The 57,073-nt window shown below is 74.2% G+C and carries 49 protein-coding genes and 2 riboswitches (2 of these 51 cut by a window edge); of the genes, 16 read left to right on the top strand and 33 right to left on the bottom strand.

The genetic code is table 11. The features are described 5' to 3' along the window. From FB454_RS23230 to FB454_RS23200, 7 genes are all read right to left on the bottom strand, one after another. Window positions 1-151, bottom strand: partial view of a B3/B4 domain-containing protein gene (locus FB454_RS23230; RefSeq protein WP_013285748.1) — the 5' end (the start) only. It extends 635 nt beyond the left edge of the window; only the first 151 of its 786 coding nucleotides appear in the window; it begins with the start codon at window positions 149-151; its stop codon lies beyond the left edge, outside the window. 121 nt (window positions 152-272) lie between these two features. Beyond that, entirely contained in the window at window positions 273-1,562 is a 1,290-nt protein-coding gene (locus tag FB454_RS23225) for an amidohydrolase family protein (protein ID WP_486485446.1), read from the bottom strand. Between the two features lie 5 nt (window positions 1,563-1,567). Further along, on the bottom strand, window positions 1,568-2,242 hold the full coding sequence (locus FB454_RS23220; RefSeq protein ID WP_225319513.1) for a prephenate dehydratase: 675 nt from the start codon (window positions 2,240-2,242) through the stop codon (window positions 1,568-1,570). After that, complete coding sequence (locus tag FB454_RS23215; RefSeq protein ID WP_145823474.1) at window positions 2,226-3,647, bottom strand: phenylacetate--CoA ligase family protein; 1,422 nt, start codon at window positions 3,645-3,647, stop codon at window positions 2,226-2,228. The genes FB454_RS23220 and FB454_RS23215 overlap by 17 nt, the downstream gene beginning before the upstream one ends. A gap of 24 nt (window positions 3,648-3,671) precedes the next feature. Continuing rightward, window positions 3,672-4,382 (bottom strand): SDR family NAD(P)-dependent oxidoreductase, encoded by a 711-nt coding sequence (locus FB454_RS23210; protein WP_013285752.1) that lies wholly within the window; start codon window positions 4,380-4,382, stop codon window positions 3,672-3,674. 16 nt (window positions 4,383-4,398) lie between these two features. Next, window positions 4,399-4,989: an anthranilate synthase component II gene (locus tag FB454_RS23205; RefSeq protein WP_013285753.1), complete on the bottom strand. Its 591-nt coding sequence runs from the start codon at window positions 4,987-4,989 to the stop codon at window positions 4,399-4,401. Next, window positions 4,986-6,395 (bottom strand): anthranilate synthase component I family protein, encoded by a 1,410-nt coding sequence (locus FB454_RS23200; RefSeq protein ID WP_486485445.1) that lies wholly within the window; start codon window positions 6,393-6,395, stop codon window positions 4,986-4,988. Before FB454_RS23200 ends, FB454_RS23205 begins: the two co-directional genes overlap by 4 nt. A gap of 353 nt (window positions 6,396-6,748) precedes the next feature. Here FB454_RS23200 and pdxR point away from each other — a divergent pair, with 353 nt between their 5' ends. From pdxR to FB454_RS23175, 5 genes are read left to right on the top strand one after another with little or no spacing between them, the layout of a single operon-like run. Continuing rightward, window positions 6,749-8,203 carry a MocR-like pyridoxine biosynthesis transcription factor PdxR gene (gene pdxR, locus FB454_RS23195; protein ID WP_145823472.1) on the top strand — a complete coding sequence of 485 codons (1,455 nt, stop codon included), beginning with the start codon at window positions 6,749-6,751 and terminating at the stop codon, window positions 8,201-8,203. 41 nt (window positions 8,204-8,244) lie between these two features. Then, window positions 8,245-9,054, top strand: coding sequence for an ABC transporter ATP-binding protein (locus FB454_RS23190; RefSeq protein ID WP_145823480.1), 810 nt, complete (start codon window positions 8,245-8,247; stop codon window positions 9,052-9,054). 28 nt (window positions 9,055-9,082) lie between these two features. Further along, complete coding sequence (locus FB454_RS23185; protein WP_013285756.1) at window positions 9,083-10,072, top strand: ABC transporter substrate-binding protein; 990 nt, start codon at window positions 9,083-9,085, stop codon at window positions 10,070-10,072. 5 nt (window positions 10,073-10,077) lie between these two features. Beyond that, complete coding sequence (locus FB454_RS23180; protein WP_030268811.1) at window positions 10,078-12,180, top strand: iron ABC transporter permease; 2,103 nt, start codon at window positions 10,078-10,080, stop codon at window positions 12,178-12,180. 45 nt (window positions 12,181-12,225) lie between these two features. Continuing rightward, window positions 12,226-13,128, top strand: a complete 903-nt coding sequence (locus FB454_RS23175) for a siderophore-interacting protein (RefSeq protein ID WP_013285758.1) — start codon at window positions 12,226-12,228, stop codon at window positions 13,126-13,128. Window positions 13,129-13,189: 61 nt separating this feature from the next. On the opposite strand, the gene FB454_RS23170 is transcribed toward FB454_RS23175, so the two are convergent. From FB454_RS23170 to FB454_RS23155, 4 genes are read right to left on the bottom strand one after another with little or no spacing between them, the layout of a single operon-like run. Next, the gene (locus tag FB454_RS23170; RefSeq protein ID WP_145823471.1) at window positions 13,190-14,974 is read right to left on the bottom strand and encodes an IucA/IucC family protein; all 1,785 of its coding nucleotides are present in this window, start codon (window positions 14,972-14,974) and stop codon (window positions 13,190-13,192) included. Continuing rightward, on the bottom strand, window positions 14,971-15,555 hold the full coding sequence (locus FB454_RS23165; RefSeq protein WP_145823479.1) for a GNAT family N-acetyltransferase: 585 nt from the start codon (window positions 15,553-15,555) through the stop codon (window positions 14,971-14,973). Before FB454_RS23165 ends, FB454_RS23170 begins: the two co-directional genes overlap by 4 nt. Before the next feature lie 53 nt (window positions 15,556-15,608). Then, entirely contained in the window at window positions 15,609-16,895 is a 1,287-nt protein-coding gene (locus FB454_RS23160) for a lysine N(6)-hydroxylase/L-ornithine N(5)-oxygenase family protein (protein WP_145823470.1), read from the bottom strand. A 28-nt stretch (window positions 16,896-16,923) separates the two neighbouring features. Next, entirely contained in the window at window positions 16,924-18,480 is a 1,557-nt protein-coding gene (locus tag FB454_RS23155) for a pyridoxal phosphate-dependent decarboxylase family protein (RefSeq protein ID WP_013285762.1), read from the bottom strand. A 229-nt stretch (window positions 18,481-18,709) separates the two neighbouring features. On the opposite strand from FB454_RS23155, the gene FB454_RS23150 reads away from it, so the two are divergent. Both FB454_RS23150 and FB454_RS23145 read left to right on the top strand, forming a co-directional pair. Further along, complete coding sequence (locus FB454_RS23150) at window positions 18,710-20,746, top strand: penicillin acylase family protein (RefSeq protein ID WP_013285763.1); 2,037 nt, start codon at window positions 18,710-18,712, stop codon at window positions 20,744-20,746. After that, complete coding sequence (locus FB454_RS23145) at window positions 20,743-21,300, top strand: GNAT family N-acetyltransferase (protein WP_013285764.1); 558 nt, start codon at window positions 20,743-20,745, stop codon at window positions 21,298-21,300. The genes FB454_RS23150 and FB454_RS23145 overlap by 4 nt, the downstream gene beginning before the upstream one ends. 12 nt (window positions 21,301-21,312) lie before the next feature. On the opposite strand, the gene FB454_RS23140 is transcribed toward FB454_RS23145, so the two are convergent. Then, the gene (locus tag FB454_RS23140) at window positions 21,313-23,538 is read right to left on the bottom strand and encodes a hypothetical protein (protein ID WP_145823469.1); all 2,226 of its coding nucleotides are present in this window, start codon (window positions 23,536-23,538) and stop codon (window positions 21,313-21,315) included. 207 nt (window positions 23,539-23,745) lie between these two features. On the opposite strand from FB454_RS23140, the gene FB454_RS23135 reads away from it, so the two are divergent. Both FB454_RS23135 and FB454_RS23130 read left to right on the top strand, forming a co-directional pair. Beyond that, window positions 23,746-24,648 (top strand): thioredoxin family protein, encoded by a 903-nt coding sequence (locus FB454_RS23135; protein WP_145823468.1) that lies wholly within the window; start codon window positions 23,746-23,748, stop codon window positions 24,646-24,648. A gap of 22 nt (window positions 24,649-24,670) precedes the next feature. Next, window positions 24,671-25,900, top strand: coding sequence for an epoxide hydrolase family protein (locus tag FB454_RS23130; RefSeq protein WP_145823467.1), 1,230 nt, complete (start codon window positions 24,671-24,673; stop codon window positions 25,898-25,900). A 57-nt stretch (window positions 25,901-25,957) separates the two neighbouring features. On the opposite strand, the gene FB454_RS23125 is transcribed toward FB454_RS23130, so the two are convergent. After that, a complete protein-coding gene (locus tag FB454_RS23125; RefSeq protein ID WP_030268833.1) occupies window positions 25,958-26,923 on the bottom strand; it encodes a golvesin C-terminal-like domain-containing protein in 966 nt (321 codons plus the stop codon). Next, window positions 26,923-27,075, bottom strand: a complete 153-nt coding sequence (locus FB454_RS34985; protein WP_013285768.1) for a hypothetical protein — start codon at window positions 27,073-27,075, stop codon at window positions 26,923-26,925. Before FB454_RS34985 ends, FB454_RS23125 begins: the two co-directional genes overlap by 1 nt. A 210-nt stretch (window positions 27,076-27,285) precedes the next feature. Here FB454_RS34985 and FB454_RS23120 point away from each other — a divergent pair, with 210 nt between their 5' ends. After that, complete coding sequence (locus tag FB454_RS23120) at window positions 27,286-28,569, top strand: glycoside hydrolase domain-containing protein (protein ID WP_071095536.1); 1,284 nt, start codon at window positions 27,286-27,288, stop codon at window positions 28,567-28,569. Window positions 28,570-28,625: 56 nt separating this feature from the next. Here the strand turns inward: FB454_RS23120 and FB454_RS23115 are convergent, their stop codons facing one another. Continuing rightward, a complete protein-coding gene (locus tag FB454_RS23115; protein ID WP_145823466.1) occupies window positions 28,626-29,516 on the bottom strand; it encodes an SGNH/GDSL hydrolase family protein in 891 nt (296 codons plus the stop codon). A gap of 399 nt (window positions 29,517-29,915) precedes the next feature. Between FB454_RS23115 and FB454_RS23110 the strand changes: the two genes are divergently transcribed. Beyond that, window positions 29,916-30,953: a hypothetical protein gene (locus tag FB454_RS23110; protein WP_145823465.1), complete on the top strand. Its 1,038-nt coding sequence runs from the start codon at window positions 29,916-29,918 to the stop codon at window positions 30,951-30,953. A gap of 55 nt (window positions 30,954-31,008) precedes the next feature. Here FB454_RS23110 and FB454_RS23105 read toward each other — a convergent pair whose 3' ends face one another. From FB454_RS23105 to FB454_RS23045, 13 genes are all read right to left on the bottom strand, one after another. Next, on the bottom strand, window positions 31,009-32,859 hold the full coding sequence (locus FB454_RS23105) for an AfsR/SARP family transcriptional regulator (RefSeq protein WP_071095530.1): 1,851 nt from the start codon (window positions 32,857-32,859) through the stop codon (window positions 31,009-31,011). 103 nt (window positions 32,860-32,962) lie between these two features. Next, on the bottom strand, window positions 32,963-33,919 hold the full coding sequence (locus FB454_RS23100; protein WP_030268846.1) for a Gfo/Idh/MocA family oxidoreductase: 957 nt from the start codon (window positions 33,917-33,919) through the stop codon (window positions 32,963-32,965). Then, the gene (locus tag FB454_RS23095; RefSeq protein ID WP_145823464.1) at window positions 33,903-34,772 is read right to left on the bottom strand and encodes an inositol monophosphatase family protein; all 870 of its coding nucleotides are present in this window, start codon (window positions 34,770-34,772) and stop codon (window positions 33,903-33,905) included. Before FB454_RS23095 ends, FB454_RS23100 begins: the two co-directional genes overlap by 17 nt. Then, a complete protein-coding gene (locus tag FB454_RS23090) occupies window positions 34,769-35,302 on the bottom strand; it encodes a flavin reductase family protein (RefSeq protein WP_013285775.1) in 534 nt (177 codons plus the stop codon). Before FB454_RS23090 ends, FB454_RS23095 begins: the two co-directional genes overlap by 4 nt. Beyond that, entirely contained in the window at window positions 35,302-36,792 is a 1,491-nt protein-coding gene (locus tag FB454_RS23085) for an amino acid adenylation domain-containing protein (RefSeq protein WP_145823463.1), read from the bottom strand. Before FB454_RS23085 ends, FB454_RS23090 begins: the two co-directional genes overlap by 1 nt. 68 nt (window positions 36,793-36,860) lie before the next feature. After that, a complete protein-coding gene (locus tag FB454_RS23080) occupies window positions 36,861-37,961 on the bottom strand; it encodes an acyl-CoA dehydrogenase family protein (protein ID WP_145823462.1) in 1,101 nt (366 codons plus the stop codon). Beyond that, window positions 37,954-39,114: an acyl-CoA dehydrogenase family protein gene (locus FB454_RS23075; RefSeq protein WP_145823461.1), complete on the bottom strand. Its 1,161-nt coding sequence runs from the start codon at window positions 39,112-39,114 to the stop codon at window positions 37,954-37,956. Before FB454_RS23075 ends, FB454_RS23080 begins: the two co-directional genes overlap by 8 nt. Then, window positions 39,111-39,365, bottom strand: a complete 255-nt coding sequence (locus FB454_RS23070) for a phosphopantetheine-binding protein (RefSeq protein ID WP_013285779.1) — start codon at window positions 39,363-39,365, stop codon at window positions 39,111-39,113. The genes FB454_RS23075 and FB454_RS23070 overlap by 4 nt, the downstream gene beginning before the upstream one ends. A 4-nt stretch (window positions 39,366-39,369) precedes the next feature. Then, window positions 39,370-40,617 carry a type III PLP-dependent enzyme domain-containing protein gene (locus tag FB454_RS23065; protein WP_145823460.1) on the bottom strand — a complete coding sequence of 416 codons (1,248 nt, stop codon included), beginning with the start codon at window positions 40,615-40,617 and terminating at the stop codon, window positions 39,370-39,372. Further along, window positions 40,610-42,109, bottom strand: coding sequence for a class I adenylate-forming enzyme family protein (locus FB454_RS23060; RefSeq protein WP_013285781.1), 1,500 nt, complete (start codon window positions 42,107-42,109; stop codon window positions 40,610-40,612). The genes FB454_RS23065 and FB454_RS23060 overlap by 8 nt, the downstream gene beginning before the upstream one ends. After that, a complete protein-coding gene (locus FB454_RS23055; protein WP_071095517.1) occupies window positions 42,106-43,350 on the bottom strand; it encodes an acyl carrier protein in 1,245 nt (414 codons plus the stop codon). The genes FB454_RS23060 and FB454_RS23055 overlap by 4 nt, the downstream gene beginning before the upstream one ends. Before the next feature lie 76 nt (window positions 43,351-43,426). Next, the gene (locus FB454_RS23050; RefSeq protein WP_013285783.1) at window positions 43,427-44,647 is read right to left on the bottom strand and encodes an inositol-3-phosphate synthase; all 1,221 of its coding nucleotides are present in this window, start codon (window positions 44,645-44,647) and stop codon (window positions 43,427-43,429) included. Window positions 44,648-44,685: 38 nt separating this feature from the next. After that, window positions 44,686-45,960, bottom strand: coding sequence for a DegT/DnrJ/EryC1/StrS family aminotransferase (locus FB454_RS23045; RefSeq protein WP_486485444.1), 1,275 nt, complete (start codon window positions 45,958-45,960; stop codon window positions 44,686-44,688). Window positions 45,961-46,065: 105 nt separating this feature from the next. On the opposite strand from FB454_RS23045, the gene FB454_RS23040 reads away from it, so the two are divergent. From FB454_RS23040 to FB454_RS23030, 3 genes are read left to right on the top strand one after another with little or no spacing between them, the layout of a single operon-like run. Continuing rightward, the gene (locus FB454_RS23040) at window positions 46,066-47,265 is read left to right on the top strand and encodes a glycosyltransferase (RefSeq protein WP_145823458.1); all 1,200 of its coding nucleotides are present in this window, start codon (window positions 46,066-46,068) and stop codon (window positions 47,263-47,265) included. 14 nt (window positions 47,266-47,279) lie between these two features. Beyond that, on the top strand, window positions 47,280-48,719 hold the full coding sequence (locus FB454_RS23035) for a condensation domain-containing protein (RefSeq protein ID WP_013285786.1): 1,440 nt from the start codon (window positions 47,280-47,282) through the stop codon (window positions 48,717-48,719). 38 nt (window positions 48,720-48,757) lie between these two features. After that, window positions 48,758-49,993 (top strand): MFS transporter, encoded by a 1,236-nt coding sequence (locus FB454_RS23030; protein ID WP_145823457.1) that lies wholly within the window; start codon window positions 48,758-48,760, stop codon window positions 49,991-49,993. A 21-nt stretch (window positions 49,994-50,014) separates the two neighbouring features. Here the strand turns inward: FB454_RS23030 and FB454_RS23025 are convergent, their stop codons facing one another. Both FB454_RS23025 and FB454_RS23020 read right to left on the bottom strand, forming a co-directional pair. Continuing rightward, complete coding sequence (locus FB454_RS23025; protein WP_013285788.1) at window positions 50,015-51,043, bottom strand: ribonucleotide-diphosphate reductase subunit beta; 1,029 nt, start codon at window positions 51,041-51,043, stop codon at window positions 50,015-50,017. After that, window positions 51,034-53,430 (bottom strand): ribonucleoside-diphosphate reductase subunit alpha, encoded by a 2,397-nt coding sequence (locus FB454_RS23020; RefSeq protein WP_013285789.1) that lies wholly within the window; start codon window positions 53,428-53,430, stop codon window positions 51,034-51,036. Before FB454_RS23020 ends, FB454_RS23025 begins: the two co-directional genes overlap by 10 nt. Before the next feature lie 116 nt (window positions 53,431-53,546). Continuing rightward, window positions 53,547-53,762, bottom strand: a riboswitch (cobalamin riboswitch). 120 nt (window positions 53,763-53,882) lie between these two features. On the opposite strand from FB454_RS23020, the gene FB454_RS23015 reads away from it, so the two are divergent. Continuing rightward, the gene (locus FB454_RS23015; RefSeq protein ID WP_145823456.1) at window positions 53,883-54,728 is read left to right on the top strand and encodes a PrsW family glutamic-type intramembrane protease; all 846 of its coding nucleotides are present in this window, start codon (window positions 53,883-53,885) and stop codon (window positions 54,726-54,728) included. A 91-nt stretch (window positions 54,729-54,819) separates the two neighbouring features. Here FB454_RS23015 and FB454_RS23010 read toward each other — a convergent pair whose 3' ends face one another. The 3 genes from FB454_RS23010 to FB454_RS23000 all read right to left on the bottom strand — a co-directional run bounded on the left by FB454_RS23010 (window position 54,820) and on the right by FB454_RS23000 (window position 56,894). After that, complete coding sequence (locus tag FB454_RS23010) at window positions 54,820-55,443, bottom strand: LysE family translocator (RefSeq protein ID WP_030268882.1); 624 nt, start codon at window positions 55,441-55,443, stop codon at window positions 54,820-54,822. Between the two features lie 3 nt (window positions 55,444-55,446). Beyond that, a complete protein-coding gene (locus tag FB454_RS23005; protein ID WP_030268885.1) occupies window positions 55,447-55,959 on the bottom strand; it encodes an acyl-CoA thioesterase in 513 nt (170 codons plus the stop codon). Between the two features lie 131 nt (window positions 55,960-56,090). Then, window positions 56,091-56,297: riboswitch (cobalamin riboswitch) on the bottom strand. Window positions 56,298-56,327: 30 nt separating this feature from the next. Beyond that, entirely contained in the window at window positions 56,328-56,894 is a 567-nt protein-coding gene (locus FB454_RS23000) for a DM13 domain-containing protein (RefSeq protein WP_145823455.1), read from the bottom strand. 101 nt (window positions 56,895-56,995) lie between these two features. On the opposite strand from FB454_RS23000, the gene FB454_RS22995 reads away from it, so the two are divergent. Then, window positions 56,996-57,073: the beginning of a response regulator transcription factor gene (locus FB454_RS22995; RefSeq protein WP_030268889.1), read on the top strand. The gene runs 621 nt beyond the window's last position; the window shows 78 of its 699 coding nt (coding positions 1-78); its start codon is at window positions 56,996-56,998; its stop codon lies off the right edge, out of view.

The raw sequence follows: 57,073 nt of genomic DNA, 5'->3' as shown, positions 1-57,073 counted from the left end.
CGGTCAGCCGCTCCGCCACGGCCGGGTGGGCCGGCCCGACCTCGATCGCCGGCACGGCGAGCAGGCCGAGGACGTAGTCCGGCACGCTCGCCGTCACCCGGTCGTCGATGCGGACGGACAGCCGGTCGGCGCCGTCGCTGAGCTGGGTCATCGTCATCCCCGTCGGTTCGGTTCACACGGTCGCCCCGACCGTACGAAGCGGCGCCGCCACCGGTTGTGGCCAATCCCCGCCGATCCGGTGAGGCCAATCCGGGCCCGCGCGGCCGGCCGCATCAGGCGACCCCGGCCGGCCGGCGGTCCCGGTAGGCGGCGGCGTCCCCGGCGACCACCCGCCCGCCCAGCAGCACCATCTCGATCGCCCCGGGCCGCCCCAGCACCGTGATGTCCCGCGCCGGGTCGCCGTCGGTGACCACCAGGTCGGCCAGCCGGCCCGGCTGCACCGTCCCGGCCTCGCCGCCGCGCCCGGCCAGTCGCGCGCCGTTGGCGGTGGCCCAGGTCAGCACCGTCGGTGCGGGGATGCCGGCCATGCTCACGTACGTCTCGAGCTCCTCGGCGTACCGGCCGTGCGGGGTCCAGGCGAACCCGAAGTCGTCACCGGCCACGATCGGGATGCCCATCTCCACCATCAGCGGCAGGATCCGCAGCGTGTTCTCCACCTCGGCCTGGAACTCCAGCGTCTCCAGGTACTCCGGGGTCTTGCCGTGCGCGGTGCCGGTGGTGAGCAGCCGGTGCGGCTGGTGCAGGCTCGGCACCACGAAGATGCCGCGTTCGGCGATCGCCTCCAGCGCCGCGTCGTCGGCGTACGTGGCGTGGTCGATCACGTCCACCCCGGCGGCGGTGGCGTTGCGGATGCCGCCCAGCCCGCGTGAGTGCGCCCGGATCCGTACCCCCCGCTCGTGTGCGGCGCGGGCCGCGATCACCAGTTCCTCGGCGGTGAACAGCAGCTCGTGCGAGCGGCCGTTGGGGAACGTGTCGTCGCCGGTGGAGAACACCTTGATGATCTCCGCGCCCTGGGCGACCTCGGTGTCGACGTACTCGACCAGTTCCTCCGGTGTGTCGGCCAGCCGCATCAGGTCGGTGGGGATGCGCTGCTTGACCGCCGGGTTGCGCCGCTGCGGCGGCCCGGAGACCATCAGGTCCCGGCTGCACGGCGTGATCCGCGGGCCGGGCAGCCGCCCGGCGTCGATCGCCCGGCGCAGCGCCATGTCGATGCCGGCCACCGAGCCGGCGCCGACGAACGCGGTGTAGCCCAGCCGGAGCATGGCCGCCGCGTTCGCCGCCGCGCCCAGCGTCACCTCCGGGATCGAGTGCTTGAACAGCGTCTCCCGGCCGTCGAGCACGTTCAGGTAGGCGATGTGGGTGTGGCCGAGCGTCATGCCCGGCATCACGGTCCGCCCGTCCAGGTCCAGCACGTCGACGTCCGGGTCGTGCAGCGGGGCCTGCGCCTCGGGCAGCACCGCGACGATCCGCTCCCCGTCGAGCAGCACGCTGTGGTGCGGCCGGGACGCCACCCCCAGCCCTTCCTGGACGGTGGCGCGGTGCAGCAAGGTTCGTCGGGACACGGCTGTCACTCCGGTTCTCCTCGAAGGTGCGGTCGGCGGTGGCCGAAGAGCAGCCAGACGATCTCCGCGCCGGGGCGGCGGACCACCCAGCGCAGCGCGTGCCGGCGTACCCCCGGGGCGTTCGTCACCGCGAGGTCGGCGGCCCCGGCGGCGAGCAGCTCGGCGGCGTGCTGGGTGGACTCGGCGTCGAGCCACCGCATCGGACGGTCGCGCAGCGCGGGCGGGGCCAGGTCGGCGAAGATCCGCCGGACCTCCCAGAGCGCGGCCACAGTGACCTCGCCGTCGCCCGGGTGCGCGTCCCGTTCCCGCGCCGCGATGCCGTACTCCGGGGTGGCCTGCGCGAAGTAGGCGTCCAGGCGCAGGTCGCGGTGCCAGTGGAAGCGGGTGGCGCCCTGGTACGCGCTGGGCACCAGCGCCTGGTCGACGCGGCGTTCCACGAGCGCGCCGAGCACCTCGTCGAACGTGTCGCACAGCTCGATGCGCAGCGCGTGCCGCTCGGCCAGGAACGCGGCGGTCAGGTGGCTGGACGTGCCGGCCGGCCCGAGCGTGGCCACCGCCGTGCCGGGGTGGTCCGCCCACCGGTCCACCACCGTCCGCCACCGCCGTCCGTACGCCCCGGCGAGCAGGCCGGGCAGCGCGGGCACCGGCGCGGCGGCTGCGGTGTCAGGTGTCGTAGCCACGCCTGCCCGCCATCCGCCGGGCCACCCGGGTCTCGTGGTCGTCGGCGACCCGCCGGTCCACGATCCGTGCGGCCTTCCAGCTCACGAACGCGCCGGTGCTGACGATCGGGTCCAGCCCGTCGCTCAGCTCGACCTCCACCGGCACGCCGAGCGCGGCGGCGGCACGCCGGCGCACCCCGCCGGCCACCGCGGCCGGGTCGTCCACCAGGTCCTTGAGCAGCTCCAGCCGGACGGTGAGCCGGTCGCCGCCGGCCGGGTCGTGGTCGATCACCACCTGGTAGCCGGCCGAGCCGGTGACGCCGGTGAGCACCGCGCTCTCGATCTGCCCGGCGGTACGGCGCTGCCCGCCCAGGTCGATGCGGTCGAGCGTGCGCCCGACGATCTGCACCAGGTCGCCGGGCATCTCGCAGTCGCAGTCCGACGCGCCGACCACCACCGCGTCGCCGGTGCGGTAGCGGATCAACGGCTTCACGCCGTCGACGAGCATGGTCACCGTGAGCTCGCCGGTGCCGCGCGGGCCGTGCGACGCGCCCGTCTCCGGGTCGACCACCTCGATCAGGTAGTTGGTCTGGGACAGGTGCATCCGCTTGTTGCGGCAGGCGGTGGCGATCACGAACGCCTCCTGCGAGCCGTACAGGATGTTGTAGACGTCAGCGCCCCAGACCGACTCCAGGTTGTGCGCCAGCGCCGGCGTGCACATCTCGCCGGTGACGAACAGCAGCTTGACCGCGAAGTCCTCGCGCAGCCGGTAGCCGTGGTGCTCGGCGGCCTTGGCCAGCATCAGCGCCACGCCCGGCGTGCAGCAGATCACCTCAAGTTCCAGGTCCCGCATCAGCTGGAGGGCCTTGGCGAACCCGATCACCGGCGAGTACGGCCAGATCTTCGCGTTCATCGCGCCGGTGTTGCGGGCCACGTCGCCGAGCGTGTCGCCGAACGAGTGCACCTCGGTCGGGCCCATCAGCCCCACGCGGGGCGCGTGGTCGCCGAAGTAGTGGCGGAAGATCGACGCCCAGGACTCGGTGACGTGGGCGTTGCTGGCCACCACCTCGCGGCCGTCGCGGGGGCAGGGCGTGGCGGGCCCGGTGGTGCCGGTGGTCTCGTAGAAGAAGACGGCCTCGGCCAGCGGGCGGCTGAGCACGTCGAGCATCTCCTCGCGCAGGTGCGCCTTCGTGGTGAAGGGCAGCCGGTCGAGCGTGGCCGGGGTGATCGTGGACAGGTCGATCCCGGCGAGGTGCCGGGCGTAGAACGGCGAACCGGTGCCGACCTGGTCGAGCACCCGGCGCAGCTGCCGGTCCCGCCAGTCACCGAGCTGCTCGGCGGTGAGCGTGCGGTCGTAGAACGCGCGGTGCAGACGCAGGTAGTCGGCGGCGAAACCGGCTGCCGGGCCGGTGGTGGGAAGCCACATGGATCGGGGTCCTCTCGGTGTGCGTCAGTGCAGGCCGCCGTCGACGTCCAGCACGGAGGCGGTGACGTAGCTGCTGTCCGGGCCGGCCAGCCAGGCGACGGCGGCGGCGATCTCGTCCGGGGCGCCGAAGCGGCCGGCCGGGATACGGGCCCGGTAGTCGTCCCGGCGGGCCGCCGGGATCCGGGCGGCCATCGGCGTCTCGACCAGCCCGGGGGCGACCGCGTTGACCCGGATGCGGTGCGCGGCGAGCGCCCGGCCGAGGCTGCGGGTGAGCGCGACGACAGCGCCCTTCGAGGCGCCGTACGCGGCGTCCGGGCTGCCGATCCGGCCACTGATCGAGGCGACGTTGACCACGGTGCCCGGACGTCCGGCGGCCACCAGCGCCCGGGCGTACGCGAGCGTGCCGAAGAACGTCGCGCCGAGGTTCGTGTCCAGCACCTCGGCATACGTGCGCGGGTCGTAGTCGAGGAAGTCCCGGGCCGGGTAGACGCCGGCGTTGTTCACCAGCACGGCGGGCAGGCCGTGTCGCTCGTGCACGTCGTCCAGCAGCCGCTGCGCCTGATCCGGCACGGCCAGGTCGGCGACGAGCGCCGCGTACGCGGACGGGTCGGCAGCTGGCTCGCGGTCGACGCTGAGCACCCGGTGACCGGCGCGGGTGAGCGCCGCGGTGACGGCCCGGCCGATGCCGCCGGCCCCGCCGGTGACCACGGCGAGCGGGGGTACGGACCCGGACATGATCCGTCTCCGCCGCTCAGCCGGCGACCGGCAGCGCCGCCGGTACGCCGCGCAGGAAGTTGTCGAACAACCGCAGCCCGTCCTGGGTGGTCACGCTCTCCGGATGGAACTGCACCCCCTCGACGGCGAGCGTGCGGTGGCGCAGGCCCATCACGTAGCCGTCGTCGCCGGAGCGGGCGGTCACCTCCAGCGGGGGCGGCACCGGGTCGGCGACGATGAGCGAGTGGTAGCGGGTGACCGTCAGCGGTGCCGGCGCCCCGGCGTAGACCCCGCGGCCGTCGTGCGTGACCTCGCTGGTCTTGCCGTGCATCAGGTGCCGGGCCACAGCGATCGTGCCGCCGTACGCCAGGCCGATCGCCTGGTGGCCGAGGCAGACGCCGAGCAGCGGCACCCGGCCGGCGAACGCGTGGACCAGCTCGACGTGGCCGGAGTCGCCGGGGTGGCCGGGCCCGGGGCCGAGCACCACCGCGTCGGGGCGCAGCGCGGCGAGGTGCCGGGGGCTGCGCGCGCGGGACCGGACCACCACCGTCCGCGCACCGAGCGTGCGCAGGTACTGGTCGATGATGTGGGTGAAGCTGTCGTACGCGTCGACGAGCAGGACCTTCACGACAGCAGCTCCTCGCCGGTCAGGGCCCAGTAGGCGGCGCTCATCTTGGCCAGCGTCTCCCGCCACTCGGCGGCCGGTGTGGAGTCGGCGACGACCCCGGCGGACGCCTGGGTGTGGTAGCGGTGCCCGTCGTGCACGACGGTGCGGATGCAGAGCGCGAGCACCGCGAACCCGCGGACGTCGACCAGGCCGATGGCGCCCGCGTAGATGCCCCGGGGCTCCGCCTCCAGCCCGTCGATGATCTCCATCGACCGCAGCTTCGGCGCGCCGGTCATGGTGCCGGCCGGGAACGCGGCGCGGACCGCCGCCCACACGTCCGCGCCGTCGTCGAGGCGGCCGGACACGGTGGAGACCAGGTGGTGCACGTACGCGAACGGCTCGACGTCGAGCATCGCGTCCACCGACAGCGTGCCCGGCTCGCAGACCCGGCCGATGTCGTTGCGGCACAGGTCGACGAGCATGACGTGCTCGGCGCGCTCCTTCTCGCTGGCCCGCAGCTCGGCCACCCGGCGGCGGTCGGTCAGCGGGTCGGCCGAGCGGGCGGCGGTGCCGGCGATCGGGCGCATCGACAGCCGGTCGCCGTCCAGGCGCAGGAACAGCTCCGGGCTGGCGCCGATCACCGTGCGCCCGGCCCAGGGCGCCAGGTACATGTACGGCGACGGGCTGCGGTGCCGCAGGCGCCGGTAGACGTCCAGCGGGGTGAGGGTGGTCTCCACCTCGATGCGGTGGCCGATCTGCACCTGGTAGCTGTCGCCGACCCGGATGTGCCGCAGGCACCGCCGCACCCGCTCGGCGAACGTCTCCTCGTCGACGGTGTCGCGCACCCGTTCCGGCGTGGGCGCGGGTGGCGGCGGCTGGTCGGCGGGTACGCCGGTGAGCAGCCGCGTCACCGGCGGCGCCGGCTGCGGCGGCAGGTGCGGGCCGGTGGCGTGCAGCTGGTGCGCCGTCCCGGCGCGAAGGTCCCACCAGACGGTGTGCCGGAACAGTGTCAGCGCGCACCGGGGGAGGTCGTCGTCGGCCCGGTCCAGGGTCAGCTCGTCCATGTCGCGGGCGGCCTCGTAGGCCAGGGTGGTGAGGAAACCGAAGGCGAACCGGCCGGCCGGCACGGGCGTCTCGACGGTGAAGGCCCGCTGCACGGCGCGGACCACCGACCAGAGCTGCGCCGGGCCGGGCACGTGCCAGGCGGACGTGGTGTCGCGCTGCCGGGCCGGCGCGCCGAGGACGGCGGTGACCACCGCGCGCAGCGCGTCGCCCAGCGGCCCGGCGGCGGTCAGCTCGCACCTGTCGGCCAGGAACCGCAGCTCGGCGAGGCGGCCCCAGCCCACCGCCGCGGCCTGCCGGTCGGCGGCCGGCCCGTCCAGGCTTTCGAAGAGGTACGCGTCGTGCGCGGCATGGCTTTGTGTCAATGCGGTGTACAACGCGAGCGGATTGATGGACGGCAGTGTGATTGAGGTCACGGAAATCGGAATGCGGTCGGCCGGCGTCGTGCCTCCCGGCGTCTCCGAACGGTGGTCTGTGGTTTCCGCACCCACCGCAGTCGACAATGAGGACACTGTGGAACCCCCCTTTGAGCAGCCCGGATGCCCCCACGCGGACCGGCTGGGCCGCGTTCGGTGACAGATCGGACTTCCCCCGTTGAAAAGGACGCGCGGCACCCCCCGGGTTCGGCCGGGAATGGGTTGCGGTCCCGGGAAACACTTTCACCAAGTGCGGTTCCCGCTGTCCATACCACTTCGGTGACCGGGGAGAGGACCAATCGGTGTGGCATCTGAATCTGTCAATTGACGGCGACGCGCGCGAAACGTTGTCGGCGCAGCTCCGCAACGCTCTGCGCGGCCGGATCACCGACGGCACGCTGCGCCCCGGGACGCGCGTCCCGTCGACCCGGCAGCTCGCGACTGATCTCGGCGTGTCCCGGACCGTGGTCGTCGAGGCGTACGAACAGCTCTGCGCCGAGGGCTACCTGACGTCGCAGCGCGGTTCCGGCACCTCGGTGGCGGACTCCGCGCGCGCCGGTGTCGCCTCCGCGCTCACCGCCGACGAGGCGCCCGCGCCGGAGGTGTGGGACCTGCGCGCCGGCGGCACCGACGTGTCCACGTTCCCGCGCCAGGACTGGATCCGCTGTGTCGGCGCGGTGCTCCGCTCGGCCGGGCCGCGGGAACTGGGCTACGCCCCGCCGTCCGGTCTGCCGCCGGTCCGCCGCACGCTCGCCGGCTACCTCGGCCGGGTCCGGGGCGTCCGCGTCCGCCCCGAGCACCTGATGATCACGTCCGGCTTCGCCCAGGGGCTGGCGCTGCTCTGCCGGGTGCTGCGCGACCAGGGACACGAGGCGATCGGCGTCGAGGATCCCGGGCACCCGGGGGAGTGGGCGTTCATCGCCGACGCCGGGCTGCGGCCGGTGAGCGTGCCGGTGGACCGGGAGGGCATCCGCGTCGACGAGCTGGCCGCCACCGGCGTACGCGCCGTGCTCACCACCCCGGCCAGCCAGTTCCCCACCGGCGCTCCGCTGAGCCGGCGGCGCCGGGAGCAACTGCTCGACTGGGCGCGGGCGGTGGACGGGTACGTCGTCGAGGACGACTTCGACGCCGCGTTCGTGCCACCGGCGCAGCGGATGCCCGCGTTGCAGAGCGTCGCGCCGGACCGCGTGGTCTACGCGGGCAGCGCCAGCAAGGTCCTCGCCCCGGCGCTGCGGCTCGGCTGGCTGGCCGCGCCGACCGGGCTGGCCGCCTCGATCGAGCGGGTCCGGGCCGGCTGGGACATCGGCTGCTCCGGGCTGGACCAGCTCGCCTTCGCGCGGCTCGTGGACACCGGCGCGTTCGACCGGCACCTGCGCCGGCTGCGCGCCGAGTTCCAGCGCCGCGGCCAGGCGGTACGCCAGCACGTCGCGCGCCACCTGCCCGGCGTGGCGCCGCTCGACGCCAGTGGCGGCCTCCAGACGTACCTGGTGCTGCCCCGCTGGTGTGCTGAGGAGTCCATGGTGGCCGCCGCGCGGCGCCGGTCCGTGCTGGTTCGCGGCGGCCGGTTCTACGCCCTGCGCGCCGACGACCGGCCACCGGCGCTGGTCATCGGGTACGCCGGGGTGCGCGGCGCCGAGCTGGGCCGGGGGCTGGCCGGGGTCGCCGCTGCCTACCGCGACGTGACCGCCCGTCACGCGACCGGTGTCAATGCGCGGCGGGTCGCCGATTCCGACCGAAGGACCGGCTTGACAGCGTGATCGTTGATTAGGTTAGCCTAACCTCCGTGACGAGCAGAACGGTGCGAGCCGACGGCTTGAGCGGCAGCGACCTGCGGCTGGGCTACCACGGCACGACGGTGGTGCACGACGCCGCCATCACGCTGCGGCCCGCGGCGGTGACCGCGTTGGTCGGCCCCAACGGCAGCGGCAAGTCGACGCTGCTGCGCGGGCTGGCCCGCCTGCACCCGCTGGACCACGGCGAGATCGTGCTGGCCGACGGCACGCCGGCCCGGGCGCTGTCCGCCCGGGACTTCGCCCGCCGGGTCACGCTGCTCGCGCAGAGCCGCCCCACCCCCAGCGGGGTGACGGTGCGGGACGTGGTCGGGTACGGCCGGCACCCGTACCGGCAGCGGTGGCGCGCGAACGACCTCGACGGACCGGCCGCGATCGACCGGGCCATGCGGGTGACGGGCGTCGACGGCATGGCCGGCCGGCCGGTCGACGAGCTGTCCGGCGGCGAGCTGCAACGGGTCTGGCTGGCCACGTGCCTGGCCCAGGACACCGCGATCCTGCTGCTGGACGAGCCGACCACGTTCCTGGACCTGCGCTACCAGGTGGAGATCCTCGACCTGATGCGCGAACTCGCCGACACCGCCGGCGTCGCCGTCGGTGTGGTGCTGCACGACCTCAACCAGGCCGCCGCCGTCGCCGACCAGGTCGTGCTCCTGCACGAAGGCCGGGTCCGCGGCGCCGGCACGCCGCACGAGGTGTTCACCGAGGAGGCGCTCACCGAGGCGTACGGCATCCGCGTCGAGGTGAGCGTCGACCCGGTCACCAACCTGCTCTCCACTCGTCCCGTCGGCCGGCACACGACCCGCGTCTCCGCCTGACCGACTCCTGCACACAGAAGAGAAACCGATGCTGCGTACCCGTCTGACCCTGCTCGTCGCCGCCGCGGCGAGCGCGCTGCTGATCGCCGGCTGCGGCACCACCGAGGAGCCCGCCGCCGCACCGTCCCCCTCCGACGCCGCGTCCACCGGCCCGGTCACCGTCACCGACAGCCGGGGCAAGACCATCACCCTCAAGAGCCCCGCCACCAAGGTCGTCGGCCTGGAGTGGGGCGAGGTGGAGATGCTCGTCGGCCTCGGCGTGATGCCGGTCGGCGTGGCCGACCCGAAGGGGTACGCCACCTGGGTGACCGCCGCCCCGCTCGACGCGAGCGTCAAGGACGTCGGCACCCGGGGTGAGCCGAGCGTCGACTCCATCGTCGCCCTCCAGCCGGACCTCGTGGTGATGGAGGCCGAGCGCGGCTCCGCCGTCGTCACCCAGCTGGAGAAGTACGTCCCGGTGCTGGTCACCAAGGGCAGCGACGCCTCCGACAACATCGGCCGGATGCGCGCGGACCTGAAGATGATCGCCACCGCGACCGGCCGTACCGCGCAGGCGGACAAGCTGCTCGCCGACTTCGACGCCGCGCTCGCCGACGGCAAGAAGAAGATCGCCGACGCCGGGGCGGCCGGTAAGCAGTTCGCCATCGCCGACGGCTGGAAGGAGGGCAGCACCGTCTCGATCCGGATGTTCGGCCAGGGCGCGCTCGTCTCCCAGCTCGGCATCCAGCTCGGCCTCAAGAACGCCTGGACCGGCAAGACCGACGAGATGTGGGGCCTGGGCCAGACCGACGTCGAGGGCATGACCGTCCTCAAGGGCCAGGACGTGCACTTCTTCTACAACGCCTCGGACGGCACCGACGTGTTCGCCGACGGCCTCGCCGGCAACGCGATCTGGCGTTCCCTGCCGTTCGTCCAGCAGAACAAGCTGCACAAGATGCCCAACGGCATCTGGACCTTCGGCGGCACGCTGTCCGCCAAGCAGTACATCGACGAGCTGGTCAAGGTCTACACGGCTTGAGCGCGATGACCGCCCCCGCCCCGCCGGGGCCGGCCACCCGGCCGGCCCCGGTCGGGCCGCCGCCCGCCCGGCGCAGCCGGGTGGCCGGCGCGTTCGCCCTCGCCGCCGCGCTGCTCGTCGCGATCACCGCGGTGCACCTCACCCAGGGCACCTCCTCGGTGGGGGCGCTGGACCTGCTCCGGCTGCTCACCGGCGGCGACGACGAGACCGCCCGGGTGCTCGTCGCCTCCCGCCTGCCCCGGCTGCTCACCGGCCTGGCCGTCGGCGTCGCGCTCGGCTTCGCCGGCGCGGCGTTGCAGTCGACCACCCGCAACCCGCTCGCCTCGCCGGACACGCTCGCCGTCAACGCGGGCGCCCACCTGGCGATCGTCGCCACCGCCGCGTTCGGGATCGCGCTGCCCGCGCTGCCCGCGGGCGGGCTGGCGTTCTGCGGCGGCCTCGCCGCCGCCTCCCTGGTCATGCTGCTCTCGGCCGGCGGTCAGGCCGCCACCACCCGGCTCATCCTCGCCGGCTCGGCCACCGCGATGGCGCTCTCCTCGCTGACCATGCTGCTCATGCTGCTGTTCGAGCAGGCCACCATCGGCCTGTTCGCCTGGGGCAACGGCTCGCTCGTGCAGGGCGACCTGGTCGCGTTCACCCAGCTCGCCCCCGTGATCGGGGTCGCCGCGCTGGTGCTCGTGGCCCTCGGGCACCGGCTGGACCTGCTGGCCCTCGGCGACGACACCGCCACCGTGCTCGGGCTCAACGTGCGCCGTACCCGGCTGACTGTCGTGCTGCTGGCCGTGCTGCTCTCCGCCGCGGCGGTCACCCTGGCCGGCCCGATCGGCTTCGTCGGCCTCGGCGCGCCGGTGATCGTCCGGCTGCTCGGCCGGTGGGTGCCCGAGGTGCACCGGCACCGCATCCTGATGCCGCTGTCCGGCATCGTCGGCGTGGTCATCGTGCTCGGCTCCGACGTGCTGCTGCGCGCCGTGCTCGGCGGGCAGGCCGGAGTCGACGTGCCGACCGGCGTGGTGACCACGCTCTTCGGCGCGGTGCTGCTGGTCTGGCTGGCCCGCCGCCACCGCGACGCCGGACCGACCCGGCAGGCGCCGGGCGGCCACGCCGCAGTCCGCTCCCGCGGCTTCGTCGCCACCGTCGTCGCGGTCTGCGCGGTCGTCGTCACCGCCGCGCTGGTGCTCGGCATGCTCGCCGGTGACACGTGGGTGCTGCTCGGGGACATCGTCAACTGGGTGCAGGGCCGCACCGGACCGGCGTACACATTCGTGCTGGACGCCCGCTGGCCGCGGGTCGCCGCGGCGCTGCTGGCCGGCGCCGCGCTGGCCCTGGCCGGCACCACCGTGCAGGCGGTGTGCCGGAACCCGCTGGCCGAACCGGGCATCCTCGGCATCACCGGCGGTGCCGGCATCGGCGCGGTGTCGCTGCTGACGTTCGCGCCGATGGCCGGCGTGCTCGCCCTGTCCGGCGCCGCCGGTCTCGGCGCGGTCGTCGCGTTCGCGCTGGTCTACGGCCTGGCCCGGCGGCGGGGGCTCAACTCCGACCGGCTGGTGCTGATCGGGTTCGCGGTCTGGCAGGGCGGGACGGCGATCATCACGTTCATCGTGGTGTCGTCCGACCCGTGGAACACCGGCAAGGCGCTGACCTGGCTGTCCGGCTCCACCTACGGGCGTACCGCACCGCAGGTGCTGCCGGTGGCGATCGCGCTGCTGATCGCGCTGCCGGTGGTCGCCGCCGTGCGCCGCGAGCTGGACCTGCTCGCGCTCGACGACGACACGCCCCGGGTGCTCGGCGTCCGGCTGGAACGTGCCCGGCTGGTCGCGCTCGGCCTGGCGGCGCTGCTCACCGCGACCGCCGTGTCGGCGGTCGGCGTGATCGGCTTCGTCGGCCTGGTCGCGCCGCACGCGGCCCGGGCGCTCGTCGGCGGGCGGCACACCCGCGTCCTGCCGGTCGCGGTGCTGCTCGGCGCCACCCTGGTCAGCCTCGCCGACACGCTCGGCCGCAGCGTCATCGCTCCCGCCCAGGTCCCCGCCGGTCTGGTCACCGCCATGATCGGCACCCCGTACTTCGTCTGGTTGCTGTGGCGTTCCCGCGCCGCGGCAGCCGCCCGTTAGCCCGTTCACCGACGCAGCCCCCACCGGCCGTGAGAGGAATGACGCATGACCAGCACCCTGGCCGTCGCGCCCTGGCGAGTCTTCACCGTCGAGGTCCGCGCGCTACGCCGGCTCGGCCCGTCCTTCCTGCGGGTGACGCTCACCGGCCCGGACCTGGACCGGTTCGCCGACAACGGGTACGACCAGCGGATCAAGCTGGCCCTGCCGCCGGTCGACGGCGCGCCGGGGGAGCTGCCCGACGGGCCGGACTGGTTCCCGCGGTGGCGTGAGCTGCCGGACGCGCTGCGCAGCCCGATCCGCACGTACACGGTCCGCGCCGTCCGGCCGGAGGCGTACGAGGTGGACGTGGACATGGCGCTGCACGGCGACGGCGGCCCGGCCACCCGGTGGGCCCGGCGGGCGCGTCTCGGCGACCGGATCGCCGTCGTCGGCCCGGACGCCGGGTGGGACGGCCCGCACGGCGGGGTCGAGTTCCAGCCGCCGGCCGGCGCGACGCTGCTGCTGGCCGGCGACGAGACCGCCGCGCCGGCGATCTGCGCGATCCTGGAGCGGTTGCCCGCCGAGGCGCGCGGGCACGCGCTGGTGGAGGTGCCGGAGACCGGCGACGAGCTGCCCTGCCGGGCGCCGGCCGGCGTCACCGTGACCTGGCTGCCCCGCGACGGCGCCCCGCACGGCAGCCGGCTCACCCCGGCCGTGACAGGTCTGGCCGGGCGGCTGGTGCCGGTACCGGTCGCGGTGGCCGCCGCGCCGCTGACCGAGGTGGACGTGGACCGGGACATCCTCTGGGAGGTGCCGGAGCGGCCCGACGGCGCGGCGCTCTACGCCTGGCTGGCCGGGGAGGCGGCGGTGATCCGCGGCCTGCGCCGGCACCTGGTCACCGAGCGGGGCATGGACCGGCGCGCGGTGGCGTTCATGGGCTACTGGCGGGCCGGTCGCGCGGAGAACTGATCGTCCCCACCACCGACGGAAGCGGGCCGGCGCGATGCGCCGGCCCGCTTCCGTCATGCCATCAGTCGCGCGGTGCGTACGGGGCGAGCGGGTTGACCAGCGTGCCGGCGAACTGCAACGCGGCGGACGGGTCGGACAGGTCCACCATCTGCTGGTTGTTGCGCAGCTGGAGCCGGTTGAGGCAGGACAGCGTGAACTCCGGCGCGAACAGGTCGTGCCGGCGCATCCGGTCGGCCAGGTGCGGCACCGTGGCGGCGTAGTCGGCGGCGCATGCGGCGACGGTGCGCCAGAACTCGTCCTGGTCGAGGACGCCCCGGGTGTGCAGGGCGGCGCTCAGGTGCCGCAGGAAGCAGTCGAACACGTCGGTGAAGATGGACAGGATCTTCTCGTCCTCGGGGATCGCGGCCCGGATCCGCCGCACCCGCTCCGGCAGGTCCGCCTCCGGGTTCATCACCACGATCTCCTCGGCGATGTCCTTGAAGACGACCCGCTCGACCACGCCGTCGTGCAGCACCAGGATGACGTTCTCGCCGTGCGGCATGAACGCCAGGTCGTGGGCGTACAGGCTGTGCAGCAGCGGCACCAGGTAGGCGTCCAGGTAGCGGCGCAGCCAGTCGGCCGGCGCCAGCCCCGACTCGTCGATCAGCGCGGCCGCGAGCGACCGCCCGTCCCGGTCCAGGTGCAGCAGAGAGGCCATGGTGGCCAGCCGCCGCCCGGGTTCCAGCCCTGGTACCGGGCTCTCCCGCCAGAGCGCCGCCAGCATCTTCCGGTACGGGGAGTACCTGTCGGTCGCCGCCTCGTACTGCCGGTGCCGGTAACCGATGGCGGCCCGCTCCCGGATGATCGACAGTCCGGTGCGCTTGAGCACCGGGTCGCCCTCGATCAGCCCGGCCAGCCAGTCGTTGATCGCGGGCGTCGCCTCCATGTACGCGGCGGACAACCCGCGCATGAAGCCCATGTTCAGCACCGACAGCGCGGTCTTCACGTAGTGCTTGGCGGGGTCGGTGACGTTGAAGAAGGTACGGATGGACTGCTGCGCCAGGTACTCGTCCGGCCCCTCGCCGAGGCAGACCAGCCGGCGCGCGGCCACCTCACCGGCGAACGTGACGGCGAGCTTGTTCCACCACTGCCACGGGTGCACCGGGACGAACAGGTAGTCGGCCGGGTCCAGGCCCAGCCCGGTGAGCGTGGCGGTGAACCCGGCCAGCGTCTGCTCGCCCAGCTCGGCCCGGACCAGCGTGTCGTAGTCCAGGTCGTCGGCGCAGGTGAACGTGGTGTGGTCGCGGTGCGCGGCGAGCCAGAGCAGCCGTACCGGCGCGGCGGCCTCCGGGGCGTACGCGTGGTATTCGTGCACTCCGAAGCCGATGCGGCCGTTGTTGGCCACGAAGCAGGGATGCCCCTCGGTCATGCCGGTCTCGATCGCCTGGAACCCGGCGGCGGCCAGCTCGGCGGCGCTCAGCGCGGGCTTCGCGAGCTTGTACGCGGTCCCGGCCAGCGTGGAGGTGATCTCCTCCAGGTAGACCGGCAGGCTCGCGTCGGTGAGGCCGAGCGCGCCGCGCAGCTCCACGCACAGGTCCACGGCGTCGGGCGGCAGCTCCGCGCCGTCGCGGCGGCGCACGATGCTGTCCGCGTCGACCTCCCAGTGGTCCAGCGCCAGCCGCTGCGCGGCGAACCGGTACTCGACGGTGCCGTCGTCGCTGCGGACCAGCCACCGTCCCGGGCCGTCGGGCTCGGGGGTGATCAGGCGCTCGTGGGCGAACTCGGCGAGCGCCTTGCGCACCAGCAGCCGGTTGGCCGTCGCCCACGCCTCGGGGGTCAGGTGGTCCACGGATGCGCTGGCGTTCACGCCGGTGCCCCTTCCTCGCCTGTGGGCACGCCGGTGGCGGCCCGGAACTGGTCCCGCGTGCAGACGCTGAGCAGCGCCTCCTTCTCGGGCTTGCGGATCGGGCCGACGACTGTGAAGCCGACTGCCGCGTTGAGCGCGTGCACCGCCGTGTTGCGCACGTCCGGCTCCACCACCACCCGGCGCGTCGCCGGGTCGGCGAACAGCCAGGCCATCACCGTGGTGATGACGGCACGGGTGAAGCCGTGCACCGGCGTGTCGGCGGGTGCGCAGAGGAAGTGCATGCCCACGTCGCCGGGCTCCGGGTCGTACAGGCCGACCAGCTCCACCCGGGCCGGGTCGTACCGCTCGGCCAGGAACGCCGGAGCGCCGCGCCACGAACCCAGGTACGCGTCGTGGTGCGGATGGTCGGCGATGCGCCGGTACTCGGCGGCGACCGCCGCCACGTCGGCGTCCTGCATGAGCCAGAACGCGGACTTGGGATGGGTGACCCAGCGGTGCAGCAGCGCGACGTCGGCGTCCGGGTCCAGCGGGCGCAGCGTGAACTCGCCCAGCGCGTTGTCGACGCGGGTGAACGCGGTCATGCGGGGCCGGCTGGGCATGCGCTCGCGGCCCTCGCTTCGCTCGGTGCGCTCGCTCATGCCGGGGCTCCGGCCGGCGCGCCGAACTCCTGGAACGCGATGGTCTTCTCCACCGGGTAGTGCTCCCGGCCGGTCATCTCCCGGATCAGCCACGAGTTGCGGTACGGACCCATGCCCAGGTCGGGCGAGGTGATGCTGTGCGTGTGGGTGCCGCCGTTCTGGAGGAACACGCCCCGGCCGGTGTGGTCGATGCTGTAGTTGCGGGCCACGTCGAAGCGGCCGTGCGCGTCGAAGCGGAGCCGGTCGCGTACCGGCGCGAGGAACTCCGGCACCCGGTAGTGGTAGCCGGTGGCCAGCACCAGTCCTTCCGTGTCGAGGGTGAACGCGCGGTCCTGCTCGGTGTGGCGCAGCCCGAGCCGGTAGCGGCCGTCGGTGTACGCCGCCTCGACCAGCTCGGTGTTGGTCAGCAGGCGCGTCGGCGCCGGTCCGTGCAGGCTCTTGGCGTACAGCAGGTCGTAGATGTCGTTGATCAGGTCGGCGTTGATGCCCTTGAACAGCGGCTTCTGCGCGGCCTCCAGCGCGTAGCGGGTCGGCTCGGGCAGCGCGTGGAAGTAGTCCACGTAGTCCGGCGAGGTCATCTCCAACGTGAGCTTGGTGTACTCCAGCGGGAAGAACCGGGGCGAGCGGGTCACCCAGGTGAGCTGGTAGCCGTACGTGTCGATGTCGCAGAGCAGGTCGTGGTAGATCTCCGCGGCGCTCTGGCCGCTGCCGACGACCGTGATGCTGTCCTTGGCCCGCAGCGCCTCCCGGTGCTCCAGGTAGCGCGAGTTGTGGATCATGTCGCCGCCCAGGCCGGCGCAGGCGGGCGGCAGGTACGGCGGCGTGCCGGTGCCGAGCACGAGGTGCCGGGCCCGGTGGGTGACCGGCCCGTCCGGCGTGTCCGCGTGCACCACGTACCGGTCGTCGCTCTCGTCGTACTCGACAGCGGTGACGCTGTGCCGGAAGCGCAGGTTCGGCAGCTTCCCGGCGGCCCAGCGGCAGTAGTCGTTGTACTCGGCGCGCAGTGGGAAGAAGCTCTCCCGGATGTAGAACGGGTAGAGCCGTCCGGTCTCCTTGAGGTAGCTCAGGAACGAGTACGGCGAGGTCGGGTCCGCGAGCGTGACCAGGTCGGCGATGAACGGCGTCTGGAGCCGGGTGGATTCGAGCAGCATGCCGGGATGCCAGTCGAAGCTGTCGCGGGCCTCCAGGAACAGGCCGTCGAGGTCGTCGATCGGCGCGGTGAGGCAGGCCAGGCCGAGGTTGTAGGGGCCCAGCCCGACGGCGATGAAGTCGTGGGTCGACATGGGGATTCTCGTTCTCCTCGACGGGGGGTCAGACCGGGCAGGACAGCTCGGCGGCGGCCGCGGTCCGGGCGTACCAGGCGGCGTGGTCGGCGATGAGGTCCAGCACGTGGGCGACGTCGTCCACTGTGGTCTCGGGGTTGAGCAGGGTGAGCTTCAAGTGGTGGGCGCCGTCGACCTTGGTGCCGGCGACCAGGGCCGCGCCGGAGGCGGCGAGCGCGTCGCGGGCGTGCAGGTTTGCCTCGTCGACCAGATCGGGGGCGAGACCGGACGGCCGGTACCGGAAGACCACTGTGCTCAGCTGCGACGGCGCGGCCACCTCGAAGCGCGGGTCGGCGTCCAGCCGCCGCCACGCCTGCGCCGCGAGGTCGACGACCTGGTCGAACAGCGTGCCGATCGCGTCCGGTCCCATGATCCGCAGGGTCAGCCAGAGCTTGCACGCGTCGAACCGGCGGGTGGTCTGGATGCTCTTGTCGACCTGGTTCGGGAGCCCCTGCTCGACCGCGCGGACCGGGTTGAGGTAGTCGGCGTGCCAGGTGGCGTGACGCAGCACCCGGCCGTCGCGGACCAGCAGCGCGCTGGAGCTGACCGGCTGGAAGAACGACTTGTGGTAGTCCACTGTCACCGACGCGGCCCGTTCGATGCCGTCGAGCAGGTGCCGGCGGGTGGGTGAGACCAGCAGGCCGCAGCCGTACGCGGCGTCGACATGCAGCCAGACCCCCGCGGCGGCGCAGATGTCGGCGATCTCCGGCAGCGGGTCGACGGTGCCGAAGTCGGTGGTGCCGGCGGTGGCGACGACGGCCATCACCACCTGACCGTCGCGGTGGCAGCTGTCGATCGTGCGGGCCAGCTCGTCGGTGCGCATCCGGCGGGTGGCGTCGGTGGGCACGGTGAGCACCGCGTCGGCGGCCAGGCCGAGCAGCTTGGCGGCCTTTTGCACGCTGAAGTGCCCGGCCGCGGAGGTGAGGATGCGTAGCCTGGACAGCACCTCCGGCCGGTCCGGCCGGCCGGTCGCGCCGCCGCCCACCACAGTGCGGTACGCCTCCTCGCGCGCCAGCAGCATCGCCTGGAGGTTCGACTGGGTGCCGCCGCTGGTGAAGACCCCGTCGGCGGTGGCGCCGAGCCCGATGCGCCCGGCGGTCCACTCGATCAGGCGCCGCTCCATCAGCGTCGCACCGGCGCTCTGGTCCCAGGTGTCCAGTGAGGAGTTGACGGCGCTGAGCACCGCCTCGCCGAGCAGCGCCGGGATGACCACCGGGCAGTTCAGGTGGGCCAGGTAGCGCGGGTGGTGGAAGTAGACCGCGTCACGCAGCCACACGTCGTGCAGCTCGTCCAGGGCGGCGTCGGTGTCGCCGAGCGGCCGGTCCAGGTCGATGGCACCGATGAGCGGCGCCAGCTCGTCGGGCGTGACGCCGGTGAACGGCCGGTCCGCCTCGCCCACCCGGCGGGCGACCCGGTCGACGCCGCGCGCCAGCACGTCCCGGTACCGACCGAGCGAGCCGGCGTTGAACAGGTGGCCGCGTGCCGTGGCGGCGGCGCTGCCGGTGTCGGCGGGCGCGGCGCCGGTCGGGCTCCCGATCGAACTCATGCGACTTCCCAGCGGTCGTACGGACAGGACGCGCGGCGATCAGCCGCGGCGATCAGGTTAGGTTAGGCTGGCCTAACTGGCAAGCACGACTCGGGGTGCTTTGTCCCGCATGTACCGCCGGTTGGCGCCCCGCCCGCGTCGCGGTAAGGTCGCCCTCGGTTAGGGGAGGTTATCCTAAGTTGACTGTCGAACGGAACCGTCGCCCGGCGCGCCGAGGCGGCGCGAGACGATGACACACGTCGATCGCGATCAGTGGGGCGTGCCCCAGTTGTGGGCCGGCGACGTCGACGCGCTGGCGCGTCTGCAGGGGCGTGTCGCCGCTGTCGATCGGGCCTGGCAGATCAGTGCCGAACGTTGGCGCGCCGAGGGTCGCCTGGCCGCCCACGTCGGCCCGGCCGAGCTGGCGTGGGACCGGTTCGCCCGCCGCGTACGGCTGGACGACACCGCCCGGCGCTGCTACGAGCGGCTGGACCCTGACACCCGGCGGTGGGTCGAGGCGTACGTCGACGGGGTCAACTCCGGACTCGCCGAGGGCGCCGCCGCCGCGCCGGAGTTCGCCGCCACCGGCACCGCGCCCGAACCGTGGCACCCCTGGTCGCCGCTCGGCGTGTTCCTCGTCCAGCACGTGCTGTTCTCCACGTTCCCGAACAAGCTCTGGCACGCGCACGTGGCCCGGACGCTCGGCCCCGAGGCGGCCGGACTGTTCGCGGTCGAGGGACCGGCCTCGTCCGGCAGCAACGCCTGGGCGGTGCCCGCCGACCCGGCCACCGGGCGCGGCCCGCTGATCGCCGGTGACCCGCACCGGCTGCTCGAACTCCCCGGCGTCTACCAGCAGGTCCGGCTGGCCTGCCCGGAGTTCGACGTGGTCGGTCTGGCCTTCCCCGGCGTGCCGGGCGTGCCGCACTTCGGCCACACCGGCCACGTGGCCTGGGCCGTCACCAACGCGATGGCCGACTACCAGGACCTCTACCGCGAACGGCTGCGCCGCGACGGTGACCGCGTGCTGGTGCGCGACGCCGACGGCTGGACGCCCGCCGCGCGCCACGTCGAGGAGATCGAGGTTCGCGGCGGCGCTCCGGAGACGGTCGAGGTGATCGAGACGCCCCGCGGGCCGGTGATCGACCACGACCGGGTCACCGGCGAGGCGATCGCCCTGCGCACCCCGAGCCGGGTCGAGGCCCGGCTCGGCTTCGAGGCGTTGCTGCCGCTGCTGCGTGCCCGGCGTACGGGCGACGTCGCCGAAGCGCTGCGCCACTGGGTCGAGCCGGTCAACAGCGTGCTCGCCGCCGACACCGGGGGAGGCGTCCGCCGCCTGGTCGCGGGCCTGGTCCCGGTACGCGACGAACGCTGCCGCCGGGAACCCGTGCCGGCCTGGGAGCCGGCCTACCGGTGGCGGGGCGACTACCTGCCGCTGGTCGACGAGCCGGTGGACGGCGTGGCGGTGTGCGCCAACGACCGGCGCGACGACGTCGCAGCGCACGGTGCCGACTTCGCCCCGCCGCACCGGGCCCGCCGGATCCGGGCGCTGCTCGCCGACGGCGCCGAGCCGTCCACAGTGCACACCGACGACCGGCTCCCGGCCGGACCGCTGTACCGGCTGCTCGACCGGCTCGACCCGGACCGGCTCGACGAACCCGCCCGCGCGCTGCTGCTGCGGCTGCGCGGATGGGACCGGGCGATGGCGGCCGGCTCGGCCGGGGCCGGCGCGTACGCGGCCTGGCGGGCGGCGCTGGCCCGGCGGTTGCGCGTACACCCGAGGTTGCGTGGCCTCGACGAGCCGTGCGGGTTCGACGAGCTGTTCGCCCCCTGGACCGACCCGGCCGCCCGGATCGGCCTCGCGCTGGACCACCTGGCCGCCGCGTTCGACCTCGCGGAACCGGCCGCCGAGGCGCTGGCCGAGGTGGCCGCCGGCCCGGCGCCCGGTGAGTGGGGCAGCCGGCACCTGCTGCACCCGGTGCACCTCGGCGTCGCCCCGGCGATCACCGACGCGGTGACAGCGATGCGGCGGCGGGTGGCACTCGGCGGCGACACCGACTGCGTGCTGGCCACCTCCAGCGTGCCGGGGATCTCCGACGCCTGCTGGCGCGGCCCGGTGGCCCGCTACGTGTGGGACCTGACCGACCGGGCGGCCAGCCGCTGGATCGTCCCCTTCGGTGCGTCCGGGCGCCCGGACGATCCGCACTTCGCCGACCAACTGACCCACTGGGCCGCCGGGACGCTGATCCCGGTGCCCGACGGCCCACTGACGGGAGACGAGACGACGTGATCCACCTGGAACGGATCCCCGGCCTCGGCGAGCTGGCGCTGGAGCCGGTACGCCCCGACCGGCACGCGGACCTGCTGCACGGCTGGGTGATCCGGCCCCGCAACCGGTTCTGGGGCATGGGCTCGCACACCGTCGACGAGGTACGCGAGATCTACGCGTTCGTCGACGGGCTCGACACCCACCACGCGTACCTGATCCGGCTCGACGGCGAGCCGATCGGGCTGTTCCAGACCTACCAGCCGGAGGCGGACCCGGTCGGCGAGCGCTACCCCGTGCAGCCCGGCGACGTGGGGACGCACCTGCTGCTCGACGCGCCCCGGCCGTACCCGGGTTCGCTGACCGGCGCGGTCTTCCCGGCCCTGATCCGGTTCCTGCTGCGCGACCCGGCCGCGCGCCGCGTGGTGGTCGAGCCGGACGTGCGCAACGACGCGATGCTGCGCCGCCTGCGCATCGAGGGCTTCACGCTCGGCGACGAGATCGACATGCCGGACAAGCGGGCGAGGCTGGCGTTCCTCACCCGGGACCGGTTCGAGGCGGACCACCCTCCGGCGTGACACCCGTCCGCGTCACGGTCCGGTGGCGCGCAGCCGCCCGGCCAGGTCCCGCACCGTCTCGGCGTACGCCGGGTCGTCCTCGGACGGGAGGTGACCCTGGATCGGCGGCGGGACGCTGTCCCAGGCCGGCGCCACCAGGCTCTCCGGATCCCGGAGACGGCGATCCACCGCCGCCTCCGGGCCGCTGACGCGGGCCGGCTCGTCCGCGCGGTGCGGGGAGAAGATCCATCCGCCCAGCGCGTCGGTGTCCCGCCACAGGTTGCGCCACCGCCACCCCACCCGGCCGCCGATCCCGCGCAGCATCTCGTCGCCCACGTAGGCGGGGAACAACCGGGCGTAGAGCCGACGCAGCGGCGAGCTGTAGGTGAGCAGGGCGACCCGTGCGCTGATCTCCGCCGGCAGTTGCAGGACTGTCGCGGCGACGAGCACCGATCCGTGGCTGTAGCCGGAGAGCAGCACCCCGCTGCCGCTGTGCACCAGGTACGTGATCCGCCGGGCCAGCTCCGGCACGGCCCGCTCGGCGTAGCAGGGCGGTGCGAACGGGTGCGCCGCCCGGGGCCAGAACGTGGCCAGGTCGAAGAGCACGCCGACGTGGTGCCGGAACCCGGGGCTGCGGTAGGCGAAGACCCCGGCGACGACCAGGGCCAGCACCGCAGCCGAGATCGCCACCCCGCCCACCTCGATGCCGAACATGACCAGCTCGGCCGGGACGTGCGTGCGGCGTTCCAGCGTCTCGCCCGGCTCGGGACGGACCAGCGCCATCGCGGTGGTCGCCGCGCCCGCCCCGGCCATGACGGCGAACAGCACCGCCAACGGCACCATCAGGTCGGTGAACCGGGCCCGGACGATCATCGTCCGGACCTGCCGCAGCCGCGGCGCCGCCTCGGCCGGCGGCGCCGGGAAGTCCCGCTCGACGATCGCCTGGGCGGCCCGTGTCCGGCCGCGCCGGGACACCAGCGCCACCACTGCGGCGGCCGCCAGCGTGACCAGCAGCGCCCGGAAGAAACCGTAGATCGCCCAGGTGTACGCGCGCGCCGGACCCGGTATGTCGTCCGCCGGGGACACGCCCCGGTCCAGCAGGTCGGCGGTGCGCTGGACCAGCTCGGCGGAGTACGCGACCGCGAGCCCGCCCGCCGCCGCCGCGACCACGAGCGCGCCGAGCCCGTTCGGCGGCCGGTGGCCGCGTACCCGCAGGCGGTGCCAGAGCAGCACGGCACCCAGTGCGCCCAGCAGGACCGCGTGCGTCACCAGCAGCCAGGTCAGGATCGAGCCGTAGCCGGGCAGGCCCCCGCCGGTACGCCAGCGGGCCGGGGCGAACAGCAGGTACCCGGCCACCACGACGGTGAGCCCGACCGCTGTGGCGCGCAGCGCACGGGCGACCCGGTCACGTCGCGGGTCGCTGGGCGCCCGGTCGACGAGCGGCGGAACGCAGACCAGTACCACGCAGGCGAGCAGCACCGCGCCGGTGACCGCCAGCAGCGCCGCCACAGTGGGCGGGACACCCTGCGCGGCCCGGGCGGCCAGCAGACAGCCGTCGAGGGTGGCGAAGGCCGCCGCGATGTGTATCGAACGCAGCCGGCCCATCAGCGGCTCGGCGTCCCACTGGCCGATCGTGCTCAGCGGCGGCCCGGCGGACGCCCGCTCCGGCGCCCGGAACGCGGTGAACGAGCGACCCGGCCGCCGGGCGCCCCACCAGACCAGGCTCACCGCGGCGGCCGGGACCAGCGCCAGCACCACGAGCCGCAGCCCCACCGGCCGCCCGCCCATCCAGGACAGCCACTCCCGGTCGGCGATGCAGGCCGGGACGGACAGGCACTGCCAGGCCACCAGGTCCAGCGCCACCCCGGCGCCGGCGAGCACGTACAGCGCGGTCAGGCTCAACCCCAGCACCCGGCACAGCGCCCGCACGACCGCGCCGCCGACCGCGTCCCCCGGCCGCATCCACACGGCCACGTTGAGCAGCATGAAGGGCATCAGGAACAGCAGCGAGAGGGTACGCAGCGCGGTGCCGGACGGCAGGTCGTTCCACTGGTACGCCTCCAGCGTCACCCCGCCCGCCCCGTGCTCGTCGGCGTGTCCGTGACGGGGACGGTAGAAGCCGGCGCTGCGGTCACCCGCGACCTGCCGGACCAGCGGCCGGCCCAGCACCTCGGCGGCCCCGCCCGCGGAGACGCCGTGCACCCGCAGCTCCACCACCTCGCCCGACGGCGCCTGTGCCCGCCCTGGTCCAGCCGTCATCGACCCTCCGCGACGTCCCGGCCGCCCACGCCGCCTGCACGGCCCGCCCTCGGGTGGCGCAGCGTCCTACCCGGCCGGGCCGGGGGCAAACGCCCGCGGGCCGGGCGGGCGGCCCGTTCGAAGCCGCGCCCTCCGGGTAACCGCCGCCGGACGTACTCGGAAGGGAGCCCGCATGACCGGCACACCATCACCGCGCGGCGCGGCCGGATGACGGGGGCCGCGGTGGCGACCCGGCTGCCGCCGATCGACGTCCACCGGTGGGTGAACTCCGCGCCGCTGACGCCGCAGGAGCTGCGCGGACGCGTGGTCCTGGTGGACGTCTGGGAGTACACCTGCGTGAACTGGATCCGCACCGCCCCGTACGTGCGGGCCTGGCATCGCGACTACCGCGACCTGGGGCTCACGGTGATCGGCGCGCACGCGCCGGAGTTCGCGTTCGGCCGGCTGCCGGAGAACATCGACCGGGCGATCCGCGACCACGGGCTCACCTACCCGATCGCGATCGACGACGACTACACGTTCTGGCGGGCCCTGCGCAACGACGCCTGGCCGGCCAGGTACCTCTTCGACGCCGACGGGCGGCTGGCCGACCGCTGGATCGGCGAGGGCGGCTACGACCGGACCGAGGCGCTGATCCGGCGGCTGGTCGAGGCCGCCACGCCCACGCCCGCGCTGCCGCCGGTCACCGCGGAGGTGACCGCGTTCGTGACCAGCCCGCAGCCCACGTACGCCGGGATCACCCCGGAGACCTACCTCGGCGCCGACCGGGGTGTGCCCGGCACGTACGCGCTGACCGGCGACTGGCGGGCCGAGGGCGAGTACGTCGAGACGGGCGGCGCCGGGGCGGAACTGGTCCTGCCGTTCACCGCCGGTGAGGTGAACCTGGTGGCCGACCCGGGACCGGAGGGACCGGCAGCGGTTCGGGTGCTGCTGGACGGGAAACCGGCCGGTGACGCGCGCGGCGCCGACGTGGACCCGGACGGCACGGCCGCCGTCGACCGGGCCGCGATGATCCGGCTGGTGGACGGCGCGACGCCGGGGGAGCACCGGCTCACCCTGCGCGCCGAGCGGCCCGGTCTCCGCGCGTACGTCTTCACGTTCGGTCCCTGACCCGACCCGAGGAGGACAACCCGTGGCCGTCAAGACCATGACGCCGACGCGTACCGCCGCCGGCATCCGCGACTTCCGCGTCGACGTGCCGGAGGCGGACCTGGAGGACCTGCGGAACCGGATCGCGGCCACCCGCTGGCCGGAACGGCAGACCGTGGACGACCAGTCGCAGGGCGTCCCGCTGGAGACCAGTCAGGCGCTCGCCCGCTACTGGGCCACCGGGTACGACTGGCGCCGGGTCGAGGCGCGGCTCAACGACCTGCCGAACTTCGTCACCGAGATCGACGGCCTGGACATCCACTTCATCCACGTACGCTCGCCGCACCCCGACGCGCTGCCGCTGATCGTCACGCACGGCTGGCCCGGGTCGGTGATCGAACAGCTGAAGATCATCGGTCCGCTCACCGACCCGACGGCGCACGGCGGCCACGCCTCGGACGCGTTCCACCTGGTGATCCCGTCGATGCCCGGCTACGGCTTCTCCGGCAAGCCGGACCGGCCCGGCTGGGATCCGCAGCACATCGCCCGCGCCTGGACCGAACTGATGCGGCGGCTGGGCTACACCCGGTTCGTGGCCCAGGGTGGCGACTGGGGCGCGCTGATCACCGACATGCTCGGCGTGCAGGCGCCGCCGGAACTGGCCGGCATCCACACGAACATGCCGTGCGTGGTGCCGCCGGACGTCGACGCGCTGTTGCAGACCGGCATCACCGGCGTGAACAACCCCGTCGCCGACCTGCCGTCCGGGCTCTCGGCCGAGGAACGGGCCGCCTGCGAGCGGATCGACTTCTTCTGGAAGCACTCCGCGTACGCGCTGATCATGACCACCCGCCCGGAGACCCTGACCGCGCTCGCCGACTCGCCGGTCGGGCTGGCGACGTTCATGCTCGACCACGACGCCGCGAGCCTGGACCTGATCTGCGCCGCGTTCGCCGGCCGGCCCGGCGGCTTGAGCCGCGACGACATCCTGGACAACGTGACGCTCTACTGGCTCACGAACACGGGTGTGTCCTCGGCCCGGCTCTACGCACAGAACGCGCTGTCGTTCTTCGCCGCCAAGGGCGTCCAGGTCCCGGCCGCGGTGAGCCAGTTCCCGGACGAGATCCTGCTCGCGCCGCGCAGCTGGGCCGAGCGGGCGTACCCGAACCTGATCCACTACAACACGCTCGACCGGGGTGGGCACTTCGCCGCCTGGGAGCAGCCGGAGCTGTTCGCCCAGGAGATGCGGGCCGCCTTCCGGTCGCTGCGCTGACCGACGGCGGACGCGGCCGGGTGGGGCGCCCACCCGGCCGCGTCGGTACGCCCGGGGTCAGACCTCGGTCAGCCGGACCGCGTCGGCGATGACCAGGCCGGCGGCGGAGCTCCATCGGCTGACCGCGACGCGGTTGGCGTCCCCGGCCGGCAGCGTGAACGTGCCGAGCGAGCGCCACTGCCCGCCGGTCGCCCGCTGGTCGACCACGACCGTCCGGTTGCCGGTGGTGGTGGCGACGATGTACGGCGTGGCCGCGTTGTAGCCCGCGTTCGCCGGCCACCACGCCTCGACCCGGTAGTTGCCGGTGCGGGGGACGTTGAACTTGTACCAGGCCGCGTCGCTCGCGGCGACCGGGTCCGCGTAGCGGTAGTCGGCGCCGTAGCGCTGCCCGGAGTACGTCGAGGTGCCCCAGCTCGCGCTCGCGGTGAACCGGCCCGCCGTCGCGTTGTCCACGATCGACGTCCAGCCGGTGCCACCGCCGGCCATCTTGGCGGCCACGTCGGCGCGCATCGTGTTCAGGTCGATGAAGGACGGGTCGATCTTGCCGGTGGTGCTGGTCTCCCGGTGGCCGCGGGCGTAGCTGGAGTCCCGGCCGAGCCGCTTGAGCACGGCGGCGGTGGCCGCGATGCTCGCGTTGTACTGGGCGGTGGTCATCCGCTGGTCGACACCGTTGTAGTCGATCTCCCACCCGATCATCAGGGTGTTGCCGTCCCCGGCCGGGATCGGGCCGCTGCCGCCGCTGGTGCCGGCGTGGTTGCACCGGCCGGCGGAGATCACGTGGAACACGCCGTGGTAGTCCACGAGCGCCTGGCAGAGCGGGCCGGGCAGGTCGGACCGGCCGTTGATGCAGATGTTCAGCGCCGGGTGCGGGTTGGTGGCGCTGGACGTGGCGGCGGTGTGGTGCCAGAGCACGCCGATCGGGTCGAACGAGCCGGAGCGCATCCGGTTGAGCCAGTCGCCCTCGACCACGACCTGTACGCCGGCGCCGCGCAGCACGTCCACCAGCCAGGGAATGGTGGCCATCACTGCTCCCCGAGCAGGTCGGCGAGGCACTCGGCCTTCGGCGCGGCGTGCGCCGTACCGGGACGGACGGCCACCGCGAGGGCGGCGGCCACCAGGGCGGGTACGCCGAGCAGACCTCGGCGTCGCAGACGGGGGGATCGTGACGTGGGCATGGCGCTCCTCGGGTGACGGCGCTTCACCGATCGACGGATGTGAGTGCGGGCACGCTATACCGGCATCTGCCGTTCTGTCGATACCCTTCAATGATCGTTTCCGTCGTGAAAACTTTCGCCATCATCATCTGTCGTCATCCGTCGATGCGTGGTAGAAATCCTGCCCAAGTCTCGCCGTCGAGCGAGGAATCCTTCACAGGAGGGGCGCCGATGAGAGCGATCGCCACGGCCCTGACACTTCTCGCCGTGCTCGCGGCCGCGGCCGTACCGGGGCAGGCTTCGGCCGTCCCGGCCCGCGCCGGGACACCGGCTGTCGCCGAGCCGCAGCCCGCCGCCGGGACAGCGGCCACCGTCGCCGCGGTCGGCCCGCAGCCCGGCACCTTCACCGGCAAGGGCTTCGACACCTGCACCGCGCCGTCGCAGGCCGCGATGGACGCCTGGCTGACCGCGTCGCCGTACCGCGCGGTCGGCGTCTACATCAGCGGCGGCAGCCGGACGTGCGCCCAACCCAACCTGACCGCGACCTGGGTCGCCGACCAGACCCGCAAGGGCTGGCGGCTGATCCCCATCGAGCTGGGCTACCAGGCGCCGTGCGGCACCCGTACGCCGAAGATGTCCGCCGACCCGGCCACCGCCCGCGGGCAGGGGAGGACCGCGGCGGACAGCGCGGTCGCCGCGGCGGTGGCGCTCGGCATCGGCACGGGCAGCACGCTCTACAACGACATCGAGCAGTACCCGTCGAACGCGAGCTGCCGGGCCGCGGTGCTCTCCTTCCTCTCCGGCTGGGTCGAGCGCCTGCACACGCGCGGCTACCTCGCCGGCATGTACTCCAGTGGCTCGTCCGGCATCACCGACGTCTGCGCCGCCTACCACGACACCCGGTACCTGCGCCTGGACCAGATCTGGATCGCCTGGTGGAACGGCGTCGCGGACACCGACGGGGGCACGTACTGCGCCGACGACCGCTACGCCGACCAGCAGCGCCTGCACCAGTACGCCGGGGACGTCACCGAGACGTGGGGCGGCGTGACCATGAAGATCGACCGCAACTACCTGGACGTACGGGCCGGCACCCCGCCCGCGACGTGGAGCGTCACAGTCGACAACGCCACGTCGGGCGGGTTCAGCGCGGGCGCCGCCTGGGGCACCTCCGCGTACTCCGGGCAGCGCTACGGCGCCGACTACCGCTTCGCCGCGCCGGTGGCGTCCAGCGACGTGGCCTGGTTCCGGGCGAGCCTGCCCGCGACCGGCTCCTACGAGGTGTCGGTGTGGTACCCGGCCGACCCCGGCTACAACGACCGCACCCCGTACCTGGTGGCCACCACGACCGGCAACCGGTCGGTGGCGGTCGACCAGCGCACCGGCGGCGGGCGCTGGGTCTCGCTCGGCGTGTTCACGCTCGCCGCCGGGACCGGCGACAAGGTCGGGGTGAGCCGCTGGAGCGCCGGCACCGGGTACGTGGTCGCCGACGCGGTCCGCATCACCCGGGCGTGAGGCCGCACGCCGGTGAGCCGGTCCCGCCCGAGCGGGACCGGCTCAACCGGGCCGGGTCAGCTCAGGTGCGCCAGCAGGGCGGTGGCCATGCCCTGCTCTCCCCGGGCGTTCGGGTGGAACGGCGCGGCGGCGTTCTGCGGCACCAGCCCCTCCACCCAGCGGGTGCCGCTGCCCTTGCACGAGTCCCGGCCGATCGACGGGGCGTAGACGTCGGCGTAGCTCGCGCCGCCCGCCGCCGCCGTGTCGGCCAGCATCGTGTTGAGCGCCTTCTGGACGCCGCGCAGGTACGGCACGTCCTGGTAGGCGATCGGCACCACCGGCCAGCAGCCGTAGCCGCTGTCGGGCAGGATCGCCGGGTACCCGAGCACCACCACGCGCGCGTTCGGCGCGGCCTGGCGGACCGCCCGCAGCACGGCTGCCACCTTCGGCGCGGCGGCGGCGATCCGGGCCCGCAACTGGTCGGTGCCGCCCGCGGTGAACCGGTTCTTGCAGGGCGAGCCGAGCGGGCTGCTCACGCTCGCCTCGGCGCAGTCGCTGATGATGCCGGAGAAGCCGATGTCGTTGCCGCCGATCTGGACGGTCACCAGCGCGGTGGCCGACGTGACGGCGTTGACCTGCGGCGGCAGCGCGATGCCCAGCGCCCCGTCGCCGCCGTACAGGATGTCCTCGGTGGTGGCTCCGGAGCAGCTCACGTCGGCGAACGACGAGGAGCCGGCGGACGCCGCCACCAGGGACGGGTAGTTGCGGTTGGAGCGCAGGCAGTTCAGGTCGACCTGGGTGGGCACGAGCGGTGCGGAGGTGTAGGAGTCGCCGAGCGCGACGTAGCGACCGGCGGGCGCGGCGGCGACGGCGGGTGCGGCGGCGGTGAGCAGCATGCCGGCGGCGGCCGCGACGAGCGCGGTCATCCGGCCGGCGGTCCGCAGGAGCGGCAGGCGGGGACGGTTCATGGGGCCCTCCCGGAGGGGTCCTGGTGGTGGTGCTGGGATTCTGTCCGCGCCTGTGACGTGCGTCAATATCGATGAACCTCATTAAATGACGGTCCAGGATGTGGTCCGCCGCCGTCCGGCCGAGCGGCCGGAGGTGTCGCGTACATCACACTTTTCGGCGTCGCCGATGTCGGGTACAGGTCGGTCGCCGATCGGTCGATCCGTTGCGTCCCAACGGTCCCCGGCCCGTCACGCCTGATGGGCGGCCGGATGCCGGATCCGGGCACGTACGCACCGGAGTGACCCCGGCACGGCTGGTGAAGAACGTATCGAATGTCGGCGATCGTGAATTTGCAGGCGTCATTACGCTGCGGGGTGGTTGATCGCCGGAACCACGGACGACAGGTGGAAGAACCTCAGATGAGTGACAATCACCCTCCCTACGGAGGCTATCCGGACCCGAACGCCGGAGCGTGGGGCAACCAGCCCGACCCGAACGCCCCGTACGGCGCGCAGCCGGCCTCCGGCGCGCCCTACGGTTCGCAGCCGGCGTCGGGTGCGCCCTACGGTTCGCAGCCGGCGTCGGGCGCCCCCTACGGCGCCCAGCCCGCGTCGGGTGCGCCGTACGGTGCCCAGCCCGGGTCGGGTGCGCCGTACGGCGCGCAGCCCGCGGCGCCGTTCCCCGGGCAGCCGGGCTACCCCGGGCCGGCGCCGTACGCGCCCACCCCGCCGCCCCCGAGCGGAGGCAAGAGCAAGGGGCTCATCGTCGGCCTCGCCGCGGGCGCGGTCACGCTGACGCTGCTGTGCTGCGGCGGCGGGCTCGCCTACGTCGCCTTCAACGGCGACGAGGAGGACCCGAAGCCGGTGGCGTCGGGCAGCGCCACCCCCGGGCCGGACAGCAGCCCGTCCGCGACCCCCAGCGCGGACGGCCCGGAGTCGACCGGGCCGGACGGGCCCTCCAACAACAACTCGATCACCGCGCGGTACGCCAGCGAGATGTCGGCGGTCTGCGACGGGGGAGCGATCCTCAACGCCGCCCCGTACACCGCGCCGGCGGGCTCGAAGGCGTACGTCTTCTCCAACTCCCCGGACCGGCCGTCGTTCTGGTCGCAGAAGACGGTCAGCTCGGCCAAGCCGTACTACGCCAAGTCGGCCGACTTCGCCACGGTGTCGGTCATCGGCTGCCTCAAGATGGTCGAGGGCAGCGAGGGCACGCCGAAGAAGTGCCAGTACAAGAACAGCGAGGACAAGGTCGTCACCGTCGACTACATCTCCTCGCGGTACACCCTGACCTTCCACGCCGCCAAGACCGGCGAGAAGGTCGGCGACGGCGGCACGGTGACCGCGCCCGCCGCCCGGTGCCCGAGCTTCATCTCCTACAACAAGGTGACGATGAAGTCGTACGCGTCCCCGGACAGCGGCACCATCGAGGCCGCGCTGGACCGCTTCCTCAAGTAACGACACCCGGATCGCGGTGTGCGGGTCTCACCGACCCGCACACCGCGATCGGTGTTCAGGCCGGAAGCGGCCGGCCGTGCGCCTCCACGCACTCGCGGGCGAAGAGTCGCAGCAACTCCGGCAGATGGAAGCGCTCGGCCGGGGCGCAGGAGTCGACCGGCACCAGCAGGTTGTGCTGGATCAGGTGCTCCACCATCCGGTTGGCCTGCTGCCGGGGCAGGCGCAGGATCTCCACCGCGCTGGCCGGGGTGATGAACGAGTCGGCGCGGGCCAGCGCGTGCAGCGCCAAGCGGGCGTCGACGTCCAGCGCCTGGTAGCTGACCGACAGGCTGCCGCGCACCGAGATGTCCCCGACCGCCAGCTCCGACAGCCGGTTCTCCTCGTCCTCCAGGTGCGCGGCGAAGCCGGGCAGGGCCACGTCGGGCTGGGTGACGAGCCGGCTGCCGACGATCCGCAGCGCCAGTGGCAACTGGTCGCAGGCCGCGGCGATCCGGCCGAACACCTCCGGCTGCTCACGTACCCGGCGCTCGCCCGCGATCGTGGCCAGCAGCTCCACCGCGTCGGCCCGGTCGAGCGCGCCGAGCGTCAACCGCCAGCCCACGTCCAGGTCCAGCAGGCGCTGCCGGCTGTTGATCAGGACCAGGCTGCGGCCCGCCCCGGGCAACAGCGGGCGCACCTGCTGCGCGCAGTCGACGTCGTCGATGATGAGCAGCAGCCGCCGGCCGGCGAGCGCGCACCGCAGCACGGCGGAGCGCTCCCGGATGTCCTCGGACACGTCGGTCAGCGGTACGCCCAGCTCGACCAGCAGCTCCCGGATCAGCTCCCCGCTGCCGCGCGGCGGCTCGTCGCCGCTGTCGAAGCTGACGAAGAGCTGACCGTCGGGAAAGAGGTCGGCCAGGTCGTACCCGCTGCTCACCGAGAACGACGACTTGCCGACGCCCGGCGCGCCGGAGACGAGCACGACACCGGCGTGCTCGTCGGCGCCGGCCGGGTCGGCGATCCCCTCGGCGATGGCGCGCAGCTGGCCCGCAGTGGTGTCCCGGCCGACCAGGGACGGCGGCTTCATCGGCAGGGCCTGCGGGCTGGTCGGCGGGCCGGGCGGCGACACGGGCCCGGCGCCGAGGGCCGTGGGCCGGCCGGACGGTGGGCGGACCTCGGCGGAGTCCGCGTCCAGCGCGGTCTGGAGGGCGCCCTGGAGCGTGGGGCCGGGGTCGACGCCCAGCTCGTCGATGATGCCGCGCCGGGCCTGCTGGTACGCGGCCAGCGCCTCGGCCACACGCCCCTCCCGCGTCAGCGCGGTCACCAGCTGCGCCTGCCGGCGTTCGTCGAGCGGCTCCTCGGCCACCATCCGGCGCAGCGACGGGATGACCCGCGCCGGCTGCCCCAGCCGCAGGCGCAGGTCGATCAGCTCCGTCGTCATCTCCCGGTGCTGCTCCCGCAGTGCCGTGACGGTCGCGCCCAGGTCGGTGCCCAGATCCGTCAGGTCCTCCAGCGGGTGCCCGCCCCACAGGTCGACCGCCCGGTCGAACAGGTCGGCGGCGGCCTGCGGCCGGTCGCTCCGGGCGGCCCGGCGGGCCTCGTCGGCGAGCCGACGGAACCGCAGCAGGTCCAGCTCGTCCTCGTCGACCCGCAGGTGGTAGCCGGTGCCGTCGTGGACCAGCCGGCCGGCCGAGTCACCGCCGCGGTCCAGCGTCTGCCGCAGCCGGTGCACGTACGTGCGCAGGTTGCGTACCGCCGACGCGGGCGGCGACTCCGGCCAGAGGCCGTCGACCAGCCGGGAGGTGGCGACCGTGCGCCCCGGACTCAGCAGCAGCACGGCGAGCAGGAGGCGGGGCTTGGTGCCGGTCAGCATGACGGGGCGGTCGCCCGCGTACAGGCTCAACGGACCGAGAACACTGAACCGCATGGATGTCGTCCCCCGCTCCGGCGCACCGTCCACAGTGTGGTGTGTAAGGCTGGGTTTCCCACCTTCGGCCGGGGAATGCATCGCTCCCAGATGGTGCAAGTAATCACTGATCGGTGTGTACTTCGTGACCCGGAGTCAGTTGCGCCGTCGCCCGCCGCGCCGCGTCGAGCACCGCCACCGCGTCCGTCACCCCGGCGCCCGCCGACCGGCCCTCCCGGACCAGCACGGCGAAGTCCTCCGCCTGGCGGGCCAGGGCCGCGTACATGGTGGCGTCCCCGTCGGCCGGGTCGAGGAAGGCCAGCCGCTCGTGGTCGCGGGTGCCGAAGACCTCCACCGTCGCCATGTCGCCGCCGCGGTGGTGCCGGCCGAGCGAGACCAGCGCGGTGCCGCCGCCGGACAGGCCGAGCAACGCCTGGGCACTGTCCACGTCCCGGCCGCGTACCGCCGGGTCGGTTACCGGACCGGCCGGCTGCACCGCGACCCGGTCGATCTCCTGCCCGGTCAGCCACCGGATCTGGTCGAACTCGTGCACGCCCATGTCCACGAAGATCCCGCCGCTGCCGGTGCGGAACGCCGCCGCGGGCGGCTCGCCGTCCCACTGCGCCGCGGCCACGAACAGCACCTCGCCGAGTTCGCCGCCGGCGATCCGCTCCCGCAGCCGGCACAGCTGCGGGACGAACCGGCGCCAGTAGGCGACCTGGAACGGGATCCCGGCGGCGGCGGCGACCCGCCCCGCCTCGGCCGCCCCGGCCGGGTCGAGCCCGGCCGGCTTCTCGCACAGCACCGGCAGCCCGGCCTTGGCGGCGGCCGCGACCAGCGCGCCGTGCCGCCCGGTGGGCGCGGTCACCAGGAGACCGTCCGGCGCGGCGTCCGCGAGCAGGTCCTCCACGCTCGGGTACGCGGGCAGCCCGGCCGCGGTGACCGCCTCCCGTGCCGCCGGAACCGGATCGACCACGTACCGGATCCGGACGCTCCGGTGGTCGGCCAGGGCGCGCAGGTGGTGGTGGCCCATCCGGCCCGCCCCCACCAGCGCCAGCCGGAACTCATCGCTGCCGGTCATCGTCGGTTCCCCTCTCCTCGTCGGTGTCGATGTCGTCGGTGCCGTCGCGGCCGTCCGTACCGTCGTCGCCCAGCCAGCCGGCCAGCGCGGCCACCACGGCCGGCGCGCCGGTGCCGAAGACCTCGAACCCGTCGTGGCGCCACCGCCGGCTCACCCCGCCGGCGGCCTCGACCAGCGCCGCGCCGGCCGCGATGTCCCACGGCGCGGGGTCGAAGCTGACGAACGCGTCCAGTTCGCCGCGGGCCACGGCCGCCAGGTCGCAGACGGTGGAGCCGGTGTTGCGCAGGTCGGCGACCCGGGGCGCGACGCCGACGAGCGCCTGGTACGCCCGCCGTCGCGGCCCGGGCGCGTTCGGCACCGCGAACGCCACCAGGGCGTGCCCCGGCCGGGCCCCCCGGTTGACCGCGACCGGGGCGTCGCCGTCGAGCGCGCCGCCGTCGTCGAGCACCAGGCAGGCGCCGGTGGCCGGTTGCAGGACGGTGGCCGCGACCACCTGGCCGTCGCCCACGTCGCAGCCGGTCGCCACCGCGATGCTCACCGCGTACCGGCTCGCACCGTGGCTGAAGTTCAGCGTGCCGTCGAGCGGGTCGACGATCCAGCGCAGCCCGGAGCAGCCGGCGCTGGCACCGGACTCCTCGGCCAGGACGGCGTCCTGCGGCCGGTCCCGGGCGAGCAGGCCGAGGATGGCCCGCTCGCTGGCGTGGTCGGCGGTGGTCACCGGGTCCTGGGCCGCGCCGCCCTTGTGTTCGGTCTGCAAGCCCCGGCCCCGCGCCTCGCGGATCGCGTCCGCCCCGGCCCGCGCCGCGCGCAGGCTCAGGTGGCGCAGGTCGCCGGGAGCGGCGCCGATGCTCATCGCGCCACCTGCGCTTCCCGCGGCGCGGCGACCCGTGCGTAGCCGCCGTCCACGAACAGCAGTGGCGGGGTCGGCCGGAGCAGGCCCGCCGAGCGGACCGCGCCCATCAGTACCGCGTGGTCCCCGGCCGGGTCGGCGGAGACCGCCTCGCAGCCGAAGTACGCCACCCCGTCGGTCAGCCGCGGGCAGCCGGTCGCCCGCTCGTCGTCGTAGGCCACACCCGCGAAGCCGTCGGCGCCCGCCGGGCGGCCCCGGCTGGCGAACCAGGCCGCCTCCTCGCGCTGGTCGTCGCCGAGCACAGTCACCGCGAACCGGCCGGTACGACGCACCGCGCCGAGCAGCCGGCAGTCCCGCCGCAGGCAGACCAGCAGCATCCGGGGCGACAGCGACACGGTGGTGAACGAGTTGACGGTCATCCCCACCGGGCCGTCGGGCCCGACGGCTGTCGCCACCGCCACCCCGGTGGCGAAGCGCCCGGCCACCGACCGGAACGCCCGCTCCTGGTCCTGTCCGTTCCCTGTGCCGGTCATCACCGTGCTCCTCTCGTCGCGCTGCCGACCAGGTCGGCGGCCCGCCGCCGGTCGGTCTTGCCGTTGGCGTTCGTGGGCAGCGCGGCCACGTGGTGGATCCGCGCCGGCACCATGTAGGCGGGCAGGCGCTCGGCGCACCTGCGGGTCAGCTCGTCGGTGATCCCGGCGGCGCCGGTGTAGACCGCGCGCAGGGAGAGGTCGTCGCCCGTGCCGAACGCCAGCACCACCGCGTCCTGCACCCCCGGGTGGCCGCGCAGGACCATCTCGATCTCGCCCAGCTCGATCCGGTAGCCGCGCAGCTTCACCTGGTCGTCCAGGCGCCCGTGGTGCACGAACGTGCCGCGCTCGCGGCGGACCCGGTCACCGGTGCGGTAGTACCGGCGCTCCGCGTACGTGACGAACCGGCCCTCGTCGTCGGCCGGGTCGAGGTAGCCGTCGAACCGCTGCGGCCCGTGCACGCACAGCTCACCGTCGTCCACGCCGACGGTGCCGTCCTCGGCGCGCAGGATCGCGTCCAGCCCGGGGTGCGCGTCGCCGATCGGGACGGTGCCGTTGGAGGTCGCCGGCCAGGCCGCCGGATCCGCCGGCAGCCGGTGACCGGTGCACGTCACGGTCAGCTCGGTGGGACCGTAGAGGTTCTCCACCACGCTGCCCGGCGCCGCGTCGGCCCACGCCCGCGCCTGCTCCAGCGTCAGCGGCTCGCCGGCGAAGAGGCTGTGCCGCAGGCCGGGCATGGCGCCGGGGGAGAGCATCCGCATCCGGCGGGCCAGCGAGACCACCGAGGGCACCGAGAACCAGTGCGTGATCCGTCGTTCGTTGACGAACCGCACCGGCGTCAGTACCTCGTCCGGCTGTGGCACCACGAGCGTGGCGCCGCCGCCCCAGGCGACGAACATGTCGAACACGGACGGGTCGAAGGTCAGGTCGAAGGTCTGCGACAGCCGGTCACCCGGGCCGACCGGGTAGCGGTCCCGGCAGTACGCGAGGAACGCGTCCACGTTGCGGTGCCGGACCGGCACGCCCTTGGGCCGCCCGGTCGAGCCGGACGTGAACAGCAGGTACGCCACGTCGTCCGGCGCCACCGGCGCGGCCGGCGGCGGGGCGGCGGGCGCGCCGTCGAGGCGTACCGTCACCGCGTCGCCCGCGACCTGCGCCGCGGTCGCCGCGCCCGCGTCGTCGACCACGAGCGCGTCCACGCCCGCGTCCCGGCACAGCCGGGCGGTGCGGGCCGGTGGGAAGGCCGGGTTGAGCGGCACCACCACCGCTCCGGCGCGCAGCGCGGCCAGATAACCGGCGTACGCGGGCAGGCTGCGGGCGGCCAGCAGGCCGACCGCGCGCGGACGGTGGCCCACCTCGGCGTGGATCCGCCCGGCGAGGCCGTCGGCGAGGTCGCGCAGCCGGCGGTAGGTCACCGGCTCCCCGCCGACCTCCAGCGCGACCGCTTCGGGCACGCGTGCCACGGTCCGCTCGAACCAGGAGTAGAGACTCACGGCGTTGCTCCCTTCACTGTGCTGTCGTCGATCGGTCTTCCGGCGCCGCCGCGCGCGGGACGCCGCGCTCAGGTCACCGCGCCCGCCAGCTCGTCGGCGTGGTCGGCGATGCCGGCGAGCATCGCGCCGGTGGCGCCACCGGCGATGCCGAACATGGCCGCCTCGGTGCGCAGCTGCGCCTCCCCGCCGTCGCGGAACGCGTCCGCGCCGCGCAGGCGCACCGCCTCGGCGGCGACCCGGTCCACGGTCTCGGCGGCGCTGACCTTGAGCAGCATCCCGGTGACCGCGGACGGGACGGCCGCCGGCGCGTCCAGCAGCGGCGCGCACAGCGCGTCGAGCTGGTGCGTGGCGACCAGGCACCGGGCGTACCGCTCGCGGACCGCCGGGCGGTCCCACAGCGTGCCCGTCCCGGCCGGCCGCCGCCGCAGCCAGTCGTGCAGGCCGGTAAGCATCCGGTGGCACATCGCCCGGGCCCACAGCGCTCCGGCGACCCGTTCGACGCCGACCTGCCGGGCGAACCCGGCCAGCGCCCGGCCGGGGCGGCCCAGCACGGCGTCCGGGTCGAGCGCGACGCCGGCGAAGCGCAGGTGGCCCACGCCGGACCCGGCGAACGCCCGGCCGGCGGACTCGGCAGTCACGCCGGGCGCGGCGGCGGGCACCAGCACCCAGCAGAAGCTGGTGAAGTGCCGCGCCTCGCGGTGCCGGGCCAGCACCAGCGCCGCATCGCAGCTCGTCGCGTTGGTGATCCAGTCCTTGCCGCCGTCCAGGACGGCGCCGTCGTCGCCGGGCTTCACCCGGGTCGTGGCGTCGAGCAGGTCCGAGCCCGACCCGGCGGCGTCGGTGACGGCCAGCGCCACCAGCGTCTCGCCGCGCAGCATCCCGCGTCGCGCGGCGTCCGCCGGGCCGGTCGCGCCGGCCAGCAGCGGCAGCACTGTGGCGACCTGGACGCAGACCGACAGCGTCACGCCGAGCGGGCACCGGGCGTCCAGCTCGGTGAGCAACGCCGACAGCCGCCGGGGGTCCGGCTGGACGCCGTCCGGGTAGAGCGCCTCGATGATCCCGGCGACGCCCAGCGCGCGCCACACGGCGCCGGGGTCGGTGGGGTCCACCCCGGACAGGGCCGCCCGCACCGCGGCGGCGTCGTCCCCGGCGGGCGTCGGCTCAGGCAAGACGCACCCCCGGGTCGCGCAGCGACAGCGCCCCGTTGGCCAGGCGCAGCCGGTCGTTGGCGTAGTTCAGCGAGGCCGAGCGCAGATCCCGGAAGGTGCGCTCCAGCGTCAGCGGCGAGTCGGTCAGGTAGCCGTGGCGCAGGCCGGTCAGCTCGACCAGCTCGTCGGCGGCGGCGAAGGACTCCTCGGCCGCCCGGATCTTCAACGTGTTGAGCAGCAGTTGCACCGGCGCCGCCGACATGTCCGGCGCGTCGGTGACCACCGAGACGGTGTGCCGCAGCAGCGCGTGCGCCGCGTCCAGCCGGGCGCGGATGCCGGCCAGCCGCAGCAGCACCAGCTCGGAGGAGGGGGCGAACTGCCGCCGTCCCGCCTCGCTGCGGGCGTGCCGCAGCACCCGGCCGTACGCCCCGGCCGCCGCCCCGATCCAGGCCGCCGACCAGCCCACGTGCGCCAGCGGCGCGAAGACCCGGGTGGCGATCTCCCGGAACCCGCCGTGCTCGCCGATGACCTGCCACTGCGGCACCGCGCCGCGCAGCCGCATCGGGACGCTGTGCGTGGCCCGCATGCCCAGCGGGCGCCACCCGCCGGTCACCTCGATCTCCACCTGGTCCCGGTCGGCGTAGACCAGGTCCACCTGGGCGGCGGAGCCGGCGCCCGGCGCGCGGGTGGTGATGAGGAAGGCGTCCGCGTACGGGCCGCCTGTCACGATCGGGGCCTGACGGTCGATCCGCAGCATCTCGCCGTCGTGCTCCAGCGCCGACTCGGAGGTCAGCAGGTGGCCGCCCTTGCCGGCCTCGGTGGTGACCGAGCCGAGATACCGCTCGCCCCGGGCCACCGCCGGCAGCACCTCGGCACGCAGCTTCTCCCCGCCGTACGCGGTGATCGCGGCGACCTGCTGGCAGTGCATGGCGAAGACCATCGCCACCGACATGTCCACCCGGCCCAGCGCCAGTGTGACGTCGACCAGGTCCGGCAGTGTCCCGCCGGCGCCGCCCTCGGCGGCCGGGACCAGCAGCCCCAGCAGCCCGGTACGGCGCATGGCGGTCAGCGCCTCGGTGGGGAAGGCGGCGTTCTCATCGGACTGGCGGGCGTGCTCCGCCGCGATGTCGGCGACGGTCTCGACGGCCGGGGCGTACCCGGCGGCCGCGGTCATCGGGAACCACCGCCGACCGGGGTGCGCAGCTCCTCGACCACGCTCCACAGTCCACCGGCGGTGGCGAAGGTGGAGTCGACGAGCTTGTCGTCGGGCACGGCGACCCCGAACGTGTCCTCGATGGCGAACAGCAGCTCGATCTCGCGCATGGAGTCCAGGCCGAGGTCGCGCAGGCGGGCGTCCTCGGTGATCTCGTCCGGCCCGGCGAACTTGAGGAACGGGCGGAGCAGTTCGGTGAATTCGGCGTTCATGACGTCACCTTTCTTCTCGGGGTTCGGCAGTGGCGCCCGGTGTGTCGACCGGGTGCCGCGTCAGGGTCAGCCGGGACGTCTCGACGACACGGTCGCCGTCGCAGACGACCTCGACCGGCGCGGGGTGGCCGAGGAAGGCCAGCAGGCTCGCCGAGAGCCCGTACGCCCCGACGTTCGGCACGGCGAGCACGTCGCCCGGCCGTACGTCGGGCAGGTTCGCGGCGCGGGCCCAGGTGTCCAGCGGCGTGCACAGCGGCCCGGCGACGATCGCGGCCTCCAGCGGCGCGCCGTCGCGGCCGTCGGCGGTGTGCAGGGCGGGTACGAGCGGCGGTAGCCGGCGCAGGCCGGACATCCCGCCGAGGTGGTTGATGCCTGACTCCAGCACCACCACCGGCGTGCCCTGCGACCGCTTGACGTCCAGCACGCGGGTCAGCAGCGTGCCGGCGGTGGCGGTGAGGAACCGCCCCGACTCGAAGGCCACCTCGGGGGTGCCGTCGCGCCAGGCGGGGAAGAGGTCGTCCAGCGCCGTGGCGACCCGGTCGGCGAGGCCGGTCAGGTCCGCGTTGTGGCCGGGCCGGGCGAACGGCGCGCCGAAGCCGCCGCCGAGGTCGAGCAGGGTGAGGTCGATGCCGAGCAGGTCCCGCAGCCGCCGGGCGGTACGCGCCGCCGCGGTGAACTGGGCCACCAGCGCGTCCACCGAGTCGACGTTGCTGCCGGTGTAGAGGTGGAATCCGCGTACCGGGGCCGACGGGCGGGAGCGGAACCGCTGCGGTTCCTGTTCGATCCAGTCGACGTCGGCGCCGAACTGCGACGCGACGCCGGTCATGGTCAGCCCCTGGCCCGGGTTGGGCACCCGGTCGTTCACGCGCAGCAGGCAGTGCACTTCGACGCCGTGCGCGGCGGCGATCCGGTCGGCCTGGTCGAGGCCGGCCGGCGAGTCGACGGAGAACCAGCGGACCCCGGCGCGTACCGCCCCGGCCACCTCGGCGTCGCGCTTGCCGGGTCCGGTGTAGAGCATCCGGTCGCCCGGAACGCCGGCCCGCAGCGCCGCTGCGAGTTCGCCCGGGGAGCAGATCTCGGCGTCGCAGCCGGCGGTGTGCAGCGCCGCGACCAGCGCCGGGTGCGGGTTGGCCTTGAGCGAGTAGAACAGCCGGCTGGGTGCGGGCAGCGCGGCGACCAGGGTGGCGTGGCTGGCGCGTACCCGGGCCAGGTCGTAGCGGTACGCGGGGGTGTCGAAGGGCAGGTCAGCCACGGTGCTCACCCGCCAGCCGGGCCAGCGCCCGCCGGTCCACCTTGCCGTTGCCGGTCAGCGGCAGGTCGGGCAGCACGACGCAGCGCGCCGGCACCTTCATCTCCTCCAGCTGTTCCCGCAGCCGGCGCAGCACGTCGGCGGGGGTCAGCTCGGCCACCACGAACAGCGTCGCGCCGTCGCGGCCGTCGGCCGGCGGCAGCACCCCGGCCGCGTCCACGCCGTCGACCCGGTACGCGGCGGCCTCCACCTCGGTGGCGCTGACCCGGGTGCCCTTCTCCTTGTAGACGTCGTCGCGCCGGCCGGCGAAGTGGACGTACCCGTCGGCGTCCACGTGACCGTGGTCGCCGGTGTGCAGCTGCGGGAACAGCCCGTGGGCGCGGCGGAAGCGTTGCGCTGTCAGTTCGGGCCGCCGCCAGTAGCCGGCCATCACGTGCGGGCCGCGTACCACCAGCTCGCCGCGGACGCCCGGTGGCTGACGCCGCCCTGCGGCGTCGACTGTGAAGATCTCGGTGCCTGGTAGCGCCCGCCCGCAGGCGCCGGGCCGGCGCAGGTCGGCGTCCGGCGGCATGATCGCCGCGCGTTTGCACTCGGTGAGGCCGAACATCAGCTGGACGCTCAGGCCGGGCAGCAGCCGGCGCAGGCCGGCCAGCACCTCCGGCGGCATGGCCGCGCCGGTGTTGGTGAGCAGGCGCAGCGGCGGGCGCGGCGCGCCGGCCCGGCCGAGCAGCCGCAGCAGGTTGATCGCGAGCGACGGTACGCAGGGCAGCACCGTGGCGCCGGACTCGACGAGGGTCGCCAGCAGGCGGCCACCGGTGTCCCCGGGATCACCGAGGCGCAGCCGGGCGCCGGCCACGGTGCTGAGGAAGATCTGGTAGAGGCCGTAGTCGAACGACGGCGGCAGCAGGACGTGCACCACGTCGTCGGGCCGGTAGCGCAGCTCCGACTGGATCGCCCGGACCGCGAACGTGACCTGGGCGTGCGTGGACACCACGGCCTTCGGCATGCCGGTGCTGCCGGAGGTGTAGATCAGGCAGACCGGGTCGACAGCGAGCGGGGCCGGACCGGCGGGCGCGCCGCCGATGGCCACGCCGGACGCGGCGCGGCGCGCCTCGGCCGCGCCGCGCACCGGGACGCCGCGGGCGCGGGACAGGCCGGTCAGGACCGGGTCGTCGGTGAGGACCAGGCCCGGCTCGGCGTCGTCGAGCACGTGGGCGAGGGCGACCTCGGGGGCCGGCGTCCGGAGGACGACGAAGACCGCGCCGGCCCGGGCGACCGCGTACAGCAGCGCCGGCAGGGCCGCGTCGGCGGGCAGCGCCACCAGCACCCGGTCGCCGCGTCGGACGCCCTGCCCGCGCAGCCAGCCGGCCAGGCGCAGGCTGTCGGCCCGGACCTGACGGTACGTGAACTCGACGGTCCCGTCCCCGACGGCGGGCGCGTCGGGGCGCGCGCCGGCGGTGCGGTCCAGCAGGTCGTGCAGCAGTTCGGTACTCATCGGGTACCTCCGGTGGCGGCGCCGAACATGGCGCACAGGGAGCCGACGTCGCGCAGGTCGGCCGCTGACAGCGCGGTGGCCGGCACCTCGACGCCGAGCCGGCGTTCGACCCGGTCGATGACGTCGACCAGCCGGAACGAGTCGAAGCCGGGGAGTTCCCGGAGCACGTCGGTGGTGCGCAGGGCCGAGCCGTCCAGGTCCAGGGTGTCGCCGAGCGCGCCGAGCACCGCCGCGCGTACCCCGTCGTCACCGGCCCTCTCCGGCGCTGGCGGCGCGGCGGCGTCGCCGGTCGTGCCGGGCGGCCCGGCGATCGACTCCAGCGCGGCCAGGTGGTCGGCGATCAGCTCGCCGAGCGCGTCCGCCAGTTCCGGCGCGGCCGGCCGGCCCGCCTGGGCCCGCCGCAGCGCCACGTAGCTGCGCGTGGCGAGTTGCTGCCAGCGCGCGGCCTGCCCGGCCAGCGCGGCTGCGGCCTCCGGCGCGACCGCGGCGAGCCAGCGTTCGTGCAGGTCGCGGGCGCGGGCCAGCAGCCAGACGTCGAGGACGAAGCGGTGCAGCCCGGCCACGGTGTCCAGGGCGGCGCCGGTGCGGGTCAGGTAGTTGTCGATCTCCGGGCGGGCCCGGCCGGCCCGGGCGGCGTTGCCGGCGAGCATGGCGGGCACGTCGATCTCCGGGGCCGGGTGCGCCGTCACCGCCAGGGTGTGCGCGCCGCCGGCCAGCGCCGTGTCGAACGCGGCGGCGGGCAGCCGCCACACGCCGGGACGCGCGGGGCCCCAGGCGGTGTCGTTGTGGTACGCGTCGACCACTGTGACCTCGTCCGGCGCGGCGGCCGTGACGAGGAAGCTGTGCCGCATGTGTTCGTGTTCGTGGTAGGGGCACCAGGGCAGGTCGTACGCGTCGGCGGTGACGTAGAGCGGCTGGCCGGGCGCGCACAGCCGCCGCACCTGCGGGCCGTCGAGCTGCATCCACCGGCCCTCGACCCGCAGGCCCAGGAGGTCGACCGCCTCGGCGGCCCGGTCGTCCGAGGTCGCCTCGACTGTGACCAGGCCGTCCTGGTCCCGGGTGCGGAACCCGTACCGGGCGCCGAGGGCGAGGTGGCTGCCGGACCCGTTCGCATGGTCGGCCAGCAGGGCGAAGCTCGTCTGGAGACAGTCCAGCGCGGTCGCGTGCAGGCCGGTCAGGATCGGCGTCCACACCGGATCCGTGGTCGGCCGGTCCGGCGCGTTCGGGACGTGGTGGGACATGGGGGACTCCTCGATGCGGGTACGTGGGGCGGGGCCGCCGGCGCGGAGGGTGCCGCGCCGGCGGCCGGTACGAAGGTCAGCTGCCGGCGCGGCCGTCCAGACCGTTGGCCCAGGAGGCGAGTGCCTGCGCCTGCTCGGCCAGCGCGTGCTCGTCGGTGCCGATCGGGTCCTTGAAGAAGAACCCCAGCTCCTCGATCGGGCCGACGTGGCCGGCCCGGTGCGCCGCGGCGGTCAGCCGGGCCAGGTCGAGCACGAGCGGGGCGGCCAGCGTGGAGTCGACCCCGCTCCAGGTCAGCTGCATGGACATCCGGACGCCCAGGAACCCCTCGAACGAGACGTGGTCCCAGGCGGTCTTGTGGTCGCCCAGGTCCGGCACGTTGTCAATGTGCAGCGGGGCGGTGACGTCCTCACCCAGCAGCGCGGGCAGCACGCCCGACTTCGAGCTGAGCTTGCTGCGCGCGTTGCGCGGATCCTCCAGCGTCGCGCCGTCGCCGCCGCCGAGCAGGTTCACCCCGGCCCAGGAGAGCACGTGCAGGGCGCGGGAGGTGAACATCGGCGCCAGGGCGGTACGCAGCAGCGTCTCCCCGGTCTTGCCGTCGGAGCCGGCGAACGGCACGCGCTCCCGCTGCGCCATCATCTCCAGCGCGGGCAGCCGGGCCCCGGTGGACGGGGTGAAGTCGACGAAGCCGCAACCGGCCTGGAACGCCGCGTACGCGACCACCGAGCTGGCCGGTAGCGCCTTGTCGTCCGGGTCGGCCATGGCGCGGGTCAGCGCGTCCAGGTCGTCGTACTCGGGCCGGTGGTCGGCCGGCGGCTCGGTCGAGGACACGTTGATGACGACGACCCGGGACAGCCCGTAACGGCTGCGGAACTCCTCGATGTCGCCGGCCAGCCGGTCGACCACCTCGGCCAGCGGCGCGGTCTCGGTACGCGCGTCGTACCCGGTGCGCAGGTTCTGCTCGACCTCGGGCAGGCTGCCGCGCACGGCGGCCAGCACCGGCGCCGGGATGACTCCGGAGTCGACGAGCGACTCGGCCTTCTTCTCCAGCGGGGTGTCGACGATGTCGTGCCCGCCGACCACCAGGTCGTTCCAGCTCGCCAGCGGCGCGTCGCGCAGCATGCCGGTGTCGGTGACGCAGCCGGTCGAGTCGGCCATGCCGGCGCGCAGCGCCAGCAGACCGGTGATCGCGGTGGTGGCGACCGAACCGCGGGCGCCGTTGAGCCACACGCCGACGGGCGCGTCCGTGTCGGGGGACGGGGTCGGGGCGTGCGAGGTCTCGCGTTGGGTGACGGTCACGGGAAGACTCCTTCTCTGGTGCGCCGGGACGGCGCGGTTCAGCGGGTGAGCACCTTGGTGACGGCGGCGGCGATGTCCTCCATGTCCTGTTCGGTGCCGAGGAAGGTGCTGTGGTGTGTCTGGACGGTGTGGGCGGCGAGCCACTCGGTGTCGGGGTACGTGCGCTCCCGGTGGATCGCCGCGAAGCGTTCGGCCAGCGGCGCGAGCAGCGGCTTCGTCCACGGCTGGAGCAGCCGGCTGCGGTGCAGCGGCTCGTCGGTGCAGTAGAAGCGCCGGCCCAGCTCGGCGGTGAGCGCGGCGGCCACGGCAGCGTTGTCCATGCCGGCCGGCAGCTCGTCGAAGACGATCGTGCCCTCGTAGATCGAGATGCGCGTCTGGCCCGGCGCCGGTTGCAGCAGCCGTACCCCGTCGACGCCGTCCAGTAGCTCGCCGAGCAGCCGGTAGTGGTGGTTGCGCACGTCGTGCTGCTCGTCCAGCGTGGTCAGTTGCGCGCAGGCAACGGCGGCGGAGAACTCGTTCAGGCAGAAGTTGGCGCCCTGCACACCGGCGCTCTCCTCCAGGTCCAGCTCGCCGGCCGGCGTCCGGTCGCCGCGGTAGCGGCGCGAGTCGGCCCGCAGTTCCTCGAGCACCGGCGCGAGCGTGTCGTCGTCGGTGACCACGGCCCCGCCCTCACCGCAGGTGAGCACCTTGCCGTGCTGGAAGCTGAAGCAGCCGAGCCGGCCGAGCGAGCCGGCCTGGCGGCCCTGCCAGGTGGCGCCGTGGGCCTGCGCGCAGTCCTCCACGACGGAGATGCCGCGCGGCCGGGTGACCGCGTCGATCGCCGGCACGTCGGCCATGTTGGAGGCCCAGTGCACGGCGACCACGGCACGCGGGTCCACCGACAGGTCGATGTCGTCCGGCCCGACGCAGCCGGTGTCCCGGTCGACGTCGACGAGCACCGGGACCAGGCCGGCGCGCAGCGCGGCGGTCGCGGAGGCGGTCCAGGTCAGCGCCGGTACGAGCACCGTCTCGCCGTAGCCGAGGCCGAGTGACTCCAGGGCCACCACCAGGGCGCTCGACCCGTGGTCGACGGGCACGCAGTGTCGGGTGCCGACGTAGCGGGCGAAGTCGGCGGCGAAGCGCCGCTCGTACAGGTCGGTGCCGCCGACGGACGGGCTGCTGATCGCCCACCGGCCGCCGGTCAGCACCGCGGAGAGGTTGCCGGCGGCGTCCGGCGCGGGGATCGGCCAGCGTGGCCATGGACGGTCGGGTGGGCGGACCGGCCGGCCACCGTCCACGGCGAGCCGCCGGTCGAGAGGGATGGAGGTCGTCATGTCCTCGACCTTGATGCCCATCGATACATCAGCGGTACACACGCGGTAGCCGGCCCGGCCGGCGCCGTGTATCGGCGTTGTATCCGGGTGGTCGAACCTCGGGACATGAGCCGATCCGCATCGCACGTGAGCGAACCGACCGAACCCCGCGCCGTCACGCGCGGCGTCTCCGTCGTCATCCCGGTCAAGGACCGGGTGGCGGAGATGCGCCGCCAGCTGCGCAGCCTGCGCGACGCCGCCCCGAACTGCCCGGAACCGGTGGAGGTGGTGGTCGTCGACGACTCGGCGCCCGGCGCGGCCGCCGCGCACCGCGCCGCCTGCGCCGAGTACGGCGCCCGCTACGTGCGCGGCCCCCGGCACGTCGGCGCCAAACGGAACCTGGGCGTCCGGCACGCCCGGTACGACCTGCTGCTGTTCACCGACTCGGACTGCCGGGTGCCGGCCGACCTGATCACCCGGTACGCGGCCCGGCTGCGCGCCTCCGGCGAGGAGGTCGCCGGCGTCACCGGCCCGGTGGTCGTCGAGCCCGGCGACAGCGCGTTCTTCCGCGTGATGCGCCGCTCGTACCTGCTGCTCGGCGACCTGACCCGGCCGCTGCACTACGAGCGCGTGTCCTGGGGCGCCGGGGCGAACATGGCCCTGAAGCGCTCCGTCTTCGAGGCGGTCGGCGGATTCCCGGAGGACTCCCCGATGCCGCTGGGCGGCGAGGACCTGCACCTCGGGCTGCTGCTCACCGACGCCGGTTACGTGCTGCTCACCGACCCGGACGGGGTGATCACCCACGACACCGGCGTCGCCGACACGTTCCGCGCGGTCGCCTACCGGTTCACCACGTACGGGCGCTCCGAGCAGTGGCTCTGCCTCGCCCACCCGCACCGGCGCCGGTTCGTGCTCAACACCGCCAGCACGCTCGCCGTGACCGCGCTGGCCGGGCTGCTGACCGCCCGGCGCAGCGGTGGGCGCAGTCTGCTCGCGGTGCCGGCCGTCGCGGCCGCCGTGATCGCCGCGAAGACACCCGGCCGGCTCGGCGGTGACCGGGGACCGCGCGCGGTGGCCGAGTCGGTGGCCTGCGCGGCGATCGAGACGCTGTTCGACGGGGCCGCGTTCGTCACCTCGCTCCGGCTCGGCCGCCCCGACCTGCTCTTCACCGGCTTCCGCGCGCCGGACGAGGCGGATTACCAGCCGGACGGGACGGACTGCCGGCCGGACGGGGCGGACCGCCGGCCGGACGGGGCGGACCGCCGGCCGGACGAGGTGGACCGGCGGCCGGTCCCGCCGGTGGCCGCGCCGCCGGTGGCGGCCTGACGGGGGGAGTCGCAGTGCCGACGACGTTTCCGCTGGCCCCCGGCCAGCAGATGATGTGGGAGTTCATGACCGCGCTCGACCCGGCCCGTCCCGGTGCCGCCCGGCTCGTGGTGGTGGAGTTCCGCCGGCTGCGGGGCACCCTGCGGGTCGACGTGCTGCGGCAGGCGATGCAGGACGTGGTGGACCGGCACGACGCGCTGCGGATGCGGTTCGACCGCATCGGCGTGGAGCCCGAGGTGCGGATCCTGCCGCACGTCGAGTCGCCGCTGGAGTACGTCGACCTGTCCGGCCTGCCGCCGGCTGAGCAGCAGGCCCGCGTCGAGCGGATCGCGTACGCGCACCGCAACGACGAGTTCGACCCCGGCCGGGCGCCGCTGTGGCGGGCCGCCCTGGTCCGGCTCTCCGAGACCGAGCACGTGCTCGCGCTCTGCTTCTTCCACATGGTCTCCGACGGCTGGTCGTGCCGCGTCGTGGTGGAGGACCTGTGCCACGCGTACGCGGCCCGGCTCGGCGCGGCCGATCCGCAGCCGCCGCTGGGCGTGGACCACACCGCACTCGCCGCGCTCCAGGAGGCGGAGCAGGCCGGGAACGGCGTCGACGCCGCCGCCCGGGCCGCGTACTGGCGGGACCGGCTGCGGCCGGTGGAGCCGTACCAGTTGTTCCCGGCGTCGCCACCGGCGCCGGACGTCGCGCTCAGCGCGGAGGTGGCCACCCGCTTCGCGTTCCCGCCCGAGGTCACCGCGCGGCTGCGCCCGGCCGCCCGGCGGGCCCGCACCAGCCCGTACGTGCTGCTGCTCGCCGCCTACCTGGTGCTGCTGTCGCGGCGGGCCGGCCGGCCCCGGGTGGTGCTGGGCACCACCACGCTGGGCCGGGAGAGCCCGCTGTCGCGGCAACTCGTCGGCCAGTTCACCAACAACGTCTACCTGCCCGTCGCGGTCGCGGCGGACGCGCCGATGAGCGCGGTGGTAGACGCCGCGCACGCCTCGCTGGCCGAGGCCGTCGCGCACGCCACCGCGTTCCACCGGCTGGCCCGGGCGGTCCGCCCCGACTTCGCGGCGATCCGCCCCTGGCCGGACAACCACCTGTTCGACGCCTGGTTCCAGTCCGCCGCGTCGGCGTCGCCGGTGCTGCACTGCCCGGGGCTGCGGGTGGAGCCGGTCGACATCACCGCCCGGCCCGCGCCCGGCACACCGCCGCCTGTGGTCGCCGCCGACGTGCCGCCCGAATGCCTGCCCGTCTGGGTCAAGCGGGGCTCACCGATCGTCGTGGTGGACGACGACCGGGCCGGCGGCGTGGTGATCCGCAACCGGGGTGTCTTCGGCGACGACCTCGTCCGCGGGCTCATCGACGACTACGTCGCGGTGGTCTCGGCGCTCGTCACCGACCCCGGGACCACCCCGGCGGAGGTACACCTTCCTGACGGTGCGTGCTTCCTCGACCACGCGATCGGGTAGGAGTTCCGACGGACCGATCGGAGAGAGGTACGACGACCATGACGGACACCTCGACGAACCAGCACACGACGGAGCAGCCCGCGCCGCCGGTGCCACGCTCGGCCGTACGGGCCCGCTGGTCGGTGGCGCTGCTCTTCGTCATCATGGGCCTGGCCATCGGCGGGTGGTCGGCCCGCGTGCCGGAGGTGCGGGACGCGGTAGGCGTCGGCAACACCGGCTGGGGCCTGGCCAACATCGCCACGAACGCCGGGGAGCTGGTCTCCCTGGTCGTGGTGGCGGTGCTGATCAGCCGGATCAACACCCGCCGGCTGGCGCTGGCCGGGGCGGCGCTGATCCTGGTCAACGCGCCGCTGCTGGCCGCGTCCACCACAGTGGTGGCGCTTGTCGGCGGGCTGGCGGTCTGGGGCTTCGCGGCGAACCTGCTGGCCACGCCGATGAACGCCCAGTCGGTCGAGGTGCAGAAGCGCTACGGGCGGCCCATCCTGTCCACCTTCCACGCCGGCTTCAGCATCGGCATGCTGGCCGGTGGCCTGTGCGGCACCGGCGCCGCGGCGATCGGGATGTCCCCGTCGGCGCAGATGGCTGTCACCAGCGTCCTGCTGGGAGCGCTGCTGGTCGGTACGCACCGCTGGCTGCCTGACACGCCCCGGCAGGAGACGAAGGACGGCGAGGACCGGCGGCGGCTGCGCGACCGGTTCACCCCGCAGTTGCTGCTGCTCGCGGTGATCGCGTTCCTCGCCTCGTTCATCGAGATGGCCGGCGCACAGTGGAGCGCGCTGTACGCGACCGAGGTCGCGGGCGCTGCCGCGGTGCTCGCCGCGGCCACGTACACCTGCCTGTCGCTGGCCGCCACCGTCGCCCGGCTGTTCGGCGACCGGCTGGCCGGCCGGTTCGGGCGGATCCGCTTCGTCCGGCTGTCCGCGCTCGTCGCCACCGTCGGTGTGGCGCTGCCGGTGGCGTACCCCCATCCGGTCGCGGTGATGGCCGGCTTCGGACTGCTCGGCTTCGGCCTGGCGTGCGTGACCCCGACGGTGCTCGGCTTCGCCGGCGAGCAGCCCGGCCTCACCTCGGGTGAGGGCGTCTCGGTGGTGGCGATGGGCCAGTGGCCGGGCGCGTTGCTCGCGGCGCCGGTGATCGGCCTGCTCGCCGGCGCCCTGGACCTGCGCAGCGCGTTCGTGGTGGTGGCCGTGATGGCGGTCGCCGTGGTGGCGCTGATCGGGCGGGTCCGGGCGACGGCGCTGCCCGGCGAGAGCCCGGTCCCGCCCCGGCCGTGACGGCCGGGGCGGGGGCGGCGCTCAGAAGTCGTCGTCGAAGGTGACCGAGCCGGTCACCCCGACCTGGTACGCCGACACCCGGCGCTCGAAGAAGTTGGACAGCTCCTGCACGTCCTGCAACTCCATGAACGCGAACGGGTTGCCGCTGCCGTACATGGGGGCGATGCCGAGCACTGCGAGGCGCCGGTCGGCCACATGCTGGAGGTATTCGCGCATGTCGGCCAGTGACATCCCGGGCACGCCCTGCCCCAGCAGGTCCTCGGCGAAGCTCACCTCGCACTCCACCGCCTCGGCCAGCATCTCCTTCACCTGCCGCTCCATCTCGTCGTCGAACAGGTCCGGCTCCTCGGCGCGTACGGTCTCCACCACGTCGAAGGCGAACGCCATGTGCATCGACTCGTCCCGGAACACCCAGTTGGTGCCGGAGGCCAGCCCGTTGAGCAGTCCCCGGGAGCGCAGGAAGTAGACGTAGGCGAACGCGCCGTAGAAGAACAGGCCCTCGATGCACGCGGCGAAGCAGATCAGGTTGAGCAGGAACGCCCGCCGGTCCGCGCGGGTCCGCAGCTCGCGCAGCTCGAAGATCGAGTCGATCCACCGGAAGCAGAACTCGGCCTTGCGGGCGATCGACGGGATGTTCTCCACCGCGTCGAACGCGGCGAACCGTTCCTTCTCGTCCGGCACGTACGTGTCGAGCAGGTTCAGGTAGAACTGGACGTGCACCGCCTCCTCGAACAGCTGCCGGGACAGGTAGAGCCGGCCCTCCGGGGAGTTGACGTGCTGGTAGAGGTTGAGCACCAGGTTGTTGGCGACGATGGTGTCGCCGGTGGCGAAGAACGCCACCAGCCGCGACACCAGGTGCCGCTCGGCCGGGGACAGCTTCGCCAGGTCGGCGAGGTCCGAGTGCAGGTCCACCTCCTCGACCGTCCAGGTGTTCTTGATCGCGTCCTTGAACCGGTCGAAGAAGCGCGGGTAGCGCATCGGCCGCAGGGTCAGGTCCATGCCGGGGTCGAGCAGCATGTGCCGGGTCGGTGCGGTGGTGGTCACTGGCATGCCTCGCAGCTCTCGGGGTTCTCCAGGGAACAGGCCAGCGCCTCGTCGTCGCTCACGGCGGAGACCACGCCGGAGACCGGGGCGAGCACCGGCGCGACGGTGGCCTGCTGGATGCGGGTGGCGGGACGGGAACGCAGGTAGTAGGTGGTCTTCAGCCCGGCCTTCCAGGCGTACAGGTACATCGAGGACAGCTTGCCGATGGTCGGCGCGCTCAGGAACAGGTTCAGCGACTGGGACTGGTCGATGAAGGGCGCCCGCGCGGCGGCCAGGTCGATCAGCGCCCGCTGCGGCAGCTCCCAGGCGGTGCGGAACAGCTCCCGCACCGGCGCGGGCAGCTCGGTGATGTCCTGCACCGAGCCCTCGGCCCGCTTGATCCGGTCGCGGACCTGCGGTGTCCACAGGCCGCGCGCCTTCAGCTCCCGCACCAGGTACGTGTTGACCTGGAGGAACTCCCCGGACATGGTCTCGCGCTTGAACAGGTTGGACACCTGCGGCTCCACGCACTCGTAGCAGCCGGCGATGGAGGCGATGGTGGCGGTCGGCGCGATCGCCACCAGCAGTGAGTTGCGCAGCCCGTGGACGGCGATCCGCTCGCGCAGCGCCGCCCACCGTCCGGCCTGCGCCGGCTCCGCGCCCCACAGGTCCGGGTGCAGGTCACCCTTCGCGGCCCGGGTCTGCGGGTACGCCGGATGCGGCCCGAACCGCTCGGCCAGCCCGGCGGAGGTCTCCAGCGCGGTCAGCAGGATCTCCTCCTGCACGCGGGTGGACAGCTCCTTGGCCTGCGCCGAGTCGAACGGCAGGCGCAGCGTGAAGAACGCGTCCTGCAACCCCATCAGCCCGAGCCCGACCGGCCGCCAGCGCGGGTTCGACGCCGCCGCCTGCTCGGCCGGGTAGTAGTTGATGTCGATCACCCGGTCGAGGAACACCACGGCGGTGCGGACCGTGGCGCGCAGCCGCTCCCAGTCCACGCCGTCGGCGGTGACGTGGGCGCCGAGGTTCACCGAGCCGAGGTTGCACACCGCCGTCTCGGCGTCGTCGTTGACCTCCAGGATCTCGGTGCACAGGTTGGACAGGTGGATCACGTTGCCCGGCTCGCCGGTCTGGTTGGACAGCCGGTTCGCGGCGTCCTTGAACGTCATCCAGCCGTTGCCGGTCTGCGCGAGCGTGCGCATCATCCGCCCGTACAGGTCCCGGGCCCGGACCGTGCGGACCGCGTTCTTCTCCGCCGCCCGGTACGCGGCGTCGAACGCCTCGCCGTACAGGTCGGGCAGCTCCGGGGCGTCCGACGGGTCGACCAGCGACCACTCGCCGTCGGCCTCGACCCGGCGCATGAACTCGTCCGGGATCCAGTTGGCCAGGTTGAGGTTGTGCGTACGCCGCGACTCCTCGCCGGTGTTGTCCCGCAGCTCCAGGAACTCCTCCACGTCCGGGTGCCACGGCTCCAGGTAGACGCAGGCCGCGCCCTTGCGCCGGCCGCCCTGGTTGACCGCGGCCACCCCGGCGTCGAGCGTCTTGAGGAACGGCACGATGCCGTTGGAGCGCCCGTTGGTGCCCCGGATCAGCGCGCCCCGGCCGCGTACCCGCGACCAGGAGATGCCGATGCCGCCGGAGAACTTCGACAGCTTCGCCACCTGGTGGTACCGCTCGTAGATCGAGTCCAGCTCGTCGCGCGGCGAGTCGACCAGGAAGCACGACGACATCTGGGTGTGCCGGGTGCCGGAGTTGAACAGCGTGGGGGAGCTGGGCAGGTACGCCAGGCTGGACATCAGCCGGTAGAAGCCGACCGCCTCGCCCGGGGTGCGGGACAGCCCGCAGGCCACCCGCAGCAGCCAGTACTGCGGCGTCTCCACCACCAGCCGCGACTGCGGGTGCCGCAGCAGGTAGCGGTCGGCCACCGTGCGCAGTCCGAAGTACTCGAACCGCAGGTCGCCGTCCGGGTCCACGGCGTCGTCGAGCTTGCGGGCGTGCCGGGCCACGAACCCGGCCGTCTCGTCGCCGATCAGTCCCAGCCCGTGCGCGTAGGCGATCGACTGGCTGAAGCTCGCCACGCCCTGTCCGCGGACCTCCTTGTCCACGTACGCGGCGAGCAACCGCGCCGCCAGCTTCGAGTACTGCGGCTCCTCGCCGATCAGCTCCGCCGCGGTCTGGATCGACAACCGGTCCAGCTCGGCGGTGGTCGCCCCGTCGTAGAGCCCGCTTATCGTCTTCGTGGCCACCCGCAGCGGGTCCACCTCGTCCAGGTCGGCGACCCAGCGCTCGACCGCCCGGACGATCTTGCCGACGTCCACCGGCTCGGTGTCGCCGTCCCGCTTGCGTACCCGCATCGCCGGCCGGCGGGTCTCGGACCCGCCGGTTCCGGACGGGGGACTCTCCTGCACGACAGTCATGACCTCTCCTCGCTGTCACCGTCTGGAGACGGCGGGAGACGCCAACGGGCGCGGCGCACGGCCGGCCCGGCTGCTGGCGTCGGTCGTCCCGCGCGACCTCCGGCCGCCGTACGCGGAGGCGTACGGCGCGCTGGCAGGTCTTCGGACTCGCGGGCCCGACCGGGGTCGCCGGTCGCCTACCGGCCGTCGCTTCCCAGGCCGGTGGCCCAGTGCTGTTGACGGCTGTCGTTCCCACTCACCGCTGCGGGGCAGTCCCGGATTCCCACCGGGTTCCCTCTTGCCTCGGCCCCGCCCCGGAGGGTCTCGGCCGAACCAGCTGCGGCACCACCATATATGGCGGTGAGGGCTTGCGTGCAACACCAGATGTCGTGTCGGCGTGTCGGAATGATCTCACTGTCCACAGTGCCTACCCCCGATTCCGGCGCGACCCGGCGGGCGCGATACTCGGCGGTATGGGGAATACCGGACGCCGCTGGGCGTGGGTGGCGGTCCTGCTCGTCGGCGTCGGGCTTCACCTGCTGGTGCTGGAGACACTCGTCGGCACCGGGACCGTCACGTTCGTCCCGGCGCTGATCGTGCTCGGCGCGTGCGTCGCGCCCGCCACGTTCCTGGCCTTCGCCCAGGGACGGCCGGCCCGCCGCCCGGTCCCCGGCTCCGTCGTCGGCGTCGCCGCGCTCCTCGGCGGCGTGGTCGGCGTGGTCGCCGCCGGCTGGCTGGAGTACGGCACCCTGCACCGCCTCGGCGTCCTGCCGATGGCGCTCGTCGGCCTGGCCGAGGAGACCGCCAAACTGATCGTGCCGGCCGGCATCCTGCTGCTGTGGCGGCGGCACCCGTCCCCGGCGCAGGGCCTGGTGATCGGCGTGGCCTCCGGCGCCGGGTTCGCCGCGCTGGAGACCATGGGCTACGCGTTCGCCGCGTTCGTCGGGTCGGAGGGCAACCTCGGCGCGGTCGAGCGGACGCTGCTGGTACGCGGTCTCACCGCGCCCGCCGCGCACCTGGCCTGGACCGGGCTGACCGCCGCCGCGCTGTTCACGTTCGCCGCCGCGCCCGGCGGCCGGAAGCTGGCGGCGTTCCTGCTCACCTTCGCCGCCGCCGTCACACTGCACACCTGCTGGGACACGTTCGGCACCCAGCCCGCGTACGTGTTCATCGGCGCCGTGTCGCTGGGCTGGGTGCTGCTGCGCCTGCACCTGGACCGCGAGCGGCCGCCCGCGTCCGGGACGCCGGCGGAGCCGAACCGGGACCGGCCTCATGATCATCGCCAGTTCGCCGAGGTGGCGGGGTCGGAGCACTTCTGATGCCGCCACCTCGGCGTGATGGAGTCGATCAACCGGCCGGGGCATTGCCGACCGCCGACCAGCCGACGCCCGCACCGCGCCCCGGTGCGTCTCAGCCGGCGGCCAGCCGGACGCCGAGCGCGACGAAGGCGACAGCGCAGAGCCGGTCGACGCGCCGTGACCAGCGGCTGTCGCCCCACCGCCTGGCGAACCGCCCGGCGCCCACCCCGAGCGCCAGGTCCACGGCGAGTTGCACCGCGACGAACAGCACGCCGAGCAGCACCAGCTGCGCCGCCACCGGGCCCGCCTCGGGCCGGACGAACTGCGGCAGGAACGCCACACTGAACAGGATCATCTTCGGGTTGAGCAGGTTCGTCAGCAGGCCGCGCCGGAACGCCCGCCCGGCGCCGCCGTCCGGCCGGTCCGCCGGTGCGCCGAGCCGGCCCGTGCCGCGCAGCGCCCGCAGGCCCAGCACGATCAGGTACGCCGCACCGGCCCACCGGATCGCGGTGAACAGCACCGGGGACGCGGCGATCAGCGTGGCGAGCCCGGCCACCACGGCGGCGACGTGCACCGCCTCCCCGGCGGCGACCCCGAGCGCGGCCACCGCGCCCGCCCGTGGGCCGTACCGGGTGGCGTTGGCGAGCACGAACATCATGTCCGGCCCCGGGGTGAGCATGAGCACCACGATGGCGGCCAGGTAACCCGCGAGCGTGGCCGCCGACAGTCCGAGCACCGTTCAGCCCTCCCCGGCGCCGTCGAGCAGCGCCCGGCGCAGCGCCAGCCGGTGTTCGCGCCGGATCTGCGCCTCCCGGTAGCGCCGCCGGTCGCCGTCGGTCTCGGCGTGCAGCGGCGGCACCGGCCGGGGCTGCCCGTCGTCGTCCACCGCCACCATCACCAGGTGCGCGGTCGCCACGTCCACCGGCGGCACCGCGCGGTCCCACCGGTCCGCGCTGACCTTCACCGCCACCTCCATCGAGCTGCGGCCGGCCCAGGTGATCCGGGCGTCCACGTGGACCACGTCCCCCACGCGTACCGCCCGCAGGAAGGCGGTCTCGTCGATGGCGGCGGTGACGGCCGGGCCGTCGGAGTGGCGGGCGGCGACCACACCGGCGACCGAGTCGATCAGGTTGAGGATCCGCCCGCCGTGGACCGTGCCCATCAGGTTGGTGTGGTGCTGGTCCATGATCTGCGACAGGGTCAGGTGCGAGGCCGACGGTGGTCGGCCGGTGAGCGTGATGGTGTCGGGCACTGTGCGGTTCCGTCCTCGCAGAAGCGGACCGCCGACCGGCCGGGGTGTGCACGTCGAGGACACGCCGACGGCCCTGCGCACGACGTGTCACCCGCCCGACCCACCCGCGAGGTCGACGGCGGCGCGCACCGGTGGTACGCGCGACGCGGGCAGGTCTTCGGACTCGCGGGCGTGACACGAGGTCGCCTACTGGCCGTCGCTTCCCAGGCCGTGGCCCAGTGCTGTTGACGGCTGTCGTTCCCACTCACCGCTGCGGGGCAGTCCCGGATTCCCACCGGGTTCCCTCTTACGACACCCGGCCGTCGCCGACCGGGTGAACCAGCGCTTCCCGCAGCGTAGACCAGCGTCCGAGGCCGGCGGCACAGGCGTCAGGCCGGCGCCGATCCCGTCACAGCGGCAAGCGGCGCCGCGCCGAACGACACCGCGACCCGCTTGCACCAGATCGACACGCTGCGCAGACCGTCCAGGTCCACCGACGCCGGGATGTCGTACGCCTGGTCGCCGATGTTGCCCTTGAGCCGGCCCAGCTCGACCCAGCGGCCGTCGTCGAACACCTGCCAGCCGGCCCGGCCGGGGAGCACCTTCCGGTCGGTCAGCCACACCCGCAGGTCGGGTCCGTCGGAGGTGTCCAGTCCGCGCAGGAGCAGCTGACGGCGGCCGTCGGCGAGACGGACGAGCTGCGCCCGGCCGGACGTGTCGTGCTCGTGGGTGACGAAGTCACCGGCGGCGAGCACCACGTCGGCGGGCGCCGCGCCGGTCGGCGACGAGCCGGTCGTGCCGGCCGGAGCCGGTGAGGGCTCCGCCACAGTGGGCAGCGTCTCGCGTACCTCGCGGTCGGTCACCAGCCGCCACGGCTGGAACAGGTACAGGCTCACCCCGAGGCCGGTGACGGCCACGACGGCCAGCACCGACGACACCACACGTCTTCTGCCCATGCTCCGACGGTAGGCGCGTAGCCGGCGGAAAGATCTTTCCGTCCGCTTACGGGTCGACCGCGGGCCGCCGCACCGGGACGCCGATGGGTAGCGTCTGGCCCATGGGGCGCTACGTGCTCGTCGTCGACGACGACCGGACGGTGAGCGACGTCGTCCGGCGCTACCTCGAACAGGACGGC

This window comes from Micromonospora sp. CNZ297 (genome assembly GCF_007827625.1).
This window is presented reverse-complemented; position numbering and strand designations above follow the sequence as displayed.

Bases quoted from the DNA above. Each gene is read 5' to 3' on its own strand.
- FB454_RS23215 (WP_145823474.1), bottom strand. From the start codon at position 3,647: ATGTGGCTTCCCACCACCGGCCCGGCAGCCGGTTTCGCCGCCGACTAC.
- FB454_RS23210 (WP_013285752.1), bottom strand. From the start codon at position 4,382: ATGTCCGGGTCCGTACCCCCGCTCGCCGTGGTCACCGGCGGGGCCGGC.
- FB454_RS23185 (WP_013285756.1), top strand. From the start codon at position 9,083: ATGCTGCGTACCCGTCTGACCCTGCTCGTCGCCGCCGCGGCGAGCGCG.
- FB454_RS23180 (WP_030268811.1), top strand. From the start codon at position 10,078: ATGACCGCCCCCGCCCCGCCGGGGCCGGCCACCCGGCCGGCCCCGGTC.
- FB454_RS23175 (WP_013285758.1), top strand. From the start codon at position 12,226: ATGACCAGCACCCTGGCCGTCGCGCCCTGGCGAGTCTTCACCGTCGAG.
- FB454_RS23165 (WP_145823479.1), bottom strand. From the start codon at position 15,555: ATGACCGCGTTCACCCGCGTCGACAACGCGCTGGGCGAGTTCACGCTG.
- FB454_RS23160 (WP_145823470.1), bottom strand. From the start codon at position 16,895: ATGTCGACCCACGACTTCATCGCCGTCGGGCTGGGCCCCTACAACCTC.
- FB454_RS23155 (WP_013285762.1), bottom strand. From the start codon at position 18,480: ATGAGTTCGATCGGGAGCCCGACCGGCGCCGCGCCCGCCGACACCGGC.
- FB454_RS23150 (WP_013285763.1), top strand. From the start codon at position 18,710: ATGACACACGTCGATCGCGATCAGTGGGGCGTGCCCCAGTTGTGGGCC.
- FB454_RS23140 (WP_145823469.1), bottom strand. From the start codon at position 23,538: ATGACGGCTGGACCAGGGCGGGCACAGGCGCCGTCGGGCGAGGTGGTG.
- FB454_RS23135 (WP_145823468.1), top strand. From the start codon at position 23,746: ATGACGGGGGCCGCGGTGGCGACCCGGCTGCCGCCGATCGACGTCCAC.
- FB454_RS23125 (WP_030268833.1), bottom strand. From the start codon at position 26,923: ATGGCCACCATTCCCTGGCTGGTGGACGTGCTGCGCGGCGCCGGCGTA.
- FB454_RS34985 (WP_013285768.1), bottom strand. From the start codon at position 27,075: ATGCCCACGTCACGATCCCCCCGTCTGCGACGCCGAGGTCTGCTCGGC.
- FB454_RS23120 (WP_071095536.1), top strand. From the start codon at position 27,286: ATGAGAGCGATCGCCACGGCCCTGACACTTCTCGCCGTGCTCGCGGCC.
- FB454_RS23115 (WP_145823466.1), bottom strand. From the start codon at position 29,516: ATGAACCGTCCCCGCCTGCCGCTCCTGCGGACCGCCGGCCGGATGACC.
- FB454_RS23110 (WP_145823465.1), top strand. From the start codon at position 29,916: ATGAGTGACAATCACCCTCCCTACGGAGGCTATCCGGACCCGAACGCC.
- FB454_RS23105 (WP_071095530.1), bottom strand. From the start codon at position 32,859: ATGCGGTTCAGTGTTCTCGGTCCGTTGAGCCTGTACGCGGGCGACCGC.
- FB454_RS23100 (WP_030268846.1), bottom strand. From the start codon at position 33,919: ATGACCGGCAGCGATGAGTTCCGGCTGGCGCTGGTGGGGGCGGGCCGG.
- FB454_RS23095 (WP_145823464.1), bottom strand. From the start codon at position 34,772: ATGAGCATCGGCGCCGCTCCCGGCGACCTGCGCCACCTGAGCCTGCGC.
- FB454_RS23090 (WP_013285775.1), bottom strand. From the start codon at position 35,302: ATGACCGGCACAGGGAACGGACAGGACCAGGAGCGGGCGTTCCGGTCG.
- FB454_RS23075 (WP_145823461.1), bottom strand. From the start codon at position 39,114: ATGACCGCGGCCGCCGGGTACGCCCCGGCCGTCGAGACCGTCGCCGAC.
- FB454_RS23070 (WP_013285779.1), bottom strand. From the start codon at position 39,365: ATGAACGCCGAATTCACCGAACTGCTCCGCCCGTTCCTCAAGTTCGCC.
- FB454_RS23060 (WP_013285781.1), bottom strand. From the start codon at position 42,109: ATGAGTACCGAACTGCTGCACGACCTGCTGGACCGCACCGCCGGCGCG.
- FB454_RS23055 (WP_071095517.1), bottom strand. From the start codon at position 43,350: ATGTCCCACCACGTCCCGAACGCGCCGGACCGGCCGACCACGGATCCG.
- FB454_RS23045 (WP_486485444.1), bottom strand. From the start codon at position 45,960: ATGACGACCTCCATCCCTCTCGACCGGCGGCTCGCCGTGGACGGTGGC.
- FB454_RS23040 (WP_145823458.1), top strand. From the start codon at position 46,066: ATGAGCCGATCCGCATCGCACGTGAGCGAACCGACCGAACCCCGCGCC.
- FB454_RS23030 (WP_145823457.1), top strand. From the start codon at position 48,758: ATGACGGACACCTCGACGAACCAGCACACGACGGAGCAGCCCGCGCCG.
- FB454_RS23025 (WP_013285788.1), bottom strand. From the start codon at position 51,043: ATGCCAGTGACCACCACCGCACCGACCCGGCACATGCTGCTCGACCCC.
- FB454_RS23020 (WP_013285789.1), bottom strand. From the start codon at position 53,430: ATGACTGTCGTGCAGGAGAGTCCCCCGTCCGGAACCGGCGGGTCCGAG.
- FB454_RS23015 (WP_145823456.1), top strand. From the start codon at position 53,883: ATGGGGAATACCGGACGCCGCTGGGCGTGGGTGGCGGTCCTGCTCGTC.
- FB454_RS23000 (WP_145823455.1), bottom strand. From the start codon at position 56,894: ATGGGCAGAAGACGTGTGGTGTCGTCGGTGCTGGCCGTCGTGGCCGTC.